This window comes from Azospirillum sp. TSO22-1 (assembly GCF_003116015.1).
Lineage (GTDB): Bacteria > Pseudomonadota > Alphaproteobacteria > Azospirillales > Azospirillaceae > Azospirillum.
In genome coordinates this window covers 1-54,461 of record NZ_LGQZ01000035.1, presented here as the reverse complement: position 1 = coordinate 54,461, position 54,461 = coordinate 1, and the positions used below count along the sequence as shown (strand labels likewise).

At 69.5% G+C, this 54,461-nt stretch carries 59 protein-coding genes and 1 tRNA gene (1 of these 60 running past the window's edge); 29 read left to right on the top strand and 31 right to left on the bottom strand.

Translation table 11 applies throughout. From position 1 onward, the window contains the following. Both TSO221_RS35350 and TSO221_RS11160 read left to right on the top strand, forming a co-directional pair. On the top strand, positions 1-1,963 hold the 3' portion of the coding sequence (locus TSO221_RS35350; protein WP_109118567.1) for a methyl-accepting chemotaxis protein. Its footprint begins 647 nt before the window's first position; only the last 1,963 of its 2,610 coding nucleotides appear in the window; its start codon lies beyond the left edge, outside the window; its stop codon occupies positions 1,961-1,963. 148 nt (positions 1,964-2,111) lie between these two features. Beyond that, a complete protein-coding gene (locus TSO221_RS11160; RefSeq protein WP_109118566.1) occupies positions 2,112-3,350 on the top strand; it encodes an AMP-binding protein in 1,239 nt (412 codons plus the stop codon). 132 nt (positions 3,351-3,482) lie between these two features. On the opposite strand, the gene TSO221_RS11155 is transcribed toward TSO221_RS11160, so the two are convergent. After that, entirely contained in the window at positions 3,483-4,553 is a 1,071-nt protein-coding gene (locus TSO221_RS11155; protein WP_247878004.1) for a methyltransferase domain-containing protein, read from the bottom strand. A 311-nt stretch (positions 4,554-4,864) separates the two neighbouring features. On the opposite strand from TSO221_RS11155, the gene TSO221_RS11150 reads away from it, so the two are divergent. Continuing rightward, positions 4,865-5,455 (top strand): NUDIX hydrolase, encoded by a 591-nt coding sequence (locus TSO221_RS11150; RefSeq protein ID WP_109118565.1) that lies wholly within the window; start codon positions 4,865-4,867, stop codon positions 5,453-5,455. A 10-nt stretch (positions 5,456-5,465) separates the two neighbouring features. Here the strand turns inward: TSO221_RS11150 and TSO221_RS11145 are convergent, their stop codons facing one another. Beyond that, positions 5,466-5,951, bottom strand: a complete 486-nt coding sequence (locus TSO221_RS11145; protein WP_109118564.1) for a YchJ family protein — start codon at positions 5,949-5,951, stop codon at positions 5,466-5,468. A 62-nt stretch (positions 5,952-6,013) separates the two neighbouring features. After that, complete coding sequence (gene mtnA / locus TSO221_RS11140) at positions 6,014-7,117, bottom strand: S-methyl-5-thioribose-1-phosphate isomerase (protein WP_109118563.1); 1,104 nt, start codon at positions 7,115-7,117, stop codon at positions 6,014-6,016. Between the two features lie 140 nt (positions 7,118-7,257). On the opposite strand from mtnA, the gene TSO221_RS11135 reads away from it, so the two are divergent. Further along, positions 7,258-8,895 (top strand): histidine kinase dimerization/phosphoacceptor domain -containing protein, encoded by a 1,638-nt coding sequence (locus TSO221_RS11135; RefSeq protein ID WP_109118562.1) that lies wholly within the window; start codon positions 7,258-7,260, stop codon positions 8,893-8,895. Here the strand turns inward: TSO221_RS11135 and TSO221_RS11130 are convergent, their stop codons facing one another. The 5 genes from TSO221_RS11130 to TSO221_RS11110 form a co-directional block, all read right to left on the bottom strand. After that, entirely contained in the window at positions 8,896-9,426 is a 531-nt protein-coding gene (locus tag TSO221_RS11130) for a DNA polymerase III (protein ID WP_247878003.1), read from the bottom strand. A 13-nt stretch (positions 9,427-9,439) separates the two neighbouring features. Beyond that, positions 9,440-11,242 carry a DUF294 nucleotidyltransferase-like domain-containing protein gene (locus TSO221_RS11125; RefSeq protein ID WP_247878002.1) on the bottom strand — a complete coding sequence of 601 codons (1,803 nt, stop codon included), beginning with the start codon at positions 11,240-11,242 and terminating at the stop codon, positions 9,440-9,442. Between the two features lie 115 nt (positions 11,243-11,357). Beyond that, positions 11,358-13,076 (bottom strand): cation acetate symporter, encoded by a 1,719-nt coding sequence (locus TSO221_RS11120; protein WP_109118561.1) that lies wholly within the window; start codon positions 13,074-13,076, stop codon positions 11,358-11,360. Next, positions 13,076-13,378 (bottom strand): DUF485 domain-containing protein, encoded by a 303-nt coding sequence (locus TSO221_RS11115; protein WP_109118560.1) that lies wholly within the window; start codon positions 13,376-13,378, stop codon positions 13,076-13,078. Before TSO221_RS11115 ends, TSO221_RS11120 begins: the two co-directional genes overlap by 1 nt. A gap of 230 nt (positions 13,379-13,608) precedes the next feature. Continuing rightward, complete coding sequence (locus TSO221_RS11110; RefSeq protein ID WP_109118559.1) at positions 13,609-14,067, bottom strand: DUF1178 family protein; 459 nt, start codon at positions 14,065-14,067, stop codon at positions 13,609-13,611. 119 nt (positions 14,068-14,186) lie between these two features. Between TSO221_RS11110 and TSO221_RS11105 the strand changes: the two genes are divergently transcribed. Continuing rightward, a complete protein-coding gene (locus TSO221_RS11105; RefSeq protein ID WP_199229446.1) occupies positions 14,187-14,783 on the top strand; it encodes a methyltransferase domain-containing protein in 597 nt (198 codons plus the stop codon). Positions 14,784-14,890: 107 nt separating this feature from the next. Then, complete coding sequence (locus tag TSO221_RS11100; RefSeq protein WP_109118557.1) at positions 14,891-16,294, top strand: glycosyltransferase 87 family protein; 1,404 nt, start codon at positions 14,891-14,893, stop codon at positions 16,292-16,294. On the opposite strand, the gene TSO221_RS11095 is transcribed toward TSO221_RS11100, so the two are convergent. The 4 genes from TSO221_RS11095 to TSO221_RS11080 form a co-directional block, all read right to left on the bottom strand. Next, positions 16,291-17,121 (bottom strand): carbon-nitrogen hydrolase family protein, encoded by an 831-nt coding sequence (locus tag TSO221_RS11095; RefSeq protein WP_109118556.1) that lies wholly within the window; start codon positions 17,119-17,121, stop codon positions 16,291-16,293. The two genes, TSO221_RS11100 and TSO221_RS11095, sit on opposite strands and share 4 nt — an antisense overlap. Further along, positions 17,121-17,381: a glutaredoxin 3 gene (gene grxC, locus TSO221_RS11090; protein WP_109118555.1), complete on the bottom strand. Its 261-nt coding sequence runs from the start codon at positions 17,379-17,381 to the stop codon at positions 17,121-17,123. Before grxC ends, TSO221_RS11095 begins: the two co-directional genes overlap by 1 nt. A gap of 78 nt (positions 17,382-17,459) precedes the next feature. Next, positions 17,460-18,197: a ComF family protein gene (locus TSO221_RS11085; RefSeq protein ID WP_199229445.1), complete on the bottom strand. Its 738-nt coding sequence runs from the start codon at positions 18,195-18,197 to the stop codon at positions 17,460-17,462. Between the two features lie 11 nt (positions 18,198-18,208). After that, a complete protein-coding gene (locus TSO221_RS11080; RefSeq protein WP_109118554.1) occupies positions 18,209-18,475 on the bottom strand; it encodes a flagellar biosynthetic protein FliQ in 267 nt (88 codons plus the stop codon). A 99-nt stretch (positions 18,476-18,574) separates the two neighbouring features. On the opposite strand from TSO221_RS11080, the gene TSO221_RS11075 reads away from it, so the two are divergent. Next, positions 18,575-19,474 carry a methyltransferase domain-containing protein gene (locus tag TSO221_RS11075; protein WP_109118553.1) on the top strand — a complete coding sequence of 300 codons (900 nt, stop codon included), beginning with the start codon at positions 18,575-18,577 and terminating at the stop codon, positions 19,472-19,474. A 76-nt stretch (positions 19,475-19,550) separates the two neighbouring features. Then, complete coding sequence (locus TSO221_RS11070; protein WP_109118552.1) at positions 19,551-19,757, top strand: hypothetical protein; 207 nt, start codon at positions 19,551-19,553, stop codon at positions 19,755-19,757. Positions 19,758-19,846: 89 nt separating this feature from the next. Here the strand turns inward: TSO221_RS11070 and TSO221_RS34935 are convergent, their stop codons facing one another. The 3 genes from TSO221_RS34935 to rraA form a co-directional block, all read right to left on the bottom strand. After that, on the bottom strand, positions 19,847-20,878 hold the full coding sequence (locus TSO221_RS34935; RefSeq protein ID WP_146208769.1) for a hypothetical protein: 1,032 nt from the start codon (positions 20,876-20,878) through the stop codon (positions 19,847-19,849). Between the two features lie 395 nt (positions 20,879-21,273). Further along, the gene (acnB, locus tag TSO221_RS11065; RefSeq protein ID WP_109118551.1) at positions 21,274-23,856 is read right to left on the bottom strand and encodes a bifunctional aconitate hydratase 2/2-methylisocitrate dehydratase; all 2,583 of its coding nucleotides are present in this window, start codon (positions 23,854-23,856) and stop codon (positions 21,274-21,276) included. A 250-nt stretch (positions 23,857-24,106) separates the two neighbouring features. Beyond that, positions 24,107-24,589, bottom strand: a complete 483-nt coding sequence (rraA, locus tag TSO221_RS11060; protein WP_109118550.1) for a ribonuclease E activity regulator RraA — start codon at positions 24,587-24,589, stop codon at positions 24,107-24,109. Between the two features lie 166 nt (positions 24,590-24,755). On the opposite strand from rraA, the gene acnA reads away from it, so the two are divergent. After that, positions 24,756-27,446 (top strand): aconitate hydratase AcnA, encoded by a 2,691-nt coding sequence (acnA, locus tag TSO221_RS11055; protein ID WP_109118549.1) that lies wholly within the window; start codon positions 24,756-24,758, stop codon positions 27,444-27,446. Positions 27,447-27,490: 44 nt separating this feature from the next. Here the strand turns inward: acnA and TSO221_RS11050 are convergent, their stop codons facing one another. Further along, on the bottom strand, positions 27,491-28,339 hold the full coding sequence (locus TSO221_RS11050) for a LysR substrate-binding domain-containing protein (protein WP_109118548.1): 849 nt from the start codon (positions 28,337-28,339) through the stop codon (positions 27,491-27,493). 95 nt (positions 28,340-28,434) lie between these two features. On the opposite strand from TSO221_RS11050, the gene TSO221_RS11045 reads away from it, so the two are divergent. After that, positions 28,435-28,842: a 4-oxalocrotonate tautomerase family protein gene (locus TSO221_RS11045; protein WP_109118547.1), complete on the top strand. Its 408-nt coding sequence runs from the start codon at positions 28,435-28,437 to the stop codon at positions 28,840-28,842. Between the two features lie 221 nt (positions 28,843-29,063). Here TSO221_RS11045 and TSO221_RS11040 read toward each other — a convergent pair whose 3' ends face one another. From TSO221_RS11040 to TSO221_RS11025, 4 genes are all read right to left on the bottom strand, one after another. Further along, positions 29,064-30,119 carry a hypothetical protein gene (locus tag TSO221_RS11040; RefSeq protein WP_109118546.1) on the bottom strand — a complete coding sequence of 352 codons (1,056 nt, stop codon included), beginning with the start codon at positions 30,117-30,119 and terminating at the stop codon, positions 29,064-29,066. A gap of 119 nt (positions 30,120-30,238) precedes the next feature. Next, positions 30,239-30,457 carry a DUF1150 family protein gene (locus TSO221_RS11035; protein WP_109118545.1) on the bottom strand — a complete coding sequence of 73 codons (219 nt, stop codon included), beginning with the start codon at positions 30,455-30,457 and terminating at the stop codon, positions 30,239-30,241. 60 nt (positions 30,458-30,517) lie between these two features. Beyond that, complete coding sequence (locus tag TSO221_RS11030) at positions 30,518-30,991, bottom strand: Hsp20 family protein (protein ID WP_109118544.1); 474 nt, start codon at positions 30,989-30,991, stop codon at positions 30,518-30,520. Positions 30,992-31,463: 472 nt separating this feature from the next. Beyond that, positions 31,464-32,567 carry an NAD(P)/FAD-dependent oxidoreductase gene (locus TSO221_RS11025; RefSeq protein ID WP_109118543.1) on the bottom strand — a complete coding sequence of 368 codons (1,104 nt, stop codon included), beginning with the start codon at positions 32,565-32,567 and terminating at the stop codon, positions 31,464-31,466. 182 nt (positions 32,568-32,749) lie between these two features. Here TSO221_RS11025 and TSO221_RS11020 point away from each other — a divergent pair, with 182 nt between their 5' ends. Continuing rightward, positions 32,750-33,001, top strand: a complete 252-nt coding sequence (locus TSO221_RS11020; protein ID WP_109118542.1) for a hypothetical protein — start codon at positions 32,750-32,752, stop codon at positions 32,999-33,001. 174 nt (positions 33,002-33,175) lie between these two features. On the opposite strand, the gene TSO221_RS11015 is transcribed toward TSO221_RS11020, so the two are convergent. Beyond that, positions 33,176-33,448, bottom strand: a complete 273-nt coding sequence (locus TSO221_RS11015) for a hypothetical protein (RefSeq protein ID WP_146208768.1) — start codon at positions 33,446-33,448, stop codon at positions 33,176-33,178. A gap of 150 nt (positions 33,449-33,598) precedes the next feature. Here TSO221_RS11015 and TSO221_RS11010 point away from each other — a divergent pair, with 150 nt between their 5' ends. Next, positions 33,599-33,925, top strand: a complete 327-nt coding sequence (locus tag TSO221_RS11010; protein ID WP_109118540.1) for a hypothetical protein — start codon at positions 33,599-33,601, stop codon at positions 33,923-33,925. Between the two features lie 79 nt (positions 33,926-34,004). On the opposite strand, the gene TSO221_RS11005 is transcribed toward TSO221_RS11010, so the two are convergent. Further along, positions 34,005-34,079, bottom strand: a tRNA-Gly gene (locus TSO221_RS11005). Positions 34,080-34,223: 144 nt separating this feature from the next. On the opposite strand from TSO221_RS11005, the gene TSO221_RS11000 reads away from it, so the two are divergent. The 6 genes from TSO221_RS11000 to TSO221_RS10975 all read left to right on the top strand — a co-directional run bounded on the left by TSO221_RS11000 (position 34,224) and on the right by TSO221_RS10975 (position 37,489). Beyond that, positions 34,224-34,745 (top strand): prolyl-tRNA synthetase associated domain-containing protein, encoded by a 522-nt coding sequence (locus TSO221_RS11000; protein WP_109118539.1) that lies wholly within the window; start codon positions 34,224-34,226, stop codon positions 34,743-34,745. Between the two features lie 76 nt (positions 34,746-34,821). After that, positions 34,822-35,748: a co-chaperone YbbN gene (locus tag TSO221_RS10995; RefSeq protein WP_109118538.1), complete on the top strand. Its 927-nt coding sequence runs from the start codon at positions 34,822-34,824 to the stop codon at positions 35,746-35,748. A 43-nt stretch (positions 35,749-35,791) separates the two neighbouring features. Further along, on the top strand, positions 35,792-36,463 hold the full coding sequence (locus TSO221_RS10990) for an LON peptidase substrate-binding domain-containing protein (RefSeq protein ID WP_109118537.1): 672 nt from the start codon (positions 35,792-35,794) through the stop codon (positions 36,461-36,463). 20 nt (positions 36,464-36,483) lie between these two features. After that, positions 36,484-36,732, top strand: coding sequence for a Trm112 family protein (locus tag TSO221_RS10985; RefSeq protein WP_109118536.1), 249 nt, complete (start codon positions 36,484-36,486; stop codon positions 36,730-36,732). A 13-nt stretch (positions 36,733-36,745) separates the two neighbouring features. Continuing rightward, positions 36,746-37,144, top strand: a complete 399-nt coding sequence (locus tag TSO221_RS10980; RefSeq protein WP_109118535.1) for a DUF971 domain-containing protein — start codon at positions 36,746-36,748, stop codon at positions 37,142-37,144. Positions 37,145-37,264: 120 nt separating this feature from the next. Then, positions 37,265-37,489, top strand: a complete 225-nt coding sequence (locus TSO221_RS10975) for a hypothetical protein (RefSeq protein WP_146208767.1) — start codon at positions 37,265-37,267, stop codon at positions 37,487-37,489. Here TSO221_RS10975 and TSO221_RS10970 read toward each other — a convergent pair. Further along, on the bottom strand, positions 37,486-38,181 hold the full coding sequence (locus tag TSO221_RS10970) for an HAD family hydrolase (protein WP_109118533.1): 696 nt from the start codon (positions 38,179-38,181) through the stop codon (positions 37,486-37,488). The two genes, TSO221_RS10975 and TSO221_RS10970, sit on opposite strands and share 4 nt — an antisense overlap. Positions 38,182-38,266: 85 nt before the next feature. On the opposite strand from TSO221_RS10970, the gene TSO221_RS10965 reads away from it, so the two are divergent. The 4 genes from TSO221_RS10965 (at position 38,267) to TSO221_RS10950 (ending at position 40,421) form a co-directional block, all read left to right on the top strand. Further along, a complete protein-coding gene (locus tag TSO221_RS10965; protein ID WP_247878001.1) occupies positions 38,267-39,460 on the top strand; it encodes a pyridoxal phosphate-dependent aminotransferase in 1,194 nt (397 codons plus the stop codon). A gap of 44 nt (positions 39,461-39,504) precedes the next feature. Continuing rightward, on the top strand, positions 39,505-39,723 hold the full coding sequence (locus tag TSO221_RS10960) for a hypothetical protein (RefSeq protein WP_199229444.1): 219 nt from the start codon (positions 39,505-39,507) through the stop codon (positions 39,721-39,723). After that, the gene (locus TSO221_RS10955; RefSeq protein ID WP_109118531.1) at positions 39,723-40,043 is read left to right on the top strand and encodes a type II toxin-antitoxin system RelE/ParE family toxin; all 321 of its coding nucleotides are present in this window, start codon (positions 39,723-39,725) and stop codon (positions 40,041-40,043) included. The genes TSO221_RS10960 and TSO221_RS10955 overlap by 1 nt, the downstream gene beginning before the upstream one ends. A gap of 168 nt (positions 40,044-40,211) precedes the next feature. Beyond that, positions 40,212-40,421, top strand: coding sequence for a DUF1127 domain-containing protein (locus tag TSO221_RS10950; RefSeq protein ID WP_109118530.1), 210 nt, complete (start codon positions 40,212-40,214; stop codon positions 40,419-40,421). 113 nt (positions 40,422-40,534) lie between these two features. Here the strand turns inward: TSO221_RS10950 and TSO221_RS10945 are convergent, their stop codons facing one another. The 5 genes from TSO221_RS10945 to TSO221_RS10925 all read right to left on the bottom strand — a co-directional run bounded on the left by TSO221_RS10945 (position 40,535) and on the right by TSO221_RS10925 (position 45,344). After that, positions 40,535-41,668 carry a type III PLP-dependent enzyme gene (locus TSO221_RS10945; protein ID WP_109118529.1) on the bottom strand — a complete coding sequence of 378 codons (1,134 nt, stop codon included), beginning with the start codon at positions 41,666-41,668 and terminating at the stop codon, positions 40,535-40,537. A gap of 488 nt (positions 41,669-42,156) precedes the next feature. Then, entirely contained in the window at positions 42,157-43,338 is a 1,182-nt protein-coding gene (locus TSO221_RS10940) for a multidrug effflux MFS transporter (RefSeq protein ID WP_109118528.1), read from the bottom strand. Positions 43,339-43,402: 64 nt separating this feature from the next. Next, positions 43,403-43,897, bottom strand: a complete 495-nt coding sequence (locus TSO221_RS10935) for an Hpt domain-containing protein (protein WP_109118527.1) — start codon at positions 43,895-43,897, stop codon at positions 43,403-43,405. Next, positions 43,894-44,493: a response regulator gene (locus TSO221_RS10930; protein WP_146208766.1), complete on the bottom strand. Its 600-nt coding sequence runs from the start codon at positions 44,491-44,493 to the stop codon at positions 43,894-43,896. Before TSO221_RS10930 ends, TSO221_RS10935 begins: the two co-directional genes overlap by 4 nt. A gap of 125 nt (positions 44,494-44,618) precedes the next feature. After that, positions 44,619-45,344, bottom strand: coding sequence for a SprT family zinc-dependent metalloprotease (locus TSO221_RS10925; RefSeq protein ID WP_109118526.1), 726 nt, complete (start codon positions 45,342-45,344; stop codon positions 44,619-44,621). A gap of 196 nt (positions 45,345-45,540) precedes the next feature. On the opposite strand from TSO221_RS10925, the gene TSO221_RS10920 reads away from it, so the two are divergent. The 6 genes from TSO221_RS10920 (at position 45,541) to TSO221_RS10900 (ending at position 51,189) form a co-directional block, all read left to right on the top strand. Continuing rightward, the gene (locus TSO221_RS10920) at positions 45,541-46,596 is read left to right on the top strand and encodes a HAMP domain-containing sensor histidine kinase (RefSeq protein ID WP_146208765.1); all 1,056 of its coding nucleotides are present in this window, start codon (positions 45,541-45,543) and stop codon (positions 46,594-46,596) included. Between the two features lie 87 nt (positions 46,597-46,683). Further along, a complete protein-coding gene (locus TSO221_RS35345; RefSeq protein ID WP_158284057.1) occupies positions 46,684-46,839 on the top strand; it encodes a hypothetical protein in 156 nt (51 codons plus the stop codon). A 79-nt stretch (positions 46,840-46,918) separates the two neighbouring features. Further along, entirely contained in the window at positions 46,919-48,247 is a 1,329-nt protein-coding gene (gene ugpB / locus TSO221_RS10915; RefSeq protein WP_247878000.1) for a sn-glycerol-3-phosphate ABC transporter substrate-binding protein UgpB, read from the top strand. Between the two features lie 147 nt (positions 48,248-48,394). After that, complete coding sequence (ugpA, locus tag TSO221_RS10910) at positions 48,395-49,279, top strand: sn-glycerol-3-phosphate ABC transporter permease UgpA (protein WP_109118523.1); 885 nt, start codon at positions 48,395-48,397, stop codon at positions 49,277-49,279. Further along, positions 49,276-50,124, top strand: coding sequence for a sn-glycerol-3-phosphate ABC transporter permease UgpE (ugpE, locus tag TSO221_RS10905; protein WP_109118522.1), 849 nt, complete (start codon positions 49,276-49,278; stop codon positions 50,122-50,124). Before ugpA ends, ugpE begins: the two co-directional genes overlap by 4 nt. A 3-nt stretch (positions 50,125-50,127) precedes the next feature. Beyond that, entirely contained in the window at positions 50,128-51,189 is a 1,062-nt protein-coding gene (locus TSO221_RS10900) for a sn-glycerol-3-phosphate import ATP-binding protein UgpC (RefSeq protein WP_109118521.1), read from the top strand. A gap of 172 nt (positions 51,190-51,361) precedes the next feature. Here TSO221_RS10900 and TSO221_RS10895 read toward each other — a convergent pair whose 3' ends face one another. Continuing rightward, positions 51,362-52,615, bottom strand: coding sequence for a DEAD/DEAH box helicase (locus TSO221_RS10895; RefSeq protein ID WP_109118520.1), 1,254 nt, complete (start codon positions 52,613-52,615; stop codon positions 51,362-51,364). 121 nt (positions 52,616-52,736) lie between these two features. Then, positions 52,737-53,258 (bottom strand): superoxide dismutase family protein, encoded by a 522-nt coding sequence (locus TSO221_RS10890; RefSeq protein ID WP_109118519.1) that lies wholly within the window; start codon positions 53,256-53,258, stop codon positions 52,737-52,739. Between the two features lie 182 nt (positions 53,259-53,440). On the opposite strand from TSO221_RS10890, the gene TSO221_RS10885 reads away from it, so the two are divergent. After that, positions 53,441-53,863: a Fur family transcriptional regulator gene (locus TSO221_RS10885; protein WP_109118518.1), complete on the top strand. Its 423-nt coding sequence runs from the start codon at positions 53,441-53,443 to the stop codon at positions 53,861-53,863. A gap of 3 nt (positions 53,864-53,866) precedes the next feature. On the opposite strand, the gene TSO221_RS10880 is transcribed toward TSO221_RS10885, so the two are convergent. Beyond that, positions 53,867-54,461 (bottom strand): DUF1329 domain-containing protein (locus TSO221_RS10880; protein ID WP_146208764.1); only part of this gene is annotated, 595 nt, incomplete at its 5' end.

Sequence of the window (54,461 nt, the reverse complement as noted above, 5' to 3'; positions counted from 1 at the left end):
GCTGGTGCTGGCCGACGCCGGCGAGCGCGCCGCCACCGCCGAGGACATGGGCCAGATCCTTACCCAGGAGATGGAGGTCACCCGCGCCGCCTCCTCGCTGTTCTCGTGGCTCGCCAAGCCGTCGGACTGGATCGGTGGCGACAAGATGAAGGCCCAGGTCGACGACCTCTACCGCCTGATCGACAGCCCGGAAGGGCCGGTGAGGATGCGCAAGGAGGCGCTGCGCACCGACATCTCGCTGATCGAACGCTCCTCCTTCAACGAGCGCGCCCAAGCGGCGGGTGCCACCGTCCGCAGCCACGCCCAGGAGATGGCGGGCGAGTTCGACACGCTGGTCATGCGCGCCCGCGGCCGCATCAAGATCGCCATCGACACCGTGCTGACCGAGACCAAGGACTCGCTGAACGAGGTGCTGGTCGCCGGCCTGCCGCAGCTGCGCGCGTACCTGGAGCTGGCGGCCTCCGGCAACCTGCTGGCCGGCGCGCTGAACGAGGCGGCGCAGGCTCCGGACGCGGAGCGCGTCGGCGTGCTGCGCACCCGCTTCGACGGCGCCACGAAGGCGGTGGAGGAGCGCTTGAAGGCGCTCGGCGGGCAGGCGGCGGGGCAGGATCTCGACAAGGCGGTCCACCGCCTGATCGCCTTTGGCCGCCGCGGCGACATCAACCTGTTCGCCCTGCGCGAGGCGGAACTCGCCGCCCAGGCCGAAGCCGCCAAGGTGCTGGACGAGAACCGGGCGCTCGCCGCCCAGCTCTCCAGGACCGTGGAGGAGCAGGTCGCCGCCATGCAGGCTGAGACCGACCAGGCGGCGGCCGAGGCCGGCGCCGCCATCGAGCGCGGCCGGGTGTGGCTGATCGCCTTCGCCGTCGGCAGCTTGGTCGGCGCCGTGCTGCTGGCCTGGTACACGGTCGGCCGCGTCATCGTCGCCCGCATCCAGCGTCTGGCCGAGGCGATGCGCACCATCGCCGGCGGTCAGCTCGACGCCGCGATACCGCAGGGCGGGTCGGACGAGATCACCGACATGGCGCAAGCGCTGGTGGTGTTCCGCGACACCGCGCGGCAGGCCGCCGAGGCCACCGCCCGCACCGAGGCCGAGCGCGCCCGCGCCGCCGAGGAGCGCCGCCGCATGCTGCTGGAGATGGCCGACAGCTTCGAGAAGGGGGTGCGCGGGGTGCTCGACCGCGTGTCGCGCGCCGCCGACGAGATGCACGACGTCGCCAAGCGCATGACCCGCACCGCCGAGCAGACCACCGGTGAGGCCGCGACCGCCGCCGCCACCTCGCAGCAGGCCGCCGGCAGCGTCGAGGCGGTGGCCGCGGCGACCGAGCAACTCTCCGCCTCGATCCAGGAGATCGGCCAGCAGGTCAGCAACTCCAGCCGCATCGCCCGGCAGGCCGCCACCGACGCCGAGAAGACCGACCACACGGTGGAAGGCCTATCCGACGCGGCGCAGAAGATCGGCGAGGTGGTGCAGCTGATCTCCGACATCGCCAGCCAGACCAACCTGCTGGCGCTGAACGCCACCATTGAGGCGGCGCGGGCCGGAGACGCCGGCAAGGGCTTCGCGGTGGTCGCCTCGGAGGTGAAGAACCTCGCCACCCAGACCGCCAAGGCCACCGAGGACATCTCCCAGCAGATCGCCGCCATGCAGACGGCGACGCAGGAGTCGGTGGGCGCCATCCGCTCCATCGCCGGGACGATCCGTGCGATCAACGAGATCGCCGCGTCCATCGCCGCCTCGGTCGAGCAGCAGAGCGCCGCCACCCGCGAGATCGCCCGCAACGTCGGTGAGGCGGCGGACGGCACCCGCCACGTGCGCGAGAACATCGACATCGTGGCCAAGGCGGCGGCCGATGCCGGCCAGTCGGCGCACAAGGTGCTGGACGCCTCCACCGCCGTGGCCGACGAGGTGCGCACGCTGGGCACCCAGGTGAACCAGTTCGTCACCCACATGCGCGCCGGCTGAGGACCCCGGCTGAGGACCAAAGCCCCCTCCCGGCCCCGCCGGGAGAGGGGCGCCCCGCCCCGATTCCCCTCGGAGCGCCCCTTGTGCGGGGCCGGGCGCCACGCTACCGTTGCCGGCAACGACAAGAAGCCTGGGAACGGAAACGCACATGAGCGGCGAGCACTACGATACCCTGGAAACCCGCGACCAGCAGGCGCGCGAGGCGGCGCTGATGGCGGCGCTGCCCGGCCACATCGCGCACGCCAAGGCGAACGCGCCGGCCTACGCCCGGCTGCTGGCCGAGGTGGATCCCGCCACCGTCGCCAGCCGCGCCGCGCTGGCCGACCTGCCGGTGACCCGCAAGTCGGAGCTGACCGAGATGCAGGCGGCCGAGCCGCCGTTCGGCGGGCTGACCGGCGTTCCGGTCAGCGATCTGGCGCGCATCTTCTGCTCGCCGGGGCCGATCTTCGATCCGGAGGGGCAGGGCGGCGACCACTACCGCACCGCCCGCGCGCTGTACGCCAGCGGCGTGCGCAAGGGACGGATCGTCCACAATTGCTTCGCCTATCACTTCACCCCGGCCGGCCGCATGTTCGAGGCGGGCGCGCACGCCATCGGCTGCCCGGTCTTTCCCGCCGGCACCGGCAACACCGAGCAGCAGGTGCAGGTGATCGCCGCACTGAAGCCGGCCGCGTACGTCGGCACCCCCGACTACCTGAAGATCATCCTGGAGAAGGCGGACGAACTGGGCGTCGAACTGCCCTCGCTGACCATCGGCCACGTCACCGGCGGCGCCTTCCTGCCGCCGCTGCGCACCTTCTACGCCGAGCGCGGCATCCAGGTGTACCAGAGCTACGGCATCGCCGACCTCGGCCTGATCGCCTACGAGACGACGGCCCGCGAGGGCCTCGTGGTGGCCGAGGAGGTGATCCTGGAGATCGTCCGCCCCGGCACCGGCGATCCGGTGCCGGACGGCGAGGTCGGCGAGGTGGTGATCACCGTGCCGGGCCACGGCGCCTATCCGCTGATCCGCTTCGCCACCGGCGACCTGTCGGCGGTGCTGCCGGGGACCAGTCCGTGCGGGCGCACCAACACGCGCATCAAGGGCTGGATGGGCCGCGCCGACCAGACCACCAAGGTCAAGGGCATGTTCGTTCACCCGCGCCAGATCGCCGAGGTGCTGAAGCGCCACCCGGACGTGCTGCGCGCCCGCCTCGTGGTCGACCGCCCGGCCGACGCCGACACCATGCTGCTGAAGATCGAGGCGGTGCCCGAGCCCGGCCTGGAGGCCGCGGTGGCCGACACGCTGGCCGCCGTCACCAAGCTGAAGGGCCGCGTCGAGATCGAACCGCCGGGCAGCCTGCCGAACGACGGCAAGGTCATCGACGACGTGCGCAAGTACGAGTGATACGGCCGGCGCATGAATGCTTCATTGTCCTGCCGGCCGTATCACCCTCCCGCTCAATGCGTTGCATTGAGCTGTCGGGTTTGAACCAAAGGCGCTTGATGGAAGCCATCAAGCGCCTTTGGTATGAGGCGCTCAGGCCGGCTTCAGCGCGACGAAGCGATAGTACCGCAGCCCGTGGCCGAGCACCTTGAGGCGTGCCCACCACAGTTGCAGTTCGCGCGCGAGGCCGGCCATCAGCCCTTTGTCCACCACCGTGGTGCCGAGCGTCGCGTTCTGCAGCGCGTCGGCCAGCCAGCGGACGCGCTCGACGATCAGGCGGCGCAGCTTGGCGGTGATGTCCTCGACGATGCGCACGTCCATGTTCCGCTGCACCAGCTCGTCCTTCATGCGCTGGGCGGTCCAGGGGTAGAGTTCCAGCGGCTCGGTGTCCTTCCAGGCGTTCCAGCTGTCCCATGAGGCGGGGGCACCGTCGATGACGTAGTCCATCAGCAGCGCCGACCCCTTGGGCTTCACGCACTCACAGAGGTGATCGAGGTACGGCCCCTTGTCGCGCACCCGGTGCAGGATGCGGTCGGCGAGCACGAGGTCGTAGCTGCCCGCCGGGTTGAAGCTCTCCGGGTCGTAGGGCATCACCGGGGCCTTGCGGCCGAGGTCGAGCGCCTCGGAGCGGCGCATGCCCAGCTTGGCCAGCAGCGGCGACGGCTCCAGCGCCGTCACCCAGGTGTCGTAGGCACCGACGATGGCGCGGGCCGCCCCGCCCAGCCCGGCCGAGCAGTCCAGCACGCTCTTCGCCGGGTTCAGCCCGAACGGGCGCACCGCGTCCACCATGAACTGGGCATCGCCGGGGCCGACGAAGCCGTCGCCCCACAGCATCTGCGCGCCGCGCACCTGTTCCACCGACCACACCGGCTTGCCGCGGCGGTCGATGTCCAATCCTTCGAGCTGGCGGGCCTCGATATCCTCGTTCGCTTCCACGAAAGCGGGAGGCGCGTCGTCGATGAGAACGGCGGGCGGCGGCTCCGCGGTGGCCGCAGCGGTCTCCAGCCGGCGCGGCGTGGGCTTGAGCTCCCAGCGCGCGGCGCGCATCGCCTTGGCTTCCTTGGCCTGGACGTACAGGTGCCCGAGGTCGTAGCCTTCCCACCACGCCTCCAGCCGGTCCCGCCAGTCCGGGTTCAACCAGCGCTGGATGTCGTTCGGATCCACCGGCTTCTCCAGCTCACCGAAAGTGAACGGTCGCGCTTCGGCAACACGCGGCAAGCAGAGAATCCGGGATGCATTTTATGAAAAATGCAACTCCCGTTACTTCCCTGCAATAAAGTGGTATGTTCGATCCGCGGTCAGTTCAAGTATTTTTGTTTTACGATAAGTTCCCGCGGATTTTCTTGGCATTCTAAGGAACGGCGAAACGCGTTCCAGTGCGGATCCCTGGGCGGCGGACGGGGTACGACCGAGCGCCGCGTTGCGGCACCGTGCCGCACTGCCTATAGTCCGCCCGCAACCGAAGGAGGCCCCGCGTGCCCGACAAGACCGGCAATCCCTGGACGATCCTGTTGACCAAGCCGATCTACGAGAATCCGTGGATCCGCGTGGTCGAGCACGACGTGCTCAACCCCAAGGGCAAGCCGGGCATCTACGGGGTGGTGCACCTCCAGCACATCGCCACCGGCATCATCCCCATCGATTCCGACGGCTGCACCACGCTGGTCGGCCAGTACCGCTTTCCGCTGAAGACCTACAGCTGGGAGATCCCGGAGGGCGGCGGCAAGCAGGGCGTGCCGCCGCTGGAGTCGGCGCAGCGCGAGCTGCTGGAGGAGACCGGCCTGACCGCCCGCCACTGGCATCCGCTGCTCACCATCCACCTGTCGAACAGCATCACCGACGAGGTGGCGCACACCTTCCTGGCCTGGGACCTGGAGCAGGGCCTCGCCGAGCCGGAGGACACCGAGGAACTGCAGATCCGCCGCGTCCCCTTCCGCGAGGCCTACGCGATGGCCATGCGCGGCGAGATCACCGACGCCATGGCGGTGGCCAGCCTGCTGAAGGCCCGCCTGCTGGCGCTGGAGGGTGCCCTGCCGGACAAGCTGGCGAAGCTGATGCTGAAGTAAGGGGGCCGCGTCAAGCGGCGGCCCCGCAGCACTTCTTGTACTTCTTGCCACTGCCGCACGGGCACGGATCGTTGCGGCCGACCTTCGGCGCGGTGCGCGGCCGCTGGCCCATGATGCCGTCCACGTAGTACCAGACGCCGTCCTGCTTCTTGAAGGTGCTGGTCTCGTGGTGGACGTAGTCCTTGCCCTGCACGCGGAAGCGGGCGACGAACTCGACCACACCCTCCTCGTCCTGCGGACCGCCGGCCTCGGTCGAGCGGACCTCCAGGCCCATCCACTCGCTGTTGTTGGCCCAGTCGGTGACGTGCTCGCGGTTGAAGTCGTGCCGCGTCTCGGGCAGCAGAGTGTCGTGCAGGTAGTCGACGTTCTTCACGGCGAACGCCGAATAGCGCGAGCGCATCAGCGCCTCGGCCGTCGGCGCCGGCGCGGCGCCCGACAGGTACGGGCCGCAGCACGCCTCGAACGTCTTGCCGGAGCCGCAGGGGCAGTCGGTCATGGGTCATAGCCTCCGTCTTGAGCGGCCCTGCATAGCGCAAGCCGCTCACGGCGCCAAGGCCGTTACGCCACCGCACGCTGTTCCGGGAAGAGGCCCAGCAGACCCTCGCGCGAGGCCGGGCAGACACCGCGCTCGGTGATCAGCGCGCTGACCAGACGGGCCGGCGTCACGTCGAAGGCGAAGTTCGCCACGTCGCTGCCCTCCGGCGTCACGCGGATGGTCTCGATGCGGCCGTCCTTCGTGATGCCAGTCAGGTCGGTCACCTCGGCGCCGTGGCGCTCCTCGATGGGGATCTCCTTCACGCCGTCGTCGATGCACCAGTCGATGGTCGGCGAGGGTAGGGCCACATAGAACGGCACGCCGTTGTCGTGCGCCGCCAGCGCCTTGAGGTAGGTGCCGATCTTGTTGCAGACGTCGCCGCTGGCCGTCGTGCGGTCGGTGCCGACGATGCACAGGTCGACCTGCCCGTGCTGCATCAGGTGGCCGCCGACGTTGTCGACGATCACCGTGTGCGGCACGCCGTGCTTGTTCAGCTCCCACGCCGTCAGGCTGGCGCCCTGGTTGCGCGGACGGGTCTCGTCGACCCAGACGTGCAGCGGGATTCCCTCCTCGAACGCCACGTAGACCGGCGCCAGCGCGGTGCCCCAGTCCACCGTCGCCAGCCAGCCGGCGTTGCAGTGGGTCAGCACGTGCACCGGTTCGCCGGGCGGCTTGCGTTTCGCTGCCTCGCGGATCAGCGCGGCGCCGTGCTCGCCGATGGCGCGGCAGATGGCGACGTCCTCGTCGGCTACCGCGGCGGCCTCGGCGTAGGCGGCCGTGACGCGCTCGGCCACCGGAAGGGCGTGCAGATGGCGGCGCATGCGCTCCAGCGCCCAGCGCAGGTTGACCGCGGTCGGCCGCGTGGCGTTCAGCACCGCGCAGGCCTGGTCGAGTGCCGCGTCCGAGGCGTTCGCCCGCAGCGCCAGCGCCACGCCGTAGGCGGCGGTGGCGCCGATCAGCGGGGCGCCGCGCACCAGCATGGCGCGGATGGCGTGCGCCGCCTCGTCCAGAGTGGTCAGGCGGACCACCGCGAAATCGTGCGGCAGCCGGGTCTGGTCGATGATCTCGACCGTCCGGCCGTCCGGCGCCAGCCAGATCGTGCGGTAGGCCGTGCCGTTCACCTTCATGGGGTCGCTCCGTTGTCCGACTGGCGCCCGCCGGGGCGCGTCACGACATTACGAACCCCGGCGCCGCGGTTCAACACGAGGAACGCCGTCGGCACGCCGATGTTGGAAGCACGTCACCCGGAAGAGGCCGTCCCGCCGCCATGCCGCTGCGCACGTTCCGCTCCCACCCGTCGCCGCTCTACCGGCTGCCCGGCACGCTGCTGGTGATGATCGCCTGCGCGCTGTCGGTGCTGGTCACCGCCGGGCTGCTGGCGGTGTTCGCGTGGCGCGACCGCGACGCCGCCATGGACCGCGCCACCGGCGTCGCCGCCAACGTCAGCCTGCTGGTGGCCGAGCATGCCGCCCGCCTGATCCAGATCGGCGACCTGGCGCTGCGCCGCACCATCGAGCTGGCCGGCCCATCCGGCGCTCCGCTTCCCGCCGACCGCGCCGCCTGGGGACGGCTGGCCGAGATCGCCGGGGCGGCGCCGCAGGTGGTGTCGATCTGGATCGGCGATGCCGAAGGCAACGCCGTGCTGGGATCACGCGAGTACCCGGCACCGCGCCTCAACGCCGCCGACCGCGACTATTTCCAGGCGGCGCGCGTCGCCACCGGCCCGGTTCCGTTCATCGGCCGCATCCAGGCCAGCCGCGACGGCACCGGCGAGCTGCTGGTGCTGAGCCGCCCGTTGCCGGCGGAGCCCGGCGGCTTCCGCGGCTTCGTCACGGTGACGCTGTCGCCGGCCCGCTTTGGCGAGATCTACCGCGCCTTCGACATCGGCTACCGGACCACGGTGACGCTGGAGCGGGCTGACGGCGCCGTGCTGGCCCGCGAGAGCGGCGGCGAGAGCCCGGACGACACCCTGGACGAGGACGAGGCGATCACCGCCAAGCGCGCCGTCGAGGGCTACGGCCTGCTGGCCGGCGTTGCCATCCCGCTGTCCAGCGTCCGCGCCGAATGGCGGAGCCGGCTGGGCACCTACGCGGCCTACGGCCTCGGCGCCGAGCTGGTGGTGATCGCCATCGGCCTGCTCGCGCTCCAGCGGGCGCGGCGCGAGCGCGAGGCCGAGGACGCGCTCCAGCACGCCTACGACACGCTGGAGCAGCACGTCCGCCAGCGCACCGGCCAGTTGGAGGACGCCAACCACCGCCTGGAGGGCGCACTGGCCGACAAGGAGATCCTGATCAAGGAGGTCCAGCACCGGGTGAAGAACAACCTGCAGGTCATCTGCAGCCTGCTGCGCCTGCAGGCGGCACGGCTGGACGAGTGCTCGCGCCTCGCCTTCGACGAGAGCCTGCGCCGTATCCAGTCGATGAGCCTGGTGCACGAGCTGCTCTACCGCTCGAACGAGCCGGCACGGATCAACGTCGGCGACTGCCTGCGCCAGCTCTGCGACAGCCTCGCCCGCGCTTCCGGCCCAACGCCGGTGCGGGTCGGCGTGGAGGCGGAGGACTGGATCCTCGACGTCGATCGTGCCATGCCGCTGGCGCTGATCGCGTCGGAGCTGGTGTCGAACGCGCTGCGCCACGCCTTTCCGGGCGGCCACGCCGGCAACGTGGCGGTGACGCTGCGGCCGGGGCCGGATGGGATGCGGATGGAGGTGGGCGATGACGGCGTCGGCCTGCCCGCCGACCTGCCGTCTGCACCCACCGACGGCAAACGGCGCGGCGGCCTTGGGCTGATGCTGGTGCAGTCGCTGGCGCGGCAGGCGCACGCGGATCTGCGCATCGAGCGAGGCGGCGGCACCCGCTTCATCCTCACCGTTCGGGAAACCCCGGCGCAGGCAGAGGCGGCCTGATCACTCGTCCGTCTTCAGGCGCAGGTACACCATGGCCGAGGCGAGCGCGTTGGAGTACGCGTCGTCGCCGGCGCGCCCCGGCAGGTCGAGCGCGCCGAGGATGGCGTCGAGCCGCAGGTTCAGCGCGTTCTTGCCCGGCACCTTCACGCGGCTTTCGTAGTACAGGCCCGACACTTCGACGCGCTCGTTGGGCAGCGGGATGCCGATCATCGGCTGCACCGCGCGGTCGATCAGCCCGACCGTGAAGTCCAGGTAATAGCCGACCAGCGGCCGGTTGCCGATCAGCCGCAGGAACCGGTCGAGCGCCGGCTCCGGCGGCTCGTCCGGCCGGAAGGCGACGGCGAGGTGACGGCTGGCGAGGATGCGGTTGCCGCGGATGCGCACCGCCGCCAGCGCCCGCAGCTCGGCCGTCGCCGGGTCATAAGAGGTGGCCTCGCAGGCGACCGCCACCGCCTCGCCGCTGTCCTCCTCGGACAGCAGGAAGTCGTAGGCGGGGGCGTTGAGCTGCTGGCCGCGCAGGCGGGCGATCATTCCGGCCTCCCGCTCAGTGCATGTTCAGATGGAAGTGGTAGGAGACGAACTCCTTGAACGCCTTCACCAGGGCCAGGCAGTCGTTGAACTGGTCGCGGTCCAGTTTGGTCATCTCGGCCGGGCGGACGGTGTTGTCGATCTTCACCTCGTGCGCCGCGTCGATGCGCGCCTTGAGGCGCAGAGTGGACAGGAAGGTGAAGGCCTCGGCCAGCTCGCCGGCCAGCTTGCGGTCGAGCACCCGCTTGTCGGCCAGCGCCCAGATCCGCTCGACGGTGTTGGTCTCCGTCATGTGCTTCTCCAGCGCCAGCGCGCGGATGCCGTGCACGATGGGGAAGATGCCGGCCTTCTTGATGTCGATGGGCTGGGCGCCGCGGCGGTCGAACAGGGTGGAGAACAGGCCCGACGGCGTGTCGAACGCCAATGTCGGCCGCGCGAAGTGCGAGAAGAAGCCGGAGTTGTCCGACAGCCGCGCCATCAGGTACCCCCTGGCCTCGTCCAGCAGCCCGGTGTCGCCGGCCACCGCCGCCGCGTCGTAGAAGATGGCGAGGTTGAGCTGCGCCGCCTCGTCCGGCCGGTGGATCCAGTTGAAGATGGCGTCCTTGTAGGCGGAGAGGGACTTCGTCCACTCCGGGTTCGACACCATGATGTTGCCGGGACACGGCGGGTAGCCGAACTCCTCCAGGTGGCGCGAGAAGTCGGCGGTGATGCGCGGCAGATCCGGGCACTCGTAACCGTCGCGCAGGATCAGGCCGTTGTCCTGGTCGGTCTTCAGCAGCTGCTCGCCGCGCCCTTCGCTGCCCATCACCAGCAGGCAGGAGTTCGCCAGCAGGTCGGGCGGCGCCACCAGCTCGAACAGGCGGCGGAAGATCTTGCGGTTCAGCTCGGTGACGAGGTCGGCGATGAAGGGAACCCGCACGCCGGTGACGTGCAGCGTGCGGATCAGGCCGACCGTGTCGGCGCTGGCCTTGCGCAGGTCTTCCGTGCTCTCCGCGCGGTCGACCTGCAGCGCGATCACCTGGCTGTGGTTGGACAGCGCCGAGAGCAGGTCGATCTGCTCCAGCAGGCCGGCGATCTTGCCCGCCTCGGTGATGACGATGCGGCGCACCGAGTGCTTGGTCATCAGGATCAGCGCGTTGAACAGCAGTTCGTCGCGGTCCAGTTCGATCAGCTCGTAGCGCGCCAGCGGCCCGACCGCCGTGGTCACCGGCAGCCCGTCGAGCACCACGCGGTCGCGCAGGTCGGTGCCGGTCAGGATGCCGGTGCGGGCGCCGTCGCGGACCAGCACGGAGCTGGCCTGCTGCGTCTTCATGGCGAGCGCCGCGTCGCGCAGCGTGGCCGACGCCTCGACGTAGACCGGCGGGTGCAGGTAGGCCTCGCGCACGCGGGCCATGGTCAGCGCCGCCATCTCGCGGTTCGAGCGCTCGTTGGCCGCCGCGCGCAGGCGCTCGGCGAAGGCCTCGCAGATCAGCTCGCCGAAGGCGGGGTTGGCGCGCGCCAGCTCGACCAGGACCGGGCGCGGCAGCAGGTGGCAGACCGTGTCCTCGGCGGCCACGAAGCTGTGGTTCGGGCTGCGGCCGAACAGCGCGCGCAGGTCGAAGCTGTCGCCGGGGCCGAAGGCGGCCGCCGTTTCGCCGTGGTGGCGCTCCTGCACAAGGCCCTTCTGCACGATGAAGAGGCAGTCCGCCGCCTCGTCGCGGGCCAGCACGGGCGTGTCCTTGGCGTAGACGCCGATGTCGAGCGAGCGGGCAAGGGTCGTGCGCTCGTCCGGCGTCAGCCGGTCGAAGGGAGGCACGGCGAAATCGAACGCTTCGGGCAAGACCGTCTCCGCACGCTGCAGGCGAAACAAAAAAGCGCCCCAAGACCAAGTCTTGGGGCGCCGCAGAGGTTACACCACGTTCCCGACGTGCGGAAGCGGGTGCGACTTTCTGTACTTAGTGGGCCGAGGCGCCCTCCGCACCCAGGCCGGTCTGGGAACGGATGTACTGGGCGTCGAAGGCGCGCTGCTCGTCCTTGGCCGCCTGGCTGTTGTCGGTGATCGAGAAGAGCCAGATACCGACGAAGGCCAGGGTGATCGAGAACAGGCCCGGGTTGTCGTACGGGATGATCGGGGCCGGGTTGCCGAGCACCGACTTCCACACGGTCGGGCCGAGCACCAGCAGGACGATCGCCGAGATCAGGCCGAGCCAGCCGCCCATCACGGCGCCGCGGGTGGTCATGCGCTTCCAGAACATGCTCATCAGCAGGATCGGGAAGTTCGCGGACGCCGCGATGGCGAAGGCGAGGCCGACCATGAAGGCGACGTTTTGGTTCTCGAAGGCGATGCCCAGGAAGATCGAGACGATGCCGATGATCACCGTGGTGATCTTCGACACGCGGATCTCGTCACGCTCCGAGGCGCGGCCCTTGGCGAAGACCGAGGCGTACAGGTCATGCGACACGGCCGAGGCGCCGGCCAGCGTCAGGCCGGCCACCACCGCGAGGATGGTCGCGAAGGCCACCGCCGAGATGAAGCCGTAGAACAGGCTGCCGCCCACCGCGTTGGCGGTGTGGATGGCCGCCATGTTGGTGCCGCCGGTGATCATGGCCGGGGTCACCTTGCCGCCCGCCGCCGCGACCTTGGCCGCGTCGAGGAACGGGAAGGCGCCGCTGGCGTCCGGGCTCAGCAGCAGCACGATGGCGCCGAAGCCGATGGTGAAGGTCAGCAGGTAGAAGTAGCCGATGAAGCCGGTGGCGTAGAACACCGACTTGCGGGCCTCCTTGGCGTCGGCCACCGTGAAGAAGCGCATCAGGATGTGCGGCAGGCCGGCGGTGCCGAACATCAGCGCCATGCCCAGCGAGATCGCCGAGATCGGGTCGGTGACCAGCGCGCCCGGCTGCATGATCTTCAGGCCGTTGGCGTGCACCTCGGTGGCGCGCTTGAACAGGGCCTCCGGGCTGAAGCCGAACTTGGCCAGGATCATGATGGCCATGAACGAGGCGCCCGAGAGCAGCAGCACGGCCTTGATGATCTGCACCCAGGTGGTGGCGAGCATGCCGCCGAAGGTCACGTAGGCGATCATCAGCACGCCGACGATGATGACGGCGTACAGGTAGTCCATGCCGAACAGCAGCTGGATGAGCTTGCCCGCGCCCACCATCTGGGCGATCAGGTAGAAGGTCACCGTGGCCAGCGAGCCGCAGGCGGCCAGCGTGCGGATCGGCGTCTGCTGGAAGCGGTAGGAGGCGACGTCGGCGAAGGTGTACTTGCCGAGGTTGCGCAGGCGCTCCGCGATCAGGAACAGGATGATCGGCCAGCCGACCAGCCAGCCCACCGAGTAGATCAGGCCGTCGAAGCCGTTGGCGTACACCAGGCCGGCGATGCCGAGGAACGAAGCGGCCGACATGTAGTCGCCGGCGATGGCGAGGCCGTTCTGGAAGCCGGTGATGCCGCCGCCGGCCGCGTAGAAGTCCTTGGCCGACTTGGTGCGGCGGGCAGCCCAGTAGGTGATGCCGAGCGTCGCGAGCACGAAGATCGCGAACATGACGATGGCTTCGTAGTTCGTCGACTGCTTGGTGACCGCGCCTTCGACGGCGGCGGCCAGGGCGGCGGTGGGCAGCAGGGCGCCGGCCGCCGCGGCGGCGGCGCCGAAGCGCGTGAAGATGGACCGCATTACTTCGACTCCTCCAGGATCTGACGGTTCAGCTCGTCGAACTCGCCGTTCGCCCGGCGGACGTAGATGCCCGTCAGGATGAAGGCCGAGACGATGGTGAACACGCCGATCGGAACCCCCCAGGTGGTGACGCCCGAACCGATGGGCGTGCCCAGGAACTGCTTCCCGAAGGCCACCAGAAGGATGAAGCCGAAGTAGATGACGAGCATGATCACCGACAGCGTCCACGCGAACGCGGAGCGCTTGGCGATCAGCTCCTGGAACTTGGGATTGTCGAGAATTCTTTGTGCGTTTGCTTGCATCGTGCGTCCCCTCGCGAGTGCCAGAGAGCTTTGTTGGAATCGTTTAAGACACTCGGCGCGTATGGTCTTTGCAACACACCGCCCCGTCAACCTTTTTGATGCCGACGCAAACTAAAAAGCCGCTTGACGGAGCGGGCAAGGGGCGTTCCTGACGATAGGCCCGCCAAGCAATCGACCGTATGGATCGACGGCACGCAAACGAGAACGCTATTCGGGAGCGTATGGACCGGTCAGGAATTGGTGCGCGGCAACCAGGGGATGCGATGTATTGTCACACCCTCGTCCTTGAGCTCGGCCACGTCTTTGGCGCTGGCTTCGCCATAGATTCCGCGAGGGTCGGTCTCGCCGTAATGGATGCGCCGCGCCTCTTCGGCGAAGCGGTCGCCGACGTAGTCGCAGTTCTCTTCCACTGCGCGCCGCAATTCGCCCAGTTGCTGCAGCACCTCGGACTGCAACGCCACGGCCTTCTCGTTCCCACCCTCCGGAGCGGGGACCACCTTGGCGGGTTCGGCGGGCTCGCCGCGGCGCTTGGCGATGCGTGGTGCCATCGGGGCCTTGCCGACCTGCGTGTCGCCGCACAGCGGGCAGGCGATGGTGCCGGCCGCGGCCTGCGCGTCATAGGCGGCGCCGTCGCGGAACCAGGCCTCGAAGCGATGGTCGGAGGCGCATTTCAGCTCGAAGAGGATCATGTCCCCTCGGAAATCCCGATGTTGCGGCGGTGTGGACGGCCTATAGTTCAAGCACGCCGGCCCGGCCCCGTCAAACGGTTGGAACACCAAGCCGGCATGTTGGGAATATGGGAAGAATCATGGGCGAATCACACCCGCACGCCGTCCTGCAGGCCGCTTCCGCCTGGGTCGGGCGGTTCGCGCCGCTGGTGCCGGCCGGTGGGCCAGTGCTCGACCTCGCCTGCGGGTCGGGACGGCACCTGCGGCTGTTCCACCGCCTGGGGCACCCGGTGCTGGGCATCGACATCGACCTGCGCGGCGTCGCCGACCTCACCGGCACGCCGGGCGTCGAGCTGCTGGCCGCCGACCTGGAGCAGGGCAACCCCTGGCCGCTGCCGCCGGACCGGCGCTTCGCCGGCATCGTGGTGGCGAACTACCTGCACCGCCCGCTGTTCCCCCGCCTCCTGGACGCCCTGGCGCCGGGTGGGGTGCTGCTCTACGAGACCTTCGCCATGGGCAACGCCCGCTTCGGCAAGCCGTCCTCGCCCGGCTTCCTGCTGCGCCAGGGGGAACTGCTGGAGGTGGCGCGCGGCCGGCTGCAGGTCGTTGCCTATGAGCATGGCGAGGTCGCCAGCCCGCGCGCTGCGGTGGTGCAGCGGCTGGCCGCCGTCGCCGATCTGGCGCCGGGGCAGGGCCTGGACGGCGATCCGGAACCGCGCCCGCTGCCGGCGCGTTGAACCCGGCCCGGAGCCAGGCCCAGACCCGGGCCCAGACCAAGCATTGAAACGAAGCGGAAAACCGGTAAAGCTTTCGGGGTGATTCGCTCAATCCGAACGAGGCGGTGATGGACGGCGCCGGGATGCACCGGGAGGCGGCGGGCGATCGGCCGCGCGGCCGTGCCGGAGCCGTCGGCCATGTCCTGCGGGCTAACTGGGGCTTGGCGCTGTGGATCCTCGCCAACCTCGGCATCGCCGCGCTGGCGCTGTTCAAGCCGCTGCTGCCCGCCACCCGCGGCTTCATCGCCGCCAGCCTGGACTGGTGGGCGGGAGAGCCGCTGTACGACAGCGCCGCTCCACTGCTGCACCTGCCCGCCTCGGCGATCCTGTTCAGTCCCTTCGCATGGCTGCCGCCGGTCGCCGCCGACCAGGTCTGGCGCCTGCTGTCGGCGGCGGTGCTGACGCTGGCGGTGTACCGCGCGGCCCGCTTGCTGCGGCCCGACGATGGCGGACGCGTCGCGCAGTACGTGCTGGCGCTGGCCATCCCCGCCGCCACGCTGGACTTGCTGCTGGGCCACTGGGAGTTGATCGCGCTGGGGGTGCTGCTGCACGCCGCGGTGGACGTCGCCATGCGCCATGACGGCCGCGGCGGGCTGATGCTGGCGCTGGCGGCGGCGCTGAACCCGGCGGCGCTGGTGCCGGCCGTGCTGCTCGGCGTGGCCTGCCCGCGCATCCTGCCCTGGCTTCTGGTCGGGCTGGCGGCGGTGCTGCTCGGGCCGTTCCTGCACGCCGATCCGGCGTACGTCGCCCGCCAGTACACCGAACTTCTCGCGGCGCTGCCGCAGGCCGCCGGCGGCTTCGACCTCACCGCGACGCTGGAGACTCTGGGGTGGGCGTACGCGCCGCTAACCGGTGTACGCGTCGCCGCCGCTCTTGCCGCTCTCGTGGCGGCGGTGCTGGCGTACAGGCGCCTCGACCGGCCGTCGGCGGCCTTCGTGGCGCTGATGCTGGGGACGCTGTGGGTGCTGCTGTTCGATCCGCGGACCACCGGCGGCACCTACGTGGCGCTGGCGGTGCTGGCCGGTCTCGCCGCCTTCGTCGAGCACGCCCGGCGCCCGCTGTCGGCACTGCCGGTGCTGCTGGGGGCGCTGGCGCTGGTGCTCGGCATCCACCTGCTGGGCGACTGGATCAACCGGCCGACGCAAGGCTGGCTGCGGCAGGCGCTGGCACTGGGCTTCGCCGGCTACGTCGCCTTGGTGATCGCCTCCGCCCGCCCCCTCGCCGACCCGCCGCCGGAGCCGGTGCACGTCCACACCTGGTGGCCCAACCGGGTGGCGGTGGTGCTGTGCGCGCTGACGGTGCCGGCGTACGGCCTGTACCGCATGGCTACGGCGTCGTCGCTGCGCACCCGGCTGTCCAGCTTCGACACCACGGACTTCCTGATCCTGGTGGTGTCGCTGAACGTGCTGGCCTTCGCGCTCGTCACCGCGGCCGGGCCGGTGCTGGCCTGGATGCGCGGGCGGCGGACCTAGGACTTCACCACCTCGAACGGCCGGTCGTGGCGCAGCGACGGCACCATGCCGCGCGCCTCCGCCACCTGGTCGAGGTCGAGGTCGGCGGTGACGAAGCCCACCTCCTCCCCCGCGTCGGCCAGCACCTCGCCCCACGGGCTGATGATGAGCGAGTGGCCGTAGGTCCTGCGGCCGGCGTCGTGCGCGCCGGTCTGCGCCGGGGCGAGAACGAAGCAGCCGGTCTCGATGGCGCGGGCGCGCAGCAGCACGTGCCAGTGCGCCTGCCCGGTGGGCACCGTGAAGGCCGCCGGCACCGTGATCAGCGACGCACCCGCCTGCGCCAGCGCGCGGTACAGCGCGGCGAAGCGCACATCGTAGCACACCGTCATGCCCAGCCTGCCCCATGGCGTAGCGGCCAGCACGGCGTGGTCGCCGGGGCGGAAGGTGGCGGATTCGCGATAGCTCTCGCCGCCCTTGAGGTCGACGTCGAACATGTGGATCTTGTCGTAGCGCGCCGCGACCCGCCCCTGGCCGTCGAACAGAACGCTGCGGTTCGCCACCCGCCCGTCGTCCAGCAGCACCCCCAGCGAGCCGGCGAGCAGCCACGCCCCGGTCTCGCGCGCCAGGTCGGCGAAGAACGGGATGCCGGGGTGGTCGGCTTCCGGACGGACGCGGGCCAGCACCTTGTCGCGGCCCTGCACGATCATGCTGACGTTCTCGGGCGTGGCGATGAAGGACGCGCCGGCGTCGCGGGCGCGCCGGATCAGGTCGCCGGCGGCCGTCAGGTTCTCCGCGATCTCGGTGCCGGCGTTGACCTGGACGCAGGCGACCCGCAGCGCGCCGCCCATCACGCGAGACCCAGCACGGGGTCGAGCTTGCCAGCGCGGTCAAGTGCGTGGATGTCGTCGCTGCCGCCGTACGGCTTGCCGTCGATGAAGATCTGCGGGACGGTGGTGCGACCCTCGGCGCGCTGGATCATCTCGTCACGGCGGCCGGGGTGCATGTAGAGGTCGACCTCCTCGTACGCCACGCCCTTGGAATCGAGGAGCCGCTTGGCGCGCGAGCAGTAAGGGCAGAACGGGGTGGTGTAGATGACGACGTCGGCCATGGTCGGCGGATCTCCGGGTCTGTTCCTTCGCTTATATGATGCAACCGCGCGGCAGAACCAGGGTTTCGGGGGCCCGAGTCACCCCTTCACCACGCGCGCCAGCGTCAGCACGTCCACCCGTTCGGCGCCGGCGCGCCGCAGCACCCGGGCGCATTCGCCCACGGTGGCGCCGGTGGTCAGCACATCGTCGACCAGCACCACGCGCTTTCCCTCCACCGCCCCCGTCCGGCGCAGCGCGAAGGCGCCGGCCACATTGCGCTGCCGCCCGCCGCGGTCCAGCCCGCCCTGCGAGCGGGTGCGGCGGCGGCGCACCAGCAGGTCCGGCGCCACCGCCACGCCGGACGCCCGCCCGGCCTCCCGCGCCAGCAGCGCCGCTTGGTTGTAGCGCCGCAGGAACAGCCGCCAGCGGTGCAGCGGCACCGGCGCCAGCAGGTCGGCATCGGCCAGCAGCTCCGCCCCGGCGCGCGCCAACCAGACCCCGAACGGCTTGGCGGCGTGCGTGCGATCGCCGTGCTTGAATCCCAGCAGCAATGGCCGGCTGGCATCGTCGTACACCAGCACCGACCGGGCGCGGGCGAACGGCGGCGGCGACGCGATGCAGGCGCCGCAGAGGGTTTCGCCCTCCACCGCGTACTCGAACGGCAGGCCGCAGCAGACGCAGGCCGGTGGTGCGATGAAGGTCAGCGCCGACCAGCACGGACCGCACAGGCCTCCCTGGCGGTCCACCGCGGTACCGCAGGACAGGCAGCGCGGCGGCAGCAGCGCATCGAGGGCGGCCAGCGCGATCCGGCCCAGCGCCGCCATGGGGAGCGCCATCGGGACCGTCCTCAGGGCAGGTTGGCGATGCGGTCGAAGATGACCATCGTGTAGTCCCTCAGCGCGATGATCATCGCCGGGATGGTGGCGAACAGGATGGCGAAGGTCGCCGCCATCTTCAGGTTCTGCTGGATGGTCTGGTCGTTGATCTGGGTGACCGACTGGAACAGCGTCACCACCAGGCCGATGGCGGTGGTGATCATCAGCGTCGGGAAGGTGATCTTGATGATGACCATCAGCGCCTCGATGGTGGCGGCGATGGCGTCCTCGATGCCCATGGCCAAGGCTCCGCTGCGGCTCGCGGCGGCACTCTAGCACGCCGGCCGATGCGTGCCGAATGTTGTGCGCGCGCCCGGCTGGACTATATTGCGGACATCATGAGCCAATCCGACACGATGACCGTCTTCGACCGCGCGCTGGTGCGCCGGCACCGGGACCGCGCCGCCCCCGCCTTCGCCGAACACGGCTTCCTGTTCGGGGAGATCGCCGAGCGGCTGACCGACCGCCTGCTCGACATCAAGCGCGACTTCCCGGTGGCGCTCGACCTGGGATCGCACGATGGCGCTATGCGCCGGGCCTTGGCCGGGCGGAAAGGGATCGAGACGCTGGTCGCCGCCGACCTGTCGCCGGCCCTGGCGGCCCGCGCCGGCTCCCCGGCGGTCGCGGCGGACGAGGAGTTCCTGCCCTTCGCTCCGGCCAGCGTCGATCTGGTGGTCAGCAACCTCAGCCTGCATTGGGTGAACGACCTGCCGGGAGCGCTCGTCCAGATCCGTCGGGCGCTGAAGCCCGACGGTTTCCTGTGCGCCTCCATGCTCGGCGGTGAGACGCTGGTCGAGCTGCGCCACTGCCTGATCGAGGCGGAGCAGGTGGTGTCCGGCGGCATGAGCCCGCGCGTCTCCCCCTTCGCCGATGTGCGCGACGCAGGGCACTTGCTGCAGCGCGCCGGCTTCGCGCTGCCGGTGGTGGACAGCGACACCATCACGGTGACCTACAGCGACGCCTTCGCCCTGATGCGCGACCTGCGCGGCATGGGCGAGACCAACGCGGTGCTGGCGCGCCGCACGGTGCCGGTCTCCCGCACCCTGCTGTTCGAGGCGGCGCGCCTGTACGCCGAGCGCTTCGCCGAGCCGGACGGCCGCATCCCCGCGACTTTCCAGATCCTCTACCTCGCCGCTTGGGCGCCGCACGAAAGCCAGCAGCAGCCGCTGCGGCCGGGCAGCGGGCAGGTTCATCTGGCGGATGCGTTGAAGGGGGCGGGCCGCGCAGGGACCGATTGATCCCGCGGCCCTTTCCAGCATGGCGGGCAGGCCGGAGTGATGGCCGTCACAGATGGTTCCGCGACAATTATCTAAAATGCATTCCATCATCCAGCCGATGGAGCCCGCCATGCACGCCGCGCCGTTCGATATCCCGTCCTTCCAGCCGATGCTCCCGGCCCAGCCCGCCGAGAACGACGCCGACGCGCGTCTCGTCAAGGAGGTGTTGGCGACGTTGTGGAGCCTGCTGACGCGGCCGGACGCGGAAACGGAACTGCGGCCGGACGCCGCCCGGCACGGTTGATCCCCTTCTTTCCGGGCACCGGGGCGAGTGCCCGGCACTGAGCCCCCGTGGCGCATGGCCGACGCCCTGCGCCACGGGGGATGCTCTTGTCAGCGTGCCGGAGCCGCGCCGTCGCCGGACGCGGGAGCCGGAGCGGCGGCTTCCGGCGCAGCCGGCGCCGACGTGGGCGTGGCGGGCGGTTCCGCGGCCGGGGCGGCGCTGGGCGTGGGAGCGGGCTCGGCCGCCGTGATCGGAGCGGGTGCCGGCTCGGCGGGCAGTGCAGCCGGCGGAGTGGATGCCGGTGGTTCCGCTGGTGTGACCGGCGCCGGCGCGGCAGGTTCCGCAACCGGTGCGGGCGCGGCCGGGGCCGGCGCAATGGGCGGCGTCGCTTCGGCCGGTGGTGCGGCCGGAGCCGGCGGTTCCACAGGAGCCGGATCCGCGGCCGGTGTCGAAGCGGCGGCCGGGGCCGGAGCGGTGACCGCTTCCGGAGCGGGCATGGCGGGCGGTTCCGGGGCAGCGGCGGGGGCCGCCGCCGGTGTCGGTGCGGGAGCCGGTTCCGGAACGGGAGCCGGCACCGGGGTGGCGGCCGGTTCCGCAGTGGGTACCGGCGCGGGAGCCGGTGCCGGGGCCGGAACGGCGACGGGAGCGGGCTCCGGAGTGGGAGCAGGAGTCGGCACCGGTGCGGCAACCGGTGCGGGGGCGGCGGCGGGTGGCTTCGCGGCCTCGGCGGCGAGCGCGGCAGTGACGCAGGCGGCCAATCCGTCCAGCGCCTTGCGGGTGCCGGCCAGCGGGAAGGCGGCGTTGACCGCGCCGGCGCGGATGGTGAGCACGCGGCCGTTGCGCAGACCCCCGACCATCTCGGACATCGTGGACAGATCAAGGACGATCCCCTCGCCGGCCACCACCGGCGCCGCGACCGGGTTGCCGCTGCCCTTGTCGACGGAGGCGCGGACGGTCTCGGTGCCGCCGGCCGGCAGCGTCCATTTCGGGTGCCGGGCGCCGAGCGTCAGGGCGCGGTTGCGGTCCTGTGACAGGGCGAGGACGCCGCCGCCGTCGGTGCGGGTGGCCGTGCAGCGCGCGAAGCGGCCATCGGCCCCGGTGACGCGGCTTCCGCTCCACCCCTTGGCGCCATCGAGAACCACGGGTTCGACGCCCTGTGCCAACGCCGTCCCGGATACCGTCGCCAGGAGCATGACGCACCAGAAAGCCGCGCTTTGTCTCATAAGCCGATACTCCCTTAGGATTTCTCTAAAGTGGTATCGAAGCCATCGCGCCAAGTCAAAGGCGGCCCATCCAATTGCCAAGGCACGGGAAACGCCTTGTCTTCGCGCCGTGGAGAACGGGGGTGCCACTCTGCCCTGCAGGCCTGTTCCCGGTGGTTCAGGAGGCGGGGATCGCCTTGACGACCTGAAGCGGCGGGATCGGGAGAGTGAGGATCTTGTCCATCCGACCCTCTTCCCGCAGGGGAAAGGAAAAAACAAAAAGGCCCCCGCCGGGAGACCGGCGAGGGCGCTTCGTTTCGCGACCTAACCGAAGCTTACGCCTCGGTCAGCTCCACGTTGGCGAACTCCGGGATCTGGTCGAAGTTCATGTAGCGGTAGATGTCCGCAGCCTTCTGGTTGATCACGGTCACCTGCTCCAGATACTCGGCGGTGGTCGGGATCTTGCCCATCAGCGCGCACACCGCGGCCAACTCGGCCGAGCCGAGGTAGACGCGGGTGTCGATGCCCAGGCGGTTCGGGAAGTTGCGGGTCGAGGTCGACATCGCCGTCGAGCCCTTGCGCACCTGCGCCTGGTTGCCCATGCACAGCGAACAGCCCGGCATCTCCATGCGCGCGCCGGACTTGCCGAGCACGCTGTAGTAGCCCTCCTCGTTCAGGATCATCGCGTCCATCTTGGTCGGCGGCGCGATCCACAGACGGGTCGGGATGTCCGACTTGCCGTCGAGGATCTTGCCGGCCGCGCGGAAGTGGCCGATGTTGGTCATGCACGAGCCGATGAACACCTCGTCGATCTTATCGCCGGCGACCTCGGACAGCACCTTCACGTCGTCCGGGTCGTTCGGGCAGGCGACGATCGGCTCCTTGATGTCGGCCAGATCGATCTCGATCACCGCGGCGTACTCGGCGTTGGCGTCCGGCTCCAGCAGGTTCGGGGCAGCGATCCACTGCTCCATCGCCTTGATGCGGCGGCCCAGCGTGCGGGCGTCGGCGTAGCCTTCCGAGATCATCCAGCGCATCAGAGCGATGTTCGAGCGCATGTACTCGATGATCGGCTCCTTGTTCAGCCGCACCGTGCAGGCGGCGGCGGAACGCTCGGCCGAGGCGTCGGACAGCTCGAACGCCTGCTCGACCTTGAGGTCGGGCAGGCCCTCGATCTCCAGGATGCGGCCGGAGAACAGGTTCTTCTTGCCCTTCTTCTCCACCGTCAGCAGGCCCTGGCGGATGGCGTAGAGCGGGATGGCGTTGACCAGGTCACGCAGCGTGATGCCCGGCTGCATGGTGCCCTTGAAGCGCACCAGCACGCTCTCCGGCATGTCCAGCGGCATGACGCCGGTGGCGGCGGCGAAGGCCACGAGGCCCGAGCCGGCCGGGAACGAGATGCCGATGGGGAAGCGGGTGTGGCTGTCGCCGCCGGTGCCCACGGTGTCCGGCAGCAGCAGGCGGTTCAGCCAGCTGTGGATGACGCCGTCGCCCGGACGCAGCGCGACGCCGCCGCGCGTCGAGATGAACGCCGGCAGCTCCTTGTGCATCTTCACGTCCACCAGCTTCGGGTAAGCGGCGGTGTGGCAGAACGACTGCATGACGAGGTCGGCCGAGAAGCCCAGGCAGGCCAGGTCCTTCAGCTCGTCGCGGGTCATCGGGCCGGTGGTGTCCTGCGACCCCACCGTGGTCATCTTCGGCTCGCAGTAGGTGCCGGGGCGGACACCCTGACCCTCGGGCAGGCCGCAGGCGCGGCCGACCATCTTCTGCGCGAGGCTGAAGCCCTTGCCGGTGTCGGCCGGGGTGGCCGGCTGGCGGAACAGGGTGGACGGGGCGAGGCCCAGCGCCTCGCGCGCCTTGGCCGTCAGGCCGCGGCCGACGATCAGCGGAATGCGGCCGCCGGCGCGCACCTCGTCGAAGATCACGTCGGACTTGACGGTGAACTCGGCGATCACCGCGCCGTCCTTCAGCGCCTTGCCCTCATAGGGGCGCAGCTCGACGACGTCGCCCATCTCCATCTTGGAGACGTCCAGCTCGATCGGCAGCGCGCCGGCGTCTTCCATGGTGTTGTAGAAGATCGGGGCGATCTTCGAGCCCAGGCAGACGCCGCCGAAGCGCTTGTTGGGGACGAAGGGGATGTCCTCGCCGGTGAACCACAGGACCGAGTTGGTCGCCGACTTGCGCGACGAGCCGGTGCCCACCACGTCGCCGACGTAGGCGACGAGGTTCCCCTTGGCCTTCAGGCCTTCCAGCTGCTTGACCGGGCCACGGGCGCCCGGCTCCTCGGGCTCGATGCCCGGGCGCGGGTTCTTCAGCATGGCCAGCGCGTGCAGCGGGATGTCCGGGCGCGACCACGCGTCCGGGGCCGGCGACAGGTCGTCGGTGTTGGTCTCGCCGGTCACCTTGAAGACGGTCAGCGTCAGGCTGGCCGGGACCTCGGGGCGCGAGGTGAACCACTCGGCGTCGGCCCAGCTCTGGAGAACCGCCTTGGCGTTGGCGTTGCCGGCGTCGGCCAGCTCCTTGACGTCGTGGAAGTAATCGAACATCAGGAGGGTCGTCTTCAAGCCGGCGGCGGCTGCGGCGCCGCACTCGGCGTCGGCCAGCAGCTCGATCAGCGGCTTGATGTTGAAGCCGCCCAGCATGGTGCCCAGCAGCTCCGTCGCCTTGACCCTGGAGATCAGCGCGGAGGCTTCCTCGCCCTTGGCGACCTTGGCCAGGAACGCGGCCTTCACCTTGGCGGCGTCGTCCACGCCGGCCGGCACGCGGTGGGTGATCAGGTCGACCAGGAACTCGGCCTCGCCGGCGGGCGGGGCCTTGAGCAGGCCGATCAGTTCCTCGGTCTGCTTGGCGGTCAGCGGAAGGGGCGGAATTCCGAGCGCAGCACGCTCAGCCACATGCTGGCGATAGGCTTCAAGCACGGCTAGGTCCTCTCGTTGCGGGTTGTCGATCGACGTGCGTTTCTTGTTCTTTTAGGTTCTTAGGCTGACCGTTCCGACCCATTCCGGTGGGTTCTCGTGGACGTGTGCGTCCGCTCCCGTCCCTTCTGTTTTCTGGCTTTCTGTTCCTGGCGTTCGGGCATCCCCGCCCAAAACGGCGAGGTGTTATATCGCCGCCACCGCGCCGCAGCAAGCGATAGGCGACTCAGCTGCGGGCGGCGGTCGCGCGTTGTTACGGGGCTTCCGACGGGTCCAGCACCAGCACGCCGTCCTCGTCGGCGAAGATGCGGTCGCCGGGGTTCACGCGGATGCCGGCGAAGCTGATGGCCAGGCCGGTCTGGCCCTCGCCGTTGCGCACCGTCTTGCGCGGGATGGCGCCGAGCGCCTTGATGCCGAGGTCGAGGGTGATGAGCACGCCGGTGTCGCGCACGCAGCCGTGGATGATGACGCCCTCCCACTCGTTCTTCACCGCGGACTTGGCGATCAGGTCGCCCATCAGCGCGGCGCGCAGGCTGCCGCCGCCGTCCACCACCAGCACCTTGCCCTTGCCGGGGGTGGCGAGCAGCTCCTTCACCCGCGAATTGTCCTCGAAGCACTTCACGGTCACCGCCTCGCCCGAGAAACGGTGACGGCGGCCGTAGTCGCGGAACGCCGCGTCGGCGACACGGGCGGTGGCCTCGAAGCGGTCGTAGAGATCGCAGGTGCTTTCGAACATGGCGGATGTCCTCCCGGACGGATTGTGAAGCTTTGCCGGAACGATACGGAATTCCGCCGGGCCAGGGAACCAAACTCCGCCTTCCGCCCTATACCGGTGCAGCACCGGCACGCCTATATCCACTCGAAACCAAGCCTTTGGATCGGCATCAGCATCGGAGGCACCCGTGACCACCTTCGTTGGACAGGATTCGCTCAGGACCCGCCGCACGCTGACGGTGGGCGGCAGGAGCTACGACTACTACAGCATCAAGGCTGCCGAAGAAGCGGGGCTGGGCGATCTGTCGCGGCTGCCCTATTCCATGAAGGTCCTGCTGGAGAACCTGCTGCGCTTCGAGGACGGGCGCTCGGTCAGCGTGGACGACGTGCGCGCAATGGCGCAATGGCTGGCGGACAAGCGCTCCACCCGCGAGATCGCCTACCGTCCGGCGCGCGTGCTGATGCAGGACTTCACCGGCGTGCCGGCGGTCTGCGACCTCGCCGCCATGCGCGAGGCGATGGTGGAACTGGGCGGCGATCCGAAGAAGATCAACCCGCTGGTGCCGGTCGACCTGGTCATCGACCACTCGGTGATGGTCGACTATTTCGGCAGCAAGGATTCCTTCGCCAAGAACGTCCAGCTGGAGTTCGAGCGCAACGGCGAGCGCTACGCCTTCCTGCGCTGGGGCCAGAAGGCGTTCGACAACTTCCGCGTCGTGCCGCCGGGCACCGGCATCTGCCACCAGGTCAACGTCGAGTACCTGGCGCAGACCGTGTGGACGGACACCGACCCGGCCGGAACGCTGGTTGCCTACCCCGACACGCTGGTCGGCACCGACAGCCACACCACTATGGTCAACGGCCAGGGCGTGCTGGGCTGGGGTGTGGGCGGCATCGAGGCGGAGGCGGCGATGCTCGGCCAGCCGATCTCCATGCTGATCCCCGAGGTGGTCGGCTTCCGGCTGACCGGCCGGCTGAAGGAGGGCTCGACCGCCACCGACCTCGTGCTGACGGTGACGCAGATGCTGCGCGCCAAGGGCGTGGTCGGCAAGTTCGTGGAGTTCTACGGCGACGGGCTGGACGGGCTGACGCTGGCCGACCGCGCCACCATCGGCAACATGGCCCCGGAGTACGGCGCCACCTGCGGCATCTTCCCGGTGGATGCCGAGACCATCAACTTCCTGAAGTTCACCGGGCGCGATCCCGAGCGCGTCGCGCTGGTCGAAGCCTACGCCAAGGCGCAGGGCATGTGGCGCGAGGCGGGCTCGCCCGACCCGGTGTTCACCGACACGCTGGAACTCGACCTCGCCGTGGTCGAGCCGTCGCTGGCCGGGCCGAAGCGGCCGCAGGACCGCGTGCCGCTCTCCGTGGTCGCCGCCTCCTTCGCCAAGGACGTCACCGACACTTTCAAATGCGCCGATCCCAAGCGCGCGGCGAAGGTGCAGGGCGCCGACTACGCACTGGAGCATGGGGCGGTGGTGATCGCCGCCATCACGTCGTGCACCAACACCTCCAACCCCGCCGTGCTGATGGCCGCCGGGCTGGTGGCGCGCAAGGCGGTGGAGAAGGGGCTGGTCACCAAGCCGTGGGTCAAGACCTCGCTGGCGCCGGGCTCGCAGGTGGTCACCGACTATCTCGCCAAGGCCGGGCTGCAGCCGTACCTGGACCAGCTGGGCTTCAACATCGTCGGCTACGGCTGCACCACCTGCATCGGCAACTCCGGCCCGCTACCCGACCCCATCGCCGCGGCGGTGGAGGAGGGCGATCTCGTGGTCGCCGCGGTGCTCTCCGGCAACCGCAACTTCGAGGGGCGCGTCAACCCGCACACCCGCGCGAACTATCTCGCCAGCCCGCCGCTGTGCGTCGCCTACGCGCTGGCCGGAAACATGTATGTCGACCTTGCGAAAGACCCGATCGGCACCGGATCCGACGGCCAGCCGGTGTACCTGAAGGACATCTGGCCGAGCAGCCGCGAGGTGAACGACGCCATCAACGCCGCGCTGTCGCCGGAGATGTACCGTTCCCGCTACGCCGACGTGTTCAAGGGCCCGGCGGAGTGGCAGGGCATCGCCACCGCCGGGGGCGAGACCTACACGTGGCTGGAGGGCTCGACCTACGTGAAGCTGCCGCCCTTCTTCCAGGGCATGCCGAAGACGCCGGGCGCGGTGTCGGACGTGCACGGCGCGCGGGCGCTGGCGGTGCTGGGTGATTCCATCACCACCGACCACATCTCGCCCGCCGGCTCGATCAAGAAGACCAGCCCGGGCGGCGAGTACCTGCTGGGCTATCAGGTGCGTCCGCAGGACTTCAACTCGTACGGCGCGCGGCGCGGCAACCACGAGGTGATGATGCGCGGCACCTTCGCCAACATCCGCATCAAGAACGAGCTGGTGCCGGGCGTCGAAGGGGGCGAGACGAAGCACATGCCGTCCGGCGAGCGCATGCCGATCTACACCGCCGCCATGCGCTACGCCGACGAGGGCGTGCCGCTGGTGGTGATCGCCGGCAAGGAGTACGGCACCGGCTCGTCGCGCGACTGGGCGGCGAAGGGCACCAAGCTGCTGGGCGTCAAGGCGGTGATCGCCGAGAGCTTCGAGCGCATCCACCGCTCCAACCTCGTCGGCATGGGCATCCTGCCCTTGCAGTTCAAGGACGGGCTGAACCGGCTGGCGCTGAGGCTGGACGGGTCGGAGACCTTCGACGTCGTCGGCGTCGAGCAGGACCTGAAGCCGCGCAAGGACGTGACGCTGACCATCACCCGCGCCGACGGAGCCAAGGAGACGCACACGCTGCTGCTGCGCATCGATACGCTGGACGAGATCGAATACTACCGCAACGGCGGCGTGCTGAACTTCGTGCTGCGGAACTTGGCGGCGTAGCGTTCTCAAGCCCCTCCGCCCGTGAGGGCGGAGGGGCTTTTTCCTCACACCGCCAGCCCCTCGCCCAACACCCCACCCAGGTCCCGCGCCGCCGGAGGCGCGTCCGCCCGTACGCGCACCGTGAAGCTCACCTCGCCCAGTTCCGGCAGCCCGAACTCCGCGGGGGCGGGCGCGATCCCTTGTCCAACCCAGCGCGCCGTGCGCGCTGTCAGTGCGATCCCCGCAGCCACCGCGGCACGCAGCCCGGACAGGCTCTGGCTCGTCGCGGCGATGCGGTAGCGGCGGCCGGTGCGTTCCAGCGCCGTCAGCGCCGCGTCCCGGAATCCGCAGGGCGGGTCGAGCAGCGCCAGCGGCAGTTCGCCCTCCGTCCGGACCAAACCGTCCGCGCCGGCCAGCCACAGCATAGGCTCGCGCAGCACCGTCACCTCGTCGGCGCTCGGTTTCAGGCGCATGGCGATCAGCACATCAATGCTCCCCGCCTCGAAAGCGGCCGACAGCTCGCCACTGCGACCGATGCGCAGGTTCAGTCGCAGCCGCGGATGCGTGCCGGTGAACAGGCGCAGCAGCGGCGCCAGCCCATGCTCGGCGAAATCCTGGGTCGTCGCCACCGTCAGCCGGCCCTCGGCGCGCCCGCCCTTCAGGCTGAGCAGCGCCGTCCGGTGCAGGTCGAGGATGCGGCGCGCGTGCCCCACCAGCTCCTGGCCGGTGTCGGTCAGCGCCCGGCTGCGGCCGGCGGGGAGGAAGAGCGGCTCGCCGACAATCTCCTCCAGCTTCTGCATCTGTGCGGTGACCGCCGAGGGCGAGCGCCCCACCACGTCCGCTGCCCGCGCCAGCGAGCCGCCGTCGGCGAAAGCCAGAAAGGTGCGTAGGAGATCCGGGTCGAGATGCTGCACAATTCTCATTTTCTGAACTGTTCATTCAGATAAATCCGATTTTTCAGAACTGTCAAGCGCGGCAGGATCCGACCATCCAACCAAGGGAGCCCGCCATGCCCATCATCAACGTTTCCGTCACCGCCACGCCCGACGCCGCCCTCTCTGCCCGCATCGCCGCCGAGGTGACCGAACTGACCCGCCACCACCTGCGCAAGGACCCGGCGGTGACCGCCGTCGCCGTGCACTACGTCGATCCGGTGCACTGGTTCGCCGGTGGCCGCTCGCTGGCCGAGCAGGGTGCCGACACCTTCTGGCTCGACATCAAGGTGGTGGACGGCACCAACACCAAGGCCGAGATGGCCGCCTACCTGGAGGCGGTTCACGCCGTCATGGGGCGGATCCTCGGGGCGGTGCACGAGGAGAGCTACACCCTGGTGCATGAGGTGCCGGCCGCCGCCTACGGCTTCGGCAGCCTGACGCAGGAGTTCCGCTTCATCAAGGGGCGGCTGGAGGCTGCTTGACGATGCGAGGGGCTGCGGGGCCCTCCCCACGTCCACAACGCCAGTCTGCCGCACAGCGCTCCGCCGGTGAAGGGTTGCAAAAAGAATCGCGGGGACCGGAGCCTGCAGCTCCGGTCCCCGCGGCGGGATTTCCCGGCACGCAGTGGTAACGCACGATGCAAGCGCCAGCTTGGCGCTATCGGGGCAGCGCCGGGTTGACGGCGGTCAAGCGGCGGCGCGTCTCAATGGTGCGCGTGGTGCGCCGCCGACTGCTCCAGGCTCTTGATGCGCGCCATGCCGGGCAGGATCTCGGACTTGATGAACTCCAGCCGGCGGTTGGGGCCGCCGCCGCCGCGGGCGAAGCGGGCCTTCCACAGGTCCATCTTCACCGCCAGGCCGCACAGCACGCCGCCGATGGTCACGTGGTGCGCGGTGATCAGTTCGCGGATCGAGCGGAAGGTCTCGGCGTTGATGTCGCGCCAGAAGTCGCGCGAGCGGGCGTCGAAGCTCTCGAACCGGCCGGTGATCGAGGTCGAGATGTCGGTCAGGTCGCGGCTGATGTCGTCCAGCATCTTGGCCTGCCGGTAGTCGCGCTTGATCTCGTTGGAGTTGCGCACCTCCGCCATCCAGGCCAGGAAGCGCTGCACCTCCGGCACGATGTCGTCCAGACACTTCTTGAAGTAGGCCAGCGACAGGAAGATATCGCCGTAGTCCTCCAGGAAGTTCGGGATGTCCTGCAGCCCGATGTCCAATCGGTCAGCCATCATGCGCAGATTGCGCAGCGCCTCCTCGCGGTTGGGTGAGGCGAACATCTTGATAAGCTGATCGACGCTGTTGACCTCCACGTTCTCCAACCCGTAGACGTATTCCATCAGTGGGCGGGTGAACACGGTCATGTACTGCGTCAGCTCGGCCTTCTTCTTTTCGGAGAGGGTGAGCGCCTCGTGGTGGCTGATGTCGATCTTCAGCCGGCGCAGCTCGATGCGCGAGGTGTAGACGTCGAAGCTGGCCGCCTGCGCGATCTTCTCGATCTTCAGCAGGTCGCGCTCGACCTCTTCCTTGTAGGATTCGAAGTAGACGCCGATGTCGCGCGGCTTCACCTGGCCGCTGCCGGTCTGGGCGTCGTTGAACATCTCGATGACGGTGTCGAGACGCACGTTCTTGATCAGGCGCGCGTGCTGCAGCCCCGGCGTTTCGAGCGGAATCATGGAGAGCGGCATGATGTGAAGCGCGTCGCGCGCCTCGTCATCCCATGTCTTGCGTCGTGCGGCCTCGTCTGCCTGCTGACCGCCGTCCACGGCCACTCTCCTGAAAACCCCGAACCGGCCGTGTGGTCCTACCGTCGGCCGTGCCTACAATAGCCGGCGCGCCGGTGGACACAAGCCGGAATCCCGGTCCGGCAACCTCAAGGTGAGCGTCAGTGGACGCTCACCGGCTCCAGGTCGTTCTGGCGGACGGCGGCGGAGGCGACCTCGCGGTCGGGCAGCACGGTCAGCGGCGTGCCGTCGGCGGCGTGCACGGCGAAGGCCGCGACACCGTTGACGCTGACGGGCTTGACGTAGGCCACGTGATCGACGCCGAAGGCCGCGAAGTCCTCGGGCGAGAGGTGGCGGAAGAGGGCGGGGGAGGTGTTCATATCGACACTTTCTTCAAAGGAGCGGGCTTCACAAGAGCGGGTCTTGTCCGGCGCGCCGGGTCAGCCTTCGGAACGGTCGGGGGCCACGTCGATGGTGCGGGCGGTGCCGCCGTCGCCGGGCTTGGGCTGCTGGATCTTGATGGTGCGCACCTTGGGCTCGGGCAGCGGCCGGGTCAGGTCGATGTTCAGGAGGCCGTTGTCGAGCGACGCGCCCACCACCTCGATCCCCTCGGCCAGCACGAAGCTGCGCTGGAACTGGCGGGCGGCGATGCCGCGGTGCAGGTAGATCCGGCTCTTGTCGTCCTGCTGGCGGCCGCGGATGACGAGTTGGTTGTCCTCGATCTGCACCGACAGGTCGTCGGCGGTGAAGCCGGCCACCGCCAGCGTGATCCGCAGGCCGTCGTCGCTGGTCTGCTCGATGTTGTAGGGCGGGTAGCCCTCGGCCGAGCTCTTGGCGATGCGGTCGAGCGTCCGCTCGAACTGGTCGAAGCCGAGCAGCAAGGGGCTGTTGAAGAGCGAGAGGCGTGTCGACATGGCGCATCCTCCTCATGCGTGAGCGAGTTGCAGCGAGGGCCCGTTGCCGGCGCCCGACGGAGATTCGCAGCCCGAGGACCTCGGCGCTGCCTTGCACAATAAATGGGGAGGGGTACCCCCCGGTCAAGAGAGTGAACGGTTCCGCTTATCCTCCCCCGGCTCCGCCGGGAGAGGTCAGGAGGGGGCCGCGGCCTTGAGGGAGGGTGAATGGAACACTGTGGAACACCGTGGAACAGTGTACGGAGGCTGTTCAGTTCACCGCTGCACCCAGCCCCCTCAAAGGACTATGATCCTAGTTTGGAACCCCGATTTTGGCAAGACTTTCCGCCGGCCGGTGAGGCGGATGCCCCCACTCTCCCCACATCATGGGCCCCCTCCACCGATCGCCCGCAAGTCGGGCGACCGCGCGTCGCCTACAATCGCCTTCGGCACCGGCTCCCCGCCCCCGCCGGAGGCGAGGGAGGCTGCGATTCTATTCCAGCAGCCCCGCCACGTGGTCGGCGATGGCGAGGCAGGAGGTCAGGCCCGGCGACTCGATGCCGAACAGGTTGACCAGGCCCGGCACGCCGTGCGCCTCCGGCCCCTGGATCAGCCAGTCGGCCTGACCCTGGCCGGGGCCGGTCAGCTTCGGGCGGATGCCGCAGTAGGCCGGCACCAGGGCGCCGTCCGGCAGGCCCGGCCAATAGCTGCGCACCGAGGCGTAGAAGGAGTCGGCGCGGGCGGGATCGACGCTGTACTCGATGCGCTCCACCCACTCCACGTCGGGGCCGAAGCGCGCCTGACCGGCGAGGTCCAGCGTGATGTGCACGCCCAGCCCGCCCTCGATCGGCATCGGGTAGATCAGCCGCGCGAACGGCGAGCGGCCGTGCGCCAGCGCGTAGTAGTTGCCCTTGGCGAGGAACTTCGGCGGCACGTGCTCCGCCGGGAAGCCCTCCAGCGCGCGGGCCGCCTCCCAGGCGTGCAGGCCGGCGCAGTTGACCAGCACGTCGCAGGCGATGCGCATCGGCTCGGTGCCGCCGACCTCCACCTCGATGCCGGCGTCGGTGACGCGGCCGGCGACCAGCGGGCTCTTGAAGGCCAGCATGGCCCCATGCTCCTCGGCGTCGCCGCGCAGCGCCAGCATCAGGGCGTGGCTGTCGATGATGCCGGTGGACGGGGAGAGCAGCGCCGCCACGCAGTGCAGGTTGGGCTCCAGCGCGACGGCCTCGGCGGCGCTCAACAGCGTCAGGTCATCGACACCGTTCAGCGCCGCCTGTCGGCGGATCGCCTCGAAGCGGGGCATCTGGTTCTCGGCGGTGGCGACGATCAGCTTGCCGATGCGCTGGTGCGCCACCCCGTGCGAGTCGCAGTAGGCGTACAGCGCGTCGCGCCCGGGCACGCACAGCGTCGCCCGCAGCGTGCCGGTGGGATAGTAGATGCCGGCGTGGATGACTTCGGAGTTGCGCGAGCTGGTGCCGGTGCCGATGGCGTCCTCGGCCTCCAGCACGATCACCTCGCGCCCGGCCATCGCCAGCCGCCGCGCCACCGCCAGGCCGACCACCCCGGCCCCGACCACCACGCACCCGACCCGCTCCATGCACCCGTCTCCGTCGTCTCGCAAAGAGGCAGAGGGTGGGGGCAATCGCGCCGCCGCGCAAGGGTGCCGAGGCCCGGGCCCGGCATGTGGATTTCCGGCGCGCGCGCAGCGTGTGGGTGTATGCTTCGACAGGCGCCGGCGACGGCGCATGGGCTTTCCGGGGCGGCGGCGGAGGTGCCGGTATGAACCGTGCGGTCACCTGGTACTTCAGCCGGGCGCTGGGCGTCGTCGGCCTGTTCACCGGGGGCTTTCAACTGGCGTGGGCGGCGATCACCGGGTCGGGGCCGGGGGAGCTGCTGGCGTCGCTGGGCACCGCCATCCTGCTGGCGGTCGGCGGCATGATGGTCGGCGCCATCGTCGATGTGGTGGTCCAGGTTCGCAAGCGCTCCCGTTTGCGGGAGCCCGGTCGAAGCCCGCATCACCGGAAGCGGTGAGCCTATCCGCGTTCGGGCCGCGTTCGGGCGCATCCATCCACGCCGCGCCCCTATCCGCCTCCACGTTCGCGCGGGGAGGGGGATCGCTGGTAGGGTTCTCTCACGCCATGGACTCTCCCTTCTGACAACTGGCCCGCCCCGGCGACGGGGCGGGCATTTTGCCGTGTGGGAAGCTCAATGCATCGTGCGCCGGCCGACGGAGCGCGGCGGACGGACGACCTGATCCTTCGCCGCGTCCAGCATGGCCTCGGCCTGCTGCTGGATGCCGGCGGCGCGGGCGCGCACAGCCGGGTCGCGGCTGCGGGCCTGGACGAACTCGGCCGCCTGAACGGTCACGTCGAGCGTCTCGACGACCTCCTCGACGGTCTCCTCCAGCGCTTCGATGTCCACGCCGGACAACTCGCGGGCGGGCGCCGCGTTCGCATTCGGTTTTCCCGTCTGGCTCATGAATCGCTCCGCGTGTTGGCTGTCGCAGACCAACAGGGCGGGGCCAGGGGCGTTCCAAACCGATGCCATGCCGGAAAATCCGTCGATGCTTCGGATGAAAAACAAGTTTAGGCTTGTTTGTCGAAGACGGACGGCGAAGGAGGATCCGGCATGCGCTCCAAACCACTCATCGCGGGCGTGCTGGCGGGCTCGCTGCTGACCTCCGGCTGCGCCAACACCGACGGCGGCGATGCTGCCGGGGCACTGCTGCTGGGCGCGGCGGTGATCGGCCTCGGCGTGCTGGCCGCGACCACGCTGAGTGACGATGACGACGGCGACCGCCGGAGCCATCGCCACCGCGACGATTACCGGGACAGCTATCGCTATGCGAACAACGGCCGTTGCGACGACCCGTCCTACCGCACGTCGAACGGCGGACGCGCCGCCCCCGGCACCGACGAGCGCGACTGCCGCCGCCACGGCGATGGCCGCAAGTAAGTAAGATTAAGGAAGGCCCGGAAATGCGAAAGGCCGGCGCGAGGCCGGCCTTCGTATCGCGATCTCCCCGTAGGGAGAATGGAGCGGGCGAAGGGATTCGAACCCTCGACCCCAACCTTGGCAAGGTTGTGCTCTACCCCTGAGCTACGCCCGCGCTCCGTGCTGCCGTCCGTTCCGTGTCGGTCCGTCCGGCGGCGTGCGGCGGAATATACAGATCGGTTTTCGCAATGCAAGCGCCTTGTTGCGATTTTTTCTCGACGGCTGGACGGGGCTCGGCAAGGCACGGTAAAAGCGCGGTATGAGCCATTCTTCCGCCACCGCCGACGCGCCCCTGCCGACCTCGCCCGAGCGATTGCTCGCCCGCTTGGACGAGTTGGGCTTCCGCACCGTCACCCACAGCCACCCGCCGCTGTTCACCGTCGAGGAGAGCAAGGCGCTGCGGGGCGAACTGCCGGGCGGCCATTGCAAGAACCTGTTCCTCAAGGACAGGAAGGACCAGTACTGGCTGGTGGTGGCGCTGGAAGACGCGGCCGTGTCACTGAACAGCTTCGACAAGGTGATCGGGTCGGCCCGGCTGTCCTTCGCCTCGGCCGAGCGGCTGTGGGAGGTGCTGGGGGTGCGGCCGGGGTCGGTGACGCCGTTCGCGCTGATCAACGACACCGGGCACCGGGTGACCGTGATCCTGCAGAAGGCGATGCTGGACCACGACCCGCTGAACTATCATCCTCTGCTGAACGACCGGACCACGGCGATCCGCCCGGCCGACCTGCTGGCCTTCATCCGCGCCTGCGGGCACGAGCCGCGCATCGTCGCGTTCTAGGATCGGTGAAATCCTTGTTGCCGGCGCGCCGCGCCTACATTTAATCACGCACGCTTCAAACGGGATTGCCAAAGCCATGTTCTCACCGCCGCCCAACGCCGCAAACGCCCCCGCCGCCAACGACGTGATCAAGGACGGCTCCGACCGCACCTTCATGGCCGACGTCATCGAGGCGTCGCGCGACACCCCGATCATCGTCGATTTCTGGGCGCCCTGGTGCGGCCCCTGCAAGCAGCTGGGCCCGGCGATCGAGAAGGCGGTGCGCGCCGCCAAGGGCGCCGTGAAGCTGGTCAAGATCGACACCGACCAGCACCCGATGATCGCCCAGCAGCTGCGCGTGCAGTCGATCCCCGCGGTGTACGCCTTCTACCAGGGGCGCCCGGTGGACGGCTTCGTCGGCGCCCAGCCCGAGTCGCAGATCAAGGCCTTCGTCGAGCGTCTGGCCAAGCTGGGCGGCGGTGCCGGCGGCATGGACGACATGCTGGCCGACGCGCTGGCCCAGGCCAAGGAGGCGCTGGACGCCGGCGACGTCGCCACGGCGTCGGACATCTACGGCCAGATCCTGCAGGCGGTGCCGGACAACGGCCAGGCCTACGCCGGCCTCGTGCGCTGCCTCGTCGCCGCCGGCGACCTGGAGCGTGCCAAGCAGATGATCGAGCAGGCGCCCGAGGCGCTGGCCAAGGACAACGATCTGATCGCCGCCAAGAGCGCCATTGAGGTCGCCGAGCAGGCCAAGAACGCCGGCCCGATCCCCGAGCTGATGGAGAAGCTGGCGCACGACAAGGACGACCACCAGACGCGCTACGACCTCGCCATGGCGCTGTACGCGGCGGGCAAGCGCGAGTCGGCGGTGGACGAGCTGCTGGAGCTGGTGCGCCGCGACCGCACCTGGAACGAGGACGCCGCGCGCAAGCAGCTGGTCAAGCTGTTCGAGGCGTTCGGGGCGAAGGATCCGCTGACCCTGTCGGCGCGTCGCCGGCTGTCGTCGATTCTGTTCAGCTGAGCGAAGCCTGTACGGGCGGGCAGGGGCTCCTATTTTAACTGCCATGAGCCGGAGCCCCTTCGACCCGACCTTCGACCAGTTGCCGCGCGAACTGCCCGTGTTCCCGCTGCCCGGTGTCCTGCTGCTGCCGCGCGGGCGGCTGCCGCTCAACATCTTCGAGCCGCGCTATCTGGCCATGGTGCAGGACGCGCTGGGCACCGACCGCATGATCGGCATGATCCAGCCAACCGACCCGACCTCGCGCGCCAAGGCGCCGCCGCTCTATGAGACCGGCTGCGCCGGGCGCATCACCTCCTTCGCCGAGACCGAGGACGGCCGCCTCCTGATCACGCTGACCGGGGTGTGCCGCTTCCTGGTGCTGCGCGAGCTGCCCTGTGCGCGTGGCTACCGCCGCGTCCAGCCGGCGTGGGAGCGCTTCGCCGCCGACCTGGACGGCGAGGCCACCGGCGGCATCGACCGCGAGCGGCTGGTGTGCGGGCTGAAGGGCTATTTCAAGACGCAGGGCATCTCGGCCAACTGGGACTCCATCGACGGCACGCCGGACGAGCGGCTGGTGACCTCGCTGGCGATGATCTGCCCGTTCGAGGCGAGCGAGAAACAGGCGCTGCTGGAGGCGCCGGACCTCGGCGAGCGCGCGAAGCTCTTGATCGCGTTGATCGAGATGGCCATTCTCGACGGCCACGAAGGCGACGGCGGCACGCTGCCGCGCCACTGACAGGACGTAAGGCGGCATTCATGAGCGCATCGATCCCCGAGGACAAGCCGGGCGAGGGCAAGACGCAGGCCCGCGTCGATCCGAAGCTGCTGGAGATCCTGGTCTGCCCGCTGACCAAGGGTCCGCTGCGCTACGACTCGGAGCGCAATGAGCTGATCAGCGAGCGCGCCGGACTCGCCTACCCGATCCGCGACGGCATCCCGATCATGCTGATCGACGAAGCGCGCCGCATCGACGACCATCCGATCCGTGGCCCTGGTGCGGCTTGAGGGGGGCGGCGTGATGAACGAGGATCCCGGTACGCAGCGCCCTGGGACCGAGCATTGGCCGGTCGAGGTCCGCCTGAAGTCGGCGGAAAAGCGGCTGGAGATCGACTTCGACAACGGGGTCGGCTTCTCGCTGCCGGCGGAGTTCCTGCGCGTCAGCAGCCCGTCGGCCGAGGTGCAGGGGCACGGGCCGGGGCAGAAGACCCTGCAGCGCGGCAAGATGCACGTCGGCATCATGAAGCTGGAGCCGGTCGGGCACTACGCGCTGCGCATCGTCTTCGACGACCTGCACGACAGCGGTATCTACACCTGGGCCTACCTCTACGAGCTGGGCGAGAACCAGGAGCGGCTGTGGGCCGAGTACCTGGCCGAGCTGGAGGAAAAGGGCTACAGCCGCGACCCGCGGGTGCGCTAAGCGCGTCCCCGGGCTGCGGCGCGCCGCCGCATGTCTTCCTCTCCGGACTCGCTTGTGTAGTTAGATAGAATTTTATACAAATCAATCACGAAAGCGATCAACCTCGGAAGGGAGGCTGCCGTGTCGTCGATGGAGTGGTTTGAGGAGCGCCTCGAACAGCGCCGGTCGATGCTGGCCCGCCATCGGGAAATCCAGCGCGAGCGCCGGAAGAACGCGCGGAAGGTGGCCCGCGTGGCGCTGGCCGTCACGCTGGTGGTGCTGAGCATCCTGGCCGTGGGCATCACCCGCAAGGCGCTGACCGTGATCGAGCACGCCCAGGGGATCGAGAACCAGCGCGTTTCCTAGGCGCCGCCTCGCAGCCCGGCCAGAATCCCGTCCAGCTCCCGCACCGACTCGATCCGCCGGTAGCCCTCGGCCGGCGGCTTCGCCACCTCGTGCGCCCAGGTGAGGTGGTAGGGCACGTGCACCGCGTGCCCGCCGACCTCCAGCACCGGCAGGACGTCGGAGCGCACCGAGTTGCCCACCATCACGAACCGCGCCGGATCGACGCCGTGCCGCTCCAGCACGCGGCGGTAGGTGGCGGGGTCCTTCTCGCTGACGATCTCCACCGCGGCGAAGCGCTCGGCGAGGCCGGAGCGGGCGATCTTGCTCTCCTGGTCGAACAGGTCGCCCTTGGTGATCAGCAGCAGCCGGTAGCGGCCGGAGAGCGCCTCCACCACCTCGGCGACGCCGTCCAGCAGGTCCACCGGGTGCTGCAGCATGGCCTTGCCGAAGTCGATCAGCGTCCGGATGTCGGCGGCGGCGACGCGGCCGTCGGTGACCTCGATGGCGGTCTCGATCATCGACAGCACGAAGCCCTTGATGCCATAGCCGTAGACGCCGAGGTTGCGCCGCTCCGCGTCGAGCAGCCGCGTGTCGATCTCGGCCGGGTCGGCGGCGTGCGCCAGCAGGCTGCGGAAGCGGTCCTGCGTCATCGAGAACAGCGACTCGTTGTGCCAGAGCGTGTCGTCGCCGTCGAAGGCGATGGTGTCGATCATCGGAGGTGCCGCCATGCTTTCGGAGAGATGCGCGGCGAAGAGGTAGGCTGCCGTTTGCTGCCTGTCCAGCGGATGCCCATCTTCCATGAACCGGACCCGTCACGACGCAGGGGGAGCCATGCCGCTCGGCGATTCCATCCGGCCGACCATCGAGGCGCTGCCGCACAGCCCGATCGCGACCATCGCCGATTACGGCCACGGCCGCCCGGGCATCATCCCGCTGTGGTTCGGCGAGGGCGACCTGCCGACACCCGAGCCGATCAGCGAGGCCGGCATCCGCGCCATCCGCGACGGCCACGTCTTCTACACCTACCAGCGCGGCCTGCCGCGTCTGCGCGAGGCGCTGTCGGCCTACCTGGGCCGCGTGCACGACGTGCCGGTGCCGGTGGAGCGCATCACCGTCACCTCGTCGGGCATGACGGCGATCATGAAGACGATGCAGACGCTGGTCGATCCCGGCGACGAGGTGGCCATCGTCTCGCCGGTCTGGCCGAACATCGTCAACGCCGTGCGGGTGATGGCCGGCGTGCCGGTCGAGGTGCCGATGCATCTCGGCAACCAGGGCTGGACGCTGGACGTCGAGCGGCTGTTCGCCGCCTGCGGGCCGCGCACCAAGGCGATCTTCGTCAACTCGCCGGGCAACCCGACCGGCTGGATCATGGAGCGCGGCGACCTGCGCCGGGTGATGGACTTCGCCCGGTCGCGGGGCCTCTGGGTGGTCTCCGACGAGGTCTACAGCCGCCTCGTCTACGACCGGCCGGCGGCGCCCTCGTTCCTAGAGGTGGCGGAGCCGGAGGACAGGCTGATCGTCGTCAACAGCTTCTCCAAGAACTGGATGATGACCGGCTGGCGGCTGGGCTGGATGGTGGCACCGGAGTGGCTCGGGCCGGTGCTGGAGAACCTCGTGCAGTACTCCACCTCCGGCACCCCGGCCTTCGTGCAGGAGGCCGGCATCGCCGCGCTGGAGGAGGGCGAGCCGGTGGTCGCCGACCTGGTGGCGCGCTGCCGCGCCGGGCGCGACCTGGTGTGTGCGGCGCTGGAGCGCCTGCCGCGTTTGCGCCTGACCTGCCCGCCGGGCGCCTTTTACGTCTTCTTCCGCGTCGAGGGTGAGACGGACAGCGTCGCGCTCGCCCGCCGGCTGATCGACGAGGTGGCGGTCGGGCTGGCGCCGGGGGCGGCGTTCGGCTCGGGCGGCGAGGGCTACCTGCGCCTGTGCTTCGCCGCCCGCCACGACCGGCTGGCGGAGGCGGTGGACCGGCTGGCGCGGGCGTTGGGGTGAGGGGCGTGCTGGAACCGTATTTCCCAATCGGGTATTGTTGAGACATGGCCAGCTTCAAGCACGCGCGCCCGTACGCTTCCATCCGAACCGACGCCCTGTCGGAGGAGAAGCGTGCCGCCATTCAGGAAGGACTCCGCGACTTGGAAGACGGCTTGGGCGTGCCACTCGCCGAGGTGGAAGCCTGGGTCGAGTCCTGGGATACGTCTGGCGAACTTCCCATGCCACAGCCGCGGGCCATCAAGGGGCTTGGGCGCGGTCGCTGATGGGGCGCCGTGGTGTGGTCCTCTCGCCGGCGGCGACGCGCGATCTCGGCCAGATCCGCGCGTGGTACAGCCAGCCGGGCGCCGGACCTCGGGCAAAGCGCAAGGCCACCGCCATCGTCCGCGCTCTTCGGGAACTCGAGCGGTATCCTTACATCGGCACGCCAAGCGATGAGCCCGGACTGCACGAGCGCGTCGTCGAGGAGCACACGATCATATATCGGGTGCGGGACGACATGGTCGCGGCCGAAGTGGCTGGCGACATCCTGGTGATTCGTATCTGGCAGCCCGGCCAGGATCGCCTCCGCCAGCCTCCCTTGTGACAAGCCCGCGGCAGGCATGGCAAAACCACACTGCGGCTATGTCTTTCCGGCGGTGGTGGGGGTGCCGGAAATCGGGTAATTATATTACCACTTCAACCAATGAACCAGGAAGGCGCGGCGGCCCGGAACCGGGCGGCCCCTTCGCCACAACAACAACGGAATCCCACCATGTCCATGGCTCTGCGCTCGACCCATCATGTGGGTCATGACTCGCTGGCGACGATCGTCAGCCATCTTCTCGACACCGTCGCCGAGTGGCACCAGCGCGCCGTGTCGCGCCGCGAACTCGCCCAGCTCGACGACCGCATGCTGCACGACATCGGCGTCACCTCGGCCGACGTCGAGCGCGAGATCGGCAAGCCGTTCTGGCGCTCGTAAGTGCCCCGGCTGATGAAAAGGCCGCTTCCCTGTGGGGGAAGCGGCCTTTTTCGTGCCTGAACGTGCTTGCCGCCATGGCCGGGGAGAGGCCCGGCCACGGCGGTGAACGTGGATCAGATGCAGTACTGCTGCAGCGGCGCGAAGCCGTTGAAGCAGACGGCCGAGTAGGTCGTCGTGTAGGCGCCGGTGGCGTGGATGCGCACGCGGTCGCCGGCCTTGAGGTCGAGCGGCAGCTTGTACTCCGCCTTCTCGTACAGCACGTCGGCGCTGTCGCAGGTCGGGCCGGCGAGCACCACCGCCTCGGTCTCCGTCTCCGTCTCGCCCAGCACTTCGATGGGGTACTGGATGGCCTCGTCCATGGTCTCGGCCAGGCCGCTGAACTTGCCGATGTCCAGGTAGACCCAGCGCTTGGCGTCCGCGGCCGACTTGCGCGACACCAGCACCACCTCGCTCTCGATGATGCCGGCGTTGCCGACCATGCCGCGGCCCGGCTCGACGATCGTCTCGGGGATGTGGTTGCCGAAGTGGCGGCGCAGGCTGTCGAAGATGGCCTGTCCGTAGGCGGCCGACTCCGGCACGTCCGAGCGGTAGCGGGTCGGGAAGCCGCCGCCCAGGTTGATCATGCCGAGATCGACGCCCAGCACCTCCAGCTCGCGGAACAGCATCGCCACCTGATGGATGGCGAGGTCCCACTGCATGAGATCCTTCTGCTGCGAGCCGACGTGGAACGACACGCCCCACGGCTCGACGTTCATCGCCTTGGCCTTCAGCAGCAGTTCGCGGGCCATCTTCAGGTCGCAGCCGAACTTGCGCGACAGCGGCCACTCGGCGCCCTCGCCGGAGGTCAGGATGCGGCAGAACACGCGGGCACCCGGCGCGGCGCGGGAGATCTTCTCCAATTCCTCGACGGAGTCGAAGGCGAACAGGCGCACGCCCAGCTCGAAGGCGCGGCGGATGTCCGACTCCTTCTTGATGGTGTTGCCGTAGGAGATGCGGTCCGCCGTGCAGCCGGCGTCCAGCACCATCTGGATTTCCGGCACCGAGGCGGTGTCGAAGGCCGAGCCGAGGCGCGACAGGAGGCTCAGGATCTCCGGCGCCGGGTTCGCCTTCACGGCGTAGTAGATGCGGGCGTCGGGCAGGGCGTCGGCCAGCGCGTGGTAGTTCTGCTCCACCACGTCGAGATCCACGACGAGGCACGGGGTCTGCGGGCGTCGCTCCTCGAAGAAGCGCGCGATCTTCTCGTTCATCCCAGTCTCCTGGCCCAGTCTCCTGGACGAAGCCAAATTCAGGCAATAGGGGCGTGTGGCGTCGGGTACGGAGCGGCGGAACGCGTCATCTGACCGAAGAAGCCGGTCAGGCGTTCAGCCGCCCATACTGGACGAATTGCCCGTATGGGACCGGTGGTCCGGACTGGACTGCACGGAATGCTGTCGGAGACGGGTGGGCTCGAGCCCACCGACAACAACATGAACCATCGTAACCTCCAAGTCGCCGCCTTGCTTAAGGGACGGTCGGAAATCACGCGTTACGTCGTTGCATAACCACTGCTCGAGGGTCGAGGGCGGGCCAGCGGCACGTGCGCTTGCGAGTTCGCGTTACATAGATCGAATGCCCTGCTGAGAAAAGAGAAAAATTGGCGGGCGTATAAAAAACTTCACAAACCCGTAACCTATGTGTGGCAACCCGGAAATGTCGCAATTCTGTCAATGGCTTAATGACGATTTCCGACTGCCCGTCAGCCCTTCGTGGCGAGCGTCCGGTAGGCCGCCGCCGCACCCAGCGCCACCAGCGCCACCGCCGCCATCATGGGCAGCGCGGTGCCGTCGTGGAAGTGGCCGACCCCGATGCCGATCAACGCCGCCACCGTCATCTGCACGAACCCCAGCAGCGCCGAGGCGAGCCCGGCCATGGTCGGGTACGGCCCGACGGCGCCGGCCATGGCGTTGGGCATCGTCAACCCGGTGCCCAGGATGAAGACGAACATCGGCCCGACCACCGCTGGGACGCTCGCCACGTCCGCCACTGCGAGCGCCAGCCCGGCCAGCCCGCCGCCCAGCGAGACCAGCGTGCCCAGGCGCACCATGCGGTCCACGCCCAGGCGCTGCGACACCCGCCCGGCCAGGAACGTTCCGGCCATATAACCGAGCACCACCGCGCCGAAGCTCAGCCCGTATTCCGCCGGCGACAGTTTCAGCCGGCCGATCAGCACGAAGGACGAGCCGGAGATGAAGGAGAAGATGCCGCTGTAGGCGCAGGCCACCGTCAGCATGTAACCGACGTAGGCCCGGTTGCCGAGCAGGCGGATGTAATTGCCGAACAGGCGCGCCGGCTTCAGCGCCTCCTCGTCCAGATGGGCGTTGGTCTCGCGCAGCAGCAGCAGTGTCGCCGCCAGGACCGACACCGCGATCAGCGCCAGCGTCACGAAGTTGGCGCGCCAGCCGAACAGCTCGGTCAGCAGGCCGCCGAACACCGGGCCGATGGCCGGGGCCAGCGACATCGCCATGGACATGTAGGCCAGCACCGTGGCTGCGCGGTCGCGGCCGAACACGTCGCGCACCACGGCGCGCGCCACCACCGGCCCGCAGCACGCCCCCACCGCCTGGAACGCCCGCGCGACGATCAGCTGGTCGATGCTGGCGGCCAGCGCGCAGGCGACGCTCGCCGCCAGATAGATGGAGATGCCGCCGACCAGCGCCGGACGCCGTCCGAAGCGGTCGGACAGCGGCCCGTAGATCAGCTGCGCCGCCGCGAAGCCCACCAGGAAGACGGACAGCGTCAGCTGCACCGTGACGATGTCGGTGTCGAACACCGTCACCAGCGTCGGCAACGAGGGAAGGTAGAGGTCGGTGGACAGCGGGCCGAAGGCGACGAGCGCGGTCAGCAGCACACGAACGGCAAGGGAATCGGATCGGGGCATGGCGGGGGCGCATGAGGCGGCGGGCGAGGCCGCACTATAGCCGCCCAGCCGCCGGCTGTCCCGCTCAGGCTCGTTCGGGGGAGAGCACGTGGCGGACGGCGCGCGCCAAGCCGTCCAGCAGCGGTTGCGCCCCGGCGGTCTCGCCGCGGGCGTCGCAGTCGGCCTTCAGCGCGGCCATGGTGTCGACGTGCAGGGTGACCACCGTGCCGCCGCGCGCCCGGCCGGGACCGCCGGCCTCGATGAACGCGCACAGCGACTCGGCGGTGCCGCCGACGCTGCCGAAGCCGAAGGTCTTGGCCTCGCCGCGGATCTGATGGGCGATGGCGAAGAGGGTCTCCGTCGCCGCCGCGCCGCCGCCCGTGGCCAGCGCCCGCAGCGCGTGCAACTGGTCGTCGAGGTGGCGGGAATAGGCGGCGGCGCTGGCGTGCACCAGGGCGCGGAAGGTCGGCGGGACGGTCGGCGGCAGGGTGGGGCTGCCGCGGCCGACCTTGCTCTTCAGCCGATTCGGCGGCTGGACGATGCGGACGGAGGGGCTGTCGGGTGCGGTGTGCGTGCTCATTCACCGGCCTCCATCGGTTGGGCGGGCAGCGTGGTGGCGCCGCCCATGATCGCGGTGATCTCGCTCTGCGACAGGGGCCGGTCGGCGGGGCCCAGCGGCGGCGACTGGTGGTCGGTGCTGCGCCGGCGCGGCGTATCGTCGTCGGAGGCGCCGCGGCGGCGGCGGTCCGGTCCGCGATAGCCCGGCGCCTCGACGAACGGGCGCGGCCGTTCGATGACGGACACCAGGTGGTGGTACATGGTCTGCGGCGAGGCCGGCTTGACCAGGAACTCGTTGACCCCGGCGTTGCGCGCCGCCAGCACGTTGCCCAGCGTGCTGTAGGCGGAGATCATGATGACCGGCACGTAGCGCGCCTCACCCGGCAACCGGCGGAGGCGCCGCGTCAGCTCCAGCCCGTCCATCGGCTTCATGTCCCAGTCGACCAGCACGATGTCGGGTGGCGCGGAGTCCACGAGGGCCAGCGCGGCGTCGCCGGCCTCGGCCTCGTGGATACGGGAAAAGCCCAGGGACTTCAGCATCTGCCGCAGGATCACCCGCATCCAGACGCTGTCGTCCACCAGCAGTACGCTCGCGCGCTCGAAGGCATAGGCTTTCATCGAGCCTCCCGAGGATCCGGTCCGGCCGGCGCGCGTTTCCGCGCGACACCATCAAAGCGTAAGAGTCGCAACAATCGCGCGCAACACGACAAGCGACGGAGGAAGTAACGCTTTCGGCTTAGGCCTCAGCCATAGCGCAGAAGGCGGGCGCCGTTGGCTTTCAGCCAGGCGCGCGGGCCCTTCACTTCGGCGGTCAGCGTGGCGCACACCGCCCAGAAGCGGGCGGAGTGGTTCATCTCCACCAGATGCGCCACCTCGTGCGCGACCACGTAGTCGAGCACCGCCTCCGGCGTCAGGATCAGCCGCCAGGAGAAGGACAGCCGGCCGCTTGATGCGCAGCTGCCCCAGCGCGAACGGGTGTCGCGCACGGTCACCGCCGCCACCCGCTTGCCGATCCGTGTCGCCTTGGCGCGGGCGCGCTCGGCCAGTTCGCGGCGGGCCTCGGCGATCAGGTGGTCGTGGACGCGGCGTTCCACATGCTCCGGCCGGCCGCCGACCAGCAGCGCCCCGTCCTCGCGCCGGGTGCCGCCGCGCAGGTCGGGGACATGGCGGATGACGTGGTCCCGGCCCAGCACCGGCACCACGGCGCCGTCCACGAAGGGCAGGCGCGGCGGCAGCTGTTCCAGCCGGGCGCGCAGCCAGCCGTCGTGGCGGAGGATGAAGCGGTGAACCTCGGTCTCGGCCATGCCGGCGGGCACCACCACCTGGACGAGGCCGCGCCCGGCGTCCACCCGCAGGGTCATCCGGCGGGTGCGCGTGCTCTCGCGCAACTCCAGCGGAACGGGCAGCCCGGCGATGGCCAACGCGCGCGGCCCCTTTGGGGCGGCGCCGGGGGGGCGGCGAGTGGTCATGCCCTCTTATAGCCCGCCGCCGCCGCCCCGCACCAGCGTTCACGGATTGTTGTATTGCGGCTCCGGTGCCCCGGTCTAACTTTGTTCCAATGGCTCCTGACGATTGTCACATTTGACAGGCGAGCCGGCGCCGCAAGATAGTTGTGGCTGGAAGTGGTCAGGGAGCAGGACCGTCGTGGGCGAGTATAAGCAAGATGTGCGGAACGAACGGCCCGGCCAAAGCTTGGCCGGCAGCCGGGAAGATCTGCTGGATGCGCTGCTCGCCGCGGGCGGGGATCGACTGGCGATGCTGGACCCGGCGGCACGGATTCTTGTGGCGAACCGTCCGTTTGCCGCGGCGCTGGGCCGCCGCTCCGACGAGGTGGAAGGGCTGACCCTGGCCGAGGCCGGCATTCCGCAGGCCCCGGCGCTGACGGCGCTGGTCGGCGCGGTGGCGGCGTCGGGCATGGCGCTGACCGTCGGCGGCCTGCTGCCGGACGGCGAGGTGACGCTGGCGGCGGAATCCAACGGATCCGTTGTGGTGCGCGGCCGCAACCCGGAGGAGGAGGCGCGCAAGGTGCGCAGCCGCTTCCTGTCCACCGCACGACACGACCTGAACCAGCCGATCCAGGCCATGCAGCTGTTCCTGCACCTGCTGCAGGCGCGCACCGGCGACCCGCAGACGCGCGAGATTGTGGACCGCTTGGGCCAAGCACTGCAGGGGGCCGAGGGCTTCATCCGCATGGTGCTCGATGCCGCCTCGCTGGAGGCCGGGCTGGTGCGTCCGGAGCGCGGCGCGGTCGCCATCGACGACATGTTCAGCGTGCTGCTCCAGGAGTTCGAGGCGAAGGCCGAGGGGAAGGGGCTGCGCCTGTCGGTGCGCCCGGCCGAGGCGACGGTCACCACCGATCAGGCGCTTCTGCTGCGCCTGCTGCGCCACGTGGTGGACAACGCGATCCGCTACACCGAGGCGGGTGGCGTGCTGATCGCCGCGCGGCGGCGCGGCGCGCTGCTGCGGCTGGAGGTGTGGGACACCGGCCTGGGCATCCCGGAGGCCGACCTGCCCAGCCTGTTCGACGACTTCCACCAGATCGACGGGCGTGAGCGCACCAAGGGTCACGGCTTCGGCCTGCCGCTGGTGCGCCGGCTGGCCGCGGTGCTGGGGCACCCGGTGGCGGTGCGCTCCCGGCTTGGGCGCGGGACGGTGGTGTCGCTGAACATCCCCCTGATCGCCGCTCCGGTTCTGGTGCTGGACGACGCGCCGATGGCGTAGGCCGCCGGGCCTCTGCCCCCCGGCCGATTGACAGCGAACCATTTCCTCCCTCAGGGTGTGTGAAAAATACGGGGAGGAGGCGTTCCAATGGCGACGCCGTCACACACGCTTGCCGCTGGCTGGCCGCCGCCGCTGGCGACCATCCGCTTCACCGACACGCGCTACACCCCTTTGCCGTGGGGGAACGACGCCGCCGAAGTGCCGGCGACATGCGCGCGCCGTGGCGCCAGCATTTTCATCTAACCTTTACGTAAATGTCATGCTAAGGACGCTTAGGGATACCAGGGTACCGGCGTTCCGCACAAAAACAGGGAGGTGCATCGTGTCCAATCGTCTCGCGCTGGCTGCCGGCACGGCGGTCGCCCTCGCCCTGCTGGCCGGCCCCGCCGCCGCGCAGAAGGTCCAGTTGGAGTTCTGGCACGGCCTGCCGCAGCCGCTCGGCGGCCAGCTGGAGCAGGTGGTGCAGGGCTTCAACGCGTCGCAGGACAAGATCCAGGTCAACCCGACCTTCAAGGGCTCGTACCCCGAGGCCATGCAGGGCGCCATCGCCGCCTTCCGCGCCGGCAACGCGCCGCACATCGTGCAGATGTTCGAGGTCGGCACCGCCACCATGATGGCCGCCGGCCCGGCGATCAAGCCGGTGTACCAGCTGCTCCAGGAGACCGGCTCGACCCTGGATCCCAAGAGCTACCTGTCGGCGGTTGCCGGCTACTACACGACGCCGGACGGCAAGCTGGTGTCGATGCCGTTCAACAGCTCGACCACCATCCTGTTCTACAACAAGGACGCCTTCCAGAAGGCCGGCCTCGACCCCAACGCGCCGCCCAAGACCTGGCCGGAGCTGATCGAGGCGACCAAGAAGCTGAAGGCGTCGGGCTCGTCCTGCCCGTTCACCACCTCCTGGCCGACCTGGGCGCAGTTCGAGCAGTTCTCCTCGATCCACAACGTGCCGTTCGCCACGCAGGAGAATGGTTTCAAGGGCCTGAACGCCGAGCTGAAGATCAACAGCCCGCTGCACGTCAAGCACCTGCAGACGCTGATCGACATGCAGAAGGACGGCCTGTTCAAGTACGCCGGCCGCGACAACGCGCCGGACGCGCTCTTCCCGTCGGGCGAGTGCGCCATGCAGATGGCCTCCTCCGGCCTGCGGCTGCGCATCACCAAGGAGGCGAAGTTCGCCTGGGGCGCCGCCATGCTGCCCTACTGGCCGGACGTCAAGGACGCCCCGAAGAACTCGATCATCGGCGGCGCCTCGTTCTGGGTCATGACCTCGCCCAAGCGCACGGCGGACGAGTACAAGGCGGTGGCCGAGTTCCTGAAGTACCTCGGCCAGCCCGAGGTGGACGCCAAGTGGCACATGGACACCGGCTACCTGCCGATCACCGCCAAGGGCTACGAGGCGGCGAAGGCCGCGGGCTTCTACGACAAGAACCCCGGCGCGGACGTGCCGTACCTGCAGATGGCGCGCTCCGAGGTGACGGAGAACACCAAGGGCCTGCGCCTCGGCGGCCTGCCGGAGATCCGCAACATCATCCAGGAGGAGATGGAGAAGGCCTTCCAGGGCCAGCAGTCCGCCCAGCAGGCGCTCGACACCGCCGTCCAGCGCGGCAACACCGTGCTGCGCAACTTCGAGCGGGCGAACAAGGGGTGACGGCGCAAATCCCTCCCCCTGCTCCGCAGGGGGAGGGGAGGGACCCGCGAAGCGGGAAGGGTGGGGGCCGCGGCCTCCCCGAGAAGCCGTTGCCCCCACCTAACCTCCCCCGCCGGAGGCGGGGGAGGGACTTGCCTTAGAGACCCCATGCAGCGACGCGTCGTCTTCGAGAACAAGTGGCTTCCCTACCTGCTGCTGGCGCCGCAGGTGGCGATCACGCTCGTCTTCTTCCACTGGCCGGCGGCCCAGGCGATCGAGCAGTCCATGCTGTTGCAGGACGCCTTCGGCCTGCGCCAGACCTTCGTCTGGTTCGAGAACTTCGAGGTCGTGCTGAGCGACCCGAACTACCTCGGGACCATGCGGGTCACTGCGGTCTTCAGCCTTGCCGTCACCGTGCTGTCGATGGTGCTGGCGCTGCTGTTCGCGGTGCTGGCGAACGCCCATATCCGTGGGCGGAGCGCCTACAAGACGCTGCTGATCTGGCCGTATGCGGTCGCTCCCGCGGTGGCGGCGGTGCTGTGGCTGTTCATCTTCAATCCCGAAATCGGCGTGCTCGGCCGCGCGCTGAACAACATCGGGCTTCGCTGGGACTACCGGCTGAACGACGCGCAGGCGCTGTTCATGGTGGTGGCGGCCTCGGCGTGGAAGCAGGTCAGCTACAACTTCATCTTCTTCCTGGCCGGGTTGCAGGCGATCCCGCGCTCGCTGCTGGAAGCGGCGGCCATCGACGGCGCCGGGCCGGTGCGGCGGTTCCGGACGGTGACCTTCCCGCTGCTGTCGCCGACCACCTTCTTCCTGCTGGTGGTCAACGTCGTTTACGCCTTCTTCGAGACCTTCGGCGTCATCCACGCGCTGACCAAGGGCGGGCCGGGCAAGGCGACCGAGACGCTGATCTACCGCGTCTACCTGGACGGCGTGATCAACAACGACATGGGCAGTTCGTCGGCGCAGTCGGTGCTGCTGATGCTGGTGGTGGTGGCGCTGACGGCGATCCAGTTCCGCTTCATCGAACGCAAGGTGCACTACGCATGACGGCACGCAGACTGATCGACTGGGTGCCGCACGCCGTGCTGATCCTGGGCGTCCTGATCTTCGCCTTCCCGATCTACATGACGCTGATCGGCTCGACCTGGGACGCGGCAACCATCGCGCGCGGCAACCTGCCGCTGACGCCGGGCGATCAGATGGCGCACAACTACGTCACCGCCTGGACCGAGAGCCGCGGCTCGCGGGCCGTCTTCACGCCGGTGCGCACCATGATGCTGAACAGCGTCATCATGGCCCTCACCATCGCGGTGGGGAAGATCGTCATCTCCATCCTGTCGGCCTTCGCCATCGCGTTCTTCCGCTTTCCGGGCCGGATGCTGTTCTTCTGGATGATCTTCATCACGCTGATGCTGCCGGTGGAAGTGCGGATCATCCCGACCTACAAGGTGGTCGCCGACCTCGGCCTGATCGACAGCTACGCCGGGCTGACCATCCCGCTGATCGCGTCCGCCACCGCCACGCTGCTGTTCCGCCAGTTCTTCCTGACCATCCCGGATGAGCTGGTGGAGGCCGCGAAGATGGATGGCGCCGGGCCGATGCGGTTCTTCGTCGACGTGCTGCTGCCGCTGTCGCGCACCAACATCGCGGCGCTGTTCGTCATCCTCTTCATCTATGGCTGGAACCAGTACCTGTGGCCGCTGCTGATCACCACCAGCCGCGAGATGCAGACGGTCGTCGTCGGCATCGTGGCGATGATCGGCACCGGCGAGTCCGCCACCGACTGGAACCTGATCATGGCGACGACGATGCTGGCCATGCTGCCGCCGGTGGCGGTGGTGGTGCTGATGCAGCGGTGGTTCGTCAAGGGCCTTGTGGACAGCGAGAAGTAAGACATGGCGACGGTTGAATTGAAGCAGGTCCGCAAGTCCTACGCCGGCGTGCAGGCGATCAAGGGGATCGACCTGAACGTGGCGGACGGGGAATTCCTGGTGCTGCTCGGCCCCTCGGGCTGCGGCAAGTCAACGTTGCTGCGCATGGTGGCGGGGCTGGAGGCGATCACCGCCGGCGACATCGCCATCGGCGGGCGCGTGGTCAACGGGCTGGAGCCCAAGGACCGCGACATCGCCATGGTGTTCCAGAACTACGCGCTCTACCCGCACATGAGCGTGTTCGACAACATGGCCTACGGCCTGAAGATCCGCGGTCTGCCCAAGTCCGAGATCCAGGCGCGCGTCGACAAGGCGGCGGCGATCCTGGAACTGGGGCCGTTCCTCGGCCGCAAGCCCAGCCAGCTCTCGGGAGGCCAGCGCCAGCGCGTCGCCATGGGCCGCGCCATCGTGCGCGAGCCGGCGGTGTTCCTGTTCGACGAGCCGCTGTCCAACCTGGACGCCAAGCTGCGCAACCAGATGCGCGTGGAGATCAAGCGGCTCCAGGATCGGCTCGGCATCACCAGCCTGTACGTGACGCACGACCAGGTCGAGGCGATGACGCTGGCCGACCGCATCGTGGTGATGAACCACGGCGTGGCCGAGCAGGTCGGCACCCCCCTGGAGGTCTACCAGCGCCCGGCCAGCCTGTTCGTGGCGGGCTTCATCGGCTCGCCGCCGATGAACGTGCTGGACGCCGCGCTGGACGCGGGCGGCAGCGTGGCCGACCTGAGCGGGGTGGGCGTCGGCCTGTCACGGCCGTATGCGGATCACGCCGGGCGCACGGTGAAGCTGGGCGTGCGGCCGGAGCACCTGAGCGTGGGCGAGGGCGGGCTGCCGGTGACGGTGGAACTGGTCGAGGCGCTGGGCGCCGACACCGTGGTGCACGGGCGGCTGGCGGGCGGGCAGGTGCTGCTGGCGCGCCTGCCGGGGCTGCCGAGCTGCCGCGAGGGGGATGCGCTGACCCTGGTGGCGTCGGCGGACGCATGGCATGTGTTCGACGCGGAGACGGGGAAGCGAGTGGAGTAGGCGGAGCATTGCCCCCACCCCGACCCTCCCCCGCTGGGCGGGGGAGGGAGAAGAGTGGCGGAGTTCCCTCCCCTGCGGAGCTCTCGCGCAAGCTTTGCTTGCGCTGACGCGGCAGGCGGATCCTTCGGATCCGCCGAGAGCGGGGAAGGGTTAGGGTGGGGGCACGTGTCGGCTATGCCGCGCTCTTCTTCTGCCCGCCGCCATGCCGCGGCGGCCGGCGGTCGTGCCGCGCGCCCGGCTTCGGCGCTCCGCCGCCTTTGTGCGATGCGTGCAACTGCGCCACCGCCGCCGCGTGGTAGCGGTGGCTGGGATCGGCGGGCACCGGCTGGCGGATGGTCTTCTCGATGGCCTTGAGGTAGGCCACCTCCTCGGCATCGCAGAAGGACAGCGCCATGCCGGCACTGCCGGCGCGCGCGGTGCGGCCGATGCGGTGGACGTAGCTCTCCGGCTCGTTCGGCAGGTCGAAGTTGATGACGTGCGTCACGCCGTCCACGTCGATGCCGCGCGCCGCAATGTCGGTCGCCACCAGCGCCCGCACCTCGCCGGCGCGGAAGCCGTCCAGCGCCTTCTGGCGCGCGGTCTGCGACTTGTCGCCATGGATCGAGTCGGCGGACACGCCCGCCTTCTTCAGGTGCTCGGCGATGCGGTCGGCGCCGTGCTTGGTGCGGGCGAAGACGATGGTGCGGGCGATGCTGGTGTCGCCCAGCAACTCGGCCAGCAGGCGGCGCTTGTCGGCGCGCTCGACGAACAGCACGCGCTGGTCGATGCGCTCCACCGTGGTGGCCTGCGGCGTCACCTCGATGCGGAGAGGATCCGGGGCGAGGACGCTGGCCGCCAGCTTGGCCACCGCGTCGGGCATGGTGGCGGAGAACAGCAGGGTCTGCCGCGGCTTCGGCAGCGCGGCGGCGATCGTCCGCACGTCCTGGATGAAGCCCATGTCGAGCATGCGGTCGGCCTCGTCCAGCACGAACACCTCGACCGAAGACAGCACCGCGTGCTTCTGCGCCATCAGGTCGAGCAGGCGGCCCGGCGTGGCGACCAGCACGTCGGTGCCGCGGGCCAGCGCGTGCACCTGCGGCATCTGCCCGACGCCGCCGTGCACCACCGTGCAGCGGATCGGCAGGTGGCCGCCGTAGGTGGTGAAGCCGTCGCGGATCTGCAGGGCCAGTTCGCGCGTCGGCGTCAGCACCAGCGCGCGCATGGTCTTGGCCGAGAGCCGCCTGCGGTTCTCGAACAGGCGCTGGAGGATCGGCAGCGCGAAGGCCGCGGTCTTGCCGGTGCCGGTCTGCGCGAGGCCCAGCACGTCGCGCCCCTGGAGCAGCGCCGGAATCGCCTGTGCCTGGATCGGCGTGGCCGTGGTGTAGCCTTCGGCCTCGACGGCGCGCAGAAGGGGCTCGATCAGGCCGAGGTCTTTGAAATCGGTCATGGAGACGGGGAAATCCTGGCTGCTGGCCGCCGCCCGGCAAACCCCGGTGCAAACGCGGCAGCCCCTCAGATAGGGCGAAAACGCCGGATTTGCAAGGGTTTGCCGGACGGTGCGGCGCGGATCAGCCCTTCTTGATGACGCCGCAGGCGATGCGGTCGCCGGAGTTGCCGGCGGGATCGGTCGCGTAGTCGTCGGTCTTGGCGTGGATGACGAACGCGGTGCCGTTGGCGCCGAACAGGCTGTTGGCGGCGCCGTCGTTCAGCGAGACGCCGTGGGTGAACGCCTCGAAGCGGGCATGGCCGCGCTCGTCCACGTAGAAGCCGGGCAGGTCGCCGCCGTGCGGCTCCTTGCCGGCGAGGCCGTGCTTGGCGTTGTTCGGGTTGAAGTGGCCGCCGGCGGCGGCGAAGTCCGGCTCGCACTTGCCGGCGGCGTGGATGTGGAAGGCGTGCCAGCCCGGCGGCAGCCCCTCCAGCTCGCCGCGGATCACGATGCCGCCGGGGTGCTGGGTCAGCGTGATCTTGCCGAGGTCCTTGCCCGCCGCGTCCTTTATGGCGGCCGACGCGCCCGGCATGGACTGCGCGAAGGCACCCCCGGCGCACAGCGCCAGTGCGACCGCAACTGCGGCCGGTGCGAACAGCTTCATGGTTCCACTCCCCTCGTCGTTGTGCCGGTGTGCCGGCTCCCGCCATTGCAGCGTCAGCAAGGCTGTTGCGTCAACGGGCGATTTGGCATAGATGCGGCGTTCTGTCGCGTCATTGCTCAATCGGTGGGCGGCGGGCCGGCGGTATGATCGTCGCTCGTTCAAGGCGGGGAGGTCGGGAGCGCATGTCGTCACGGCTCGAGGCGCTGTGCCTGGAAAAAGGTTTGAAGATGACCGGCCAGCGCCGCGTCATCTCGCAGGTTCTGTCGGAGGCGGAGGACCATCTCGACGTCGAGGAGGTGCACCGCCGCGCCGTCCACCTCGACCCGCGCATCTCCATCGCCACGGTCTACCGCACCATGCGCCTGCTGGAAGACGCAGAGGTGGTGGAGAAGGTGGACTTCGGCGACGGCCGCGCCCGCTATGAGGAGAAGCGCGGGCAGCATCACGACCACCTGATCGACACCCGCACCGGCCACGTGATCGAGTTCACCAACCCGGAACTGGAGGCGATGAAGGAGCGCATCGCCCGCGAGCTGGGCTACCGCATCGTCGGCCACCGGCTGGAGATCTACGGGGTGCCGCTGAGCGACGAGGAAAAGCGGTAGGCGTCACCGCCGCTTTGGCACCAGCGCCTCCGGTGTGAAGTCCTCCGGCTTCAGCGGCCGGTCGAACCCCGGCGGCTTTTCGGAGCCGTCCAGACCGACCGCCAGATAGCGCCCGCTCGTCAGGTCGTAGGTCATCTCGCGCGCCGGCAGCAGAACCGGCACCTGCGGGTGCACGATGGGGTGCACCTCGGCGTAGCGCGCCAGCTCGCCATCCGGGCCGTAGTGCTCGGCCATCAGGATCTGCCAGGAATCCTCGTCCAGATAATAGACGCGCCGCGGGAAGGCGTGGCGCAGGCCGCGCTTCAGCGTCGCCTCGACCACCCAGACCCGGTGCAGCTCGTAGCGGGTCAGCGTCGGGTTGGGGTGCGCCGACCAGAACACCTCCTCCGGCGTCAGGTCGGGGGCGAGCAGGCGCCAGGCGTTGTACGGCACGTACATCTCGCGCCGGCCCAGCAGCTCGAACGAGAAGCGGTCGAGCAGGCCGGAGAACATGTCCTGCATGTCGGCGGTGCGCAGCCCGCCGGCCGCCGGGTCCGGCGTGTCGTAGGCGAAGTCGGTTGCCCGCACCGGCAGCGCTTTTTCGCCCGGCTGCTTGTAC

Bases quoted from the DNA above. Each gene is read 5' to 3' on its own strand.
- TSO221_RS11080 (WP_109118554.1), bottom strand. From the start codon at position 18,475: ATGGGCATCGAGGACGCCATCGCCGCCACCATCGAGGCGCTGATGGTC.
- TSO221_RS10900 (WP_109118521.1), top strand. From the start codon at position 50,128: ATGGCGACGGTTGAATTGAAGCAGGTCCGCAAGTCCTACGCCGGCGTG.
- TSO221_RS11015 (WP_146208768.1), bottom strand. From the start codon at position 33,448: ATGAGCCAGACGGGAAAACCGAATGCGAACGCGGCGCCCGCCCGCGAG.
- TSO221_RS10960 (WP_199229444.1), top strand. From the start codon at position 39,505: ATGGCCAGCTTCAAGCACGCGCGCCCGTACGCTTCCATCCGAACCGAC.
- TSO221_RS11100 (WP_109118557.1), top strand. From the start codon at position 14,891: ATGGACGGCGCCGGGATGCACCGGGAGGCGGCGGGCGATCGGCCGCGC.
- TSO221_RS11075 (WP_109118553.1), top strand. From the start codon at position 18,575: ATGAGCCAATCCGACACGATGACCGTCTTCGACCGCGCGCTGGTGCGC.
- TSO221_RS11020 (WP_109118542.1), top strand. From the start codon at position 32,750: ATGAACCGTGCGGTCACCTGGTACTTCAGCCGGGCGCTGGGCGTCGTC.
- TSO221_RS11105 (WP_199229446.1), top strand. From the start codon at position 14,187: ATGGGCGAATCACACCCGCACGCCGTCCTGCAGGCCGCTTCCGCCTGG.
- TSO221_RS10965 (WP_247878001.1), top strand. From the start codon at position 38,267: ATGAACCGGACCCGTCACGACGCAGGGGGAGCCATGCCGCTCGGCGAT.
- TSO221_RS10925 (WP_109118526.1), bottom strand. From the start codon at position 45,344: ATGACCACTCGCCGCCCCCCCGGCGCCGCCCCAAAGGGGCCGCGCGCG.
- TSO221_RS11135 (WP_109118562.1), top strand. From the start codon at position 7,258: ATGCCGCTGCGCACGTTCCGCTCCCACCCGTCGCCGCTCTACCGGCTG.
- TSO221_RS10990 (WP_109118537.1), top strand. From the start codon at position 35,792: ATGAGCCGGAGCCCCTTCGACCCGACCTTCGACCAGTTGCCGCGCGAA.
- TSO221_RS11130 (WP_247878003.1), bottom strand. From the start codon at position 9,426: ATGATCGCCCGCCTGCGCGGCCAGCAGCTCAACGCCCCCGCCTACGAC.
- TSO221_RS10950 (WP_109118530.1), top strand. From the start codon at position 40,212: ATGTCCATGGCTCTGCGCTCGACCCATCATGTGGGTCATGACTCGCTG.
- mtnA (WP_109118563.1), bottom strand. From the start codon at position 7,117: ATGAAGGTGAACGGCACGGCCTACCGCACGATCTGGCTGGCGCCGGAC.
- rraA (WP_109118550.1), bottom strand. From the start codon at position 24,589: ATGTTCGAAAGCACCTGCGATCTCTACGACCGCTTCGAGGCCACCGCC.
- ugpE (WP_109118522.1), top strand. From the start codon at position 49,276: ATGACGGCACGCAGACTGATCGACTGGGTGCCGCACGCCGTGCTGATC.
- TSO221_RS11120 (WP_109118561.1), bottom strand. From the start codon at position 13,076: ATGCGGTCCATCTTCACGCGCTTCGGCGCCGCCGCCGCGGCGGCCGGC.
- TSO221_RS10930 (WP_146208766.1), bottom strand. From the start codon at position 44,493: ATGAAAGCCTATGCCTTCGAGCGCGCGAGCGTACTGCTGGTGGACGAC.
- TSO221_RS11000 (WP_109118539.1), top strand. From the start codon at position 34,224: ATGAGCCATTCTTCCGCCACCGCCGACGCGCCCCTGCCGACCTCGCCC.
- TSO221_RS11045 (WP_109118547.1), top strand. From the start codon at position 28,435: ATGCCCATCATCAACGTTTCCGTCACCGCCACGCCCGACGCCGCCCTC.
- ugpA (WP_109118523.1), top strand. From the start codon at position 48,395: ATGCAGCGACGCGTCGTCTTCGAGAACAAGTGGCTTCCCTACCTGCTG.
- TSO221_RS10940 (WP_109118528.1), bottom strand. From the start codon at position 43,338: ATGCCCCGATCCGATTCCCTTGCCGTTCGTGTGCTGCTGACCGCGCTC.
- TSO221_RS10885 (WP_109118518.1), top strand. From the start codon at position 53,441: ATGTCGTCACGGCTCGAGGCGCTGTGCCTGGAAAAAGGTTTGAAGATG.
- TSO221_RS11070 (WP_109118552.1), top strand. From the start codon at position 19,551: ATGCATTCCATCATCCAGCCGATGGAGCCCGCCATGCACGCCGCGCCG.
- TSO221_RS11115 (WP_109118560.1), bottom strand. From the start codon at position 13,378: ATGCAAGCAAACGCACAAAGAATTCTCGACAATCCCAAGTTCCAGGAG.
- TSO221_RS11030 (WP_109118544.1), bottom strand. From the start codon at position 30,991: ATGTCGACACGCCTCTCGCTCTTCAACAGCCCCTTGCTGCTCGGCTTC.
- grxC (WP_109118555.1), bottom strand. From the start codon at position 17,381: ATGGCCGACGTCGTCATCTACACCACCCCGTTCTGCCCTTACTGCTCG.
- TSO221_RS11025 (WP_109118543.1), bottom strand. From the start codon at position 32,567: ATGGAGCGGGTCGGGTGCGTGGTGGTCGGGGCCGGGGTGGTCGGCCTG.
- TSO221_RS11110 (WP_109118559.1), bottom strand. From the start codon at position 14,067: ATGATCCTCTTCGAGCTGAAATGCGCCTCCGACCATCGCTTCGAGGCC.
- TSO221_RS11145 (WP_109118564.1), bottom strand. From the start codon at position 5,951: ATGACCGACTGCCCCTGCGGCTCCGGCAAGACGTTCGAGGCGTGCTGC.
- TSO221_RS35345 (WP_158284057.1), top strand. From the start codon at position 46,684: ATGGCGACGCCGTCACACACGCTTGCCGCTGGCTGGCCGCCGCCGCTG.
- TSO221_RS10970 (WP_109118533.1), bottom strand. From the start codon at position 38,181: ATGATCGACACCATCGCCTTCGACGGCGACGACACGCTCTGGCACAAC.
- TSO221_RS11095 (WP_109118556.1), bottom strand. From the start codon at position 17,121: ATGGGCGGCGCGCTGCGGGTCGCCTGCGTCCAGGTCAACGCCGGCACC.
- TSO221_RS10995 (WP_109118538.1), top strand. From the start codon at position 34,822: ATGTTCTCACCGCCGCCCAACGCCGCAAACGCCCCCGCCGCCAACGAC.
- TSO221_RS10980 (WP_109118535.1), top strand. From the start codon at position 36,746: ATGAACGAGGATCCCGGTACGCAGCGCCCTGGGACCGAGCATTGGCCG.
- TSO221_RS11035 (WP_109118545.1), bottom strand. From the start codon at position 30,457: ATGAACACCTCCCCCGCCCTCTTCCGCCACCTCTCGCCCGAGGACTTC.
- TSO221_RS10955 (WP_109118531.1), top strand. From the start codon at position 39,723: ATGGGGCGCCGTGGTGTGGTCCTCTCGCCGGCGGCGACGCGCGATCTC.
- TSO221_RS10945 (WP_109118529.1), bottom strand. From the start codon at position 41,668: ATGAACGAGAAGATCGCGCGCTTCTTCGAGGAGCGACGCCCGCAGACC.
- TSO221_RS11160 (WP_109118566.1), top strand. From the start codon at position 2,112: ATGAGCGGCGAGCACTACGATACCCTGGAAACCCGCGACCAGCAGGCG.
- TSO221_RS10895 (WP_109118520.1), bottom strand. From the start codon at position 52,615: ATGACCGATTTCAAAGACCTCGGCCTGATCGAGCCCCTTCTGCGCGCC.
- TSO221_RS10890 (WP_109118519.1), bottom strand. From the start codon at position 53,258: ATGAAGCTGTTCGCACCGGCCGCAGTTGCGGTCGCACTGGCGCTGTGC.
- TSO221_RS10935 (WP_109118527.1), bottom strand. From the start codon at position 43,897: ATGAGCACGCACACCGCACCCGACAGCCCCTCCGTCCGCATCGTCCAG.
- TSO221_RS10985 (WP_109118536.1), top strand. From the start codon at position 36,484: ATGAGCGCATCGATCCCCGAGGACAAGCCGGGCGAGGGCAAGACGCAG.
- TSO221_RS11085 (WP_199229445.1), bottom strand. From the start codon at position 18,197: ATGGCGCTCCCCATGGCGGCGCTGGGCCGGATCGCGCTGGCCGCCCTC.
- TSO221_RS11010 (WP_109118540.1), top strand. From the start codon at position 33,599: ATGCGCTCCAAACCACTCATCGCGGGCGTGCTGGCGGGCTCGCTGCTG.